The following is a 57,479-nucleotide window of genomic DNA, read 5'->3' on the forward strand; positions in this document are numbered from 1 at the left end:
GGAATCTCGTCACCGCGAACAAGGACAAGTGGGCGTCCTACCGGGAGGGCGGCTTCCCGGACAACATCGCCGAGTTCAAGGTGAAGGACGACAAGACCTTCTCCCTGACGACCACGAAGACGTACAACACCGGGTGGTTCGTCGGCAACCAGCTCAACCGCATCGTGCCGCTGCCCCAGCACGTCTGGGACAAGGACTCGGCCACCGGCAAGGTGAGCGACCTCGACACCACCCCCGAGGGCGCCAAGAAGGTCTTCGACTTCCTCACCGCCGCGTCGAAGGACCCCAAGACGTACGCGACCAACGAGCTGTGGCAGGTCAACAGCGGCCCGTGGAAGCTGGAGAAGTACGTGCCGAACGGCGAGGTCGTCCTCACCGCCCGCGCGAACTACTCCGGCAGCGACAAGCCGAAGCTCAAGTCGGTCACGCTGCGCCCCTTCACCAGCGACGACGCCGAGTTCAACGTGCTGCGCGCCGGCCAGATCGACTACGGCTACGTGCCGCCGGCCAACCTGTCGCAGCAGAAGTACCTGGAGTCGAAGGGCTACCAGATCGCCCCCTGGTACGGCTGGTCCATCACCTACCTCCAGCTCAACTTCAACAACCCCGACTCGGGCCCCCTGTTCAAGCAGCTCTACCTGCGCCAGGCCCTGCAGTCGCTCATCGACCAGCCGACCATCAGCAAGGCCATCTGGTCCGGCATGGCGGCCCCGACCTGTGGGCCCGTCCCGGCCAAGCCCGGCACGAACGGCTCCAGTGAAGGCTGCGCCTACCCCTTCGACCCGGCCAAGGCCAAGCAGCTCCTGGAGAGCCACGGCTGGCAGGTGACCCCCGACGGCCAGACGACCTGCCAGAAGCCAGGCTCCGGCGCGGACCAGTGCGGCGAGGGCGTCAAGTCCGGCGCGAAGCTGGCCTTCACCGTCACCAGCCAGACCGGCTTCGCCGCGACGACCAAGATGTTCGCCGAGATCAAGTCGCAGATGTCCAAGCTGGGCATCCAGCTCACCATCAAGGAAGTGCCGGACTCGGTCGCGGTCACCCCGGCGTGCAAGTCCTCGGACTCCAACTGCTCGTGGGACATGTCGTTCTTCGGCTCGCAGGGCAGCTGGTACTACCCGGCCTTCCCCAGCGGCGAGCGGCTGTTCGCCACCGACGCCCCGGTCAACCTGGGCAGCTACAGCGACCCCGAGGCCGACAAGCTCATCGAGGCCACCCAGTTCGCCGACGACGAGGCGACGCTGAAGGCGTACAACGACCGGCTGGCCCAGGACCTGCCGGTGTTGTGGATGCCGAACCCCGTCTACCAGATCTCGGCGTACCGCGCCGGGCTCCAGGGCGTCACGCAGGACCCGATGAACAACATGTTCTTCCAGGACTGGTCCTGGAAGAGCTGAGACCGTCCCCGACTCCGGCGGCCCGTGCGGGGGTCGCCGGGGTCCCTGGAACAAGGAGGGGCCCCGCGTGGCCCGGTATCTGATCACCCGCTTGGGCCAGGCCCTGATCATCGTCGTGCTGGTCACGATGATCACGTTCGTCATCCTGCATCTCCTGCCGGGCGGCGCGGCGCGGGCCACCCTGGGCAAGGACGCGACGCTGGCCCAGCTGGCGGCGTTCGACCACGAAATGGGCTACGACCGGCCCTGGATCCAGCAGTACGTCATGTTCATCGGCCGCCTCCTGCGCGGCGACCTCGGCTACTCCTTCCAGCTCAACCAGTCGGTGGCCGAGGCCATCGGCCAGCGGCTGCCCAAGACCATGGTGTTGTCGTTGTTCTCGACGATGCTGGCCGTCGTCGTCGCCATCCCGCTCGGCGTCGTCCAGGCGATGCGGCGCAACCGGTGGCCCGACTACACGATCACCACCCTGTCGCTGCTGGCCTACGCCACGCCGATCTTCTTCATGGGTCTCATGATGATCATTCTCTTCTCGCAGGTCTGGCCGATCCTGCCGCCGGAGGCCTCGCAGGGGTTCACCCTCGGTGAGGTGCTGGCCGACCCGGCCGGGCTCGTCCTGCCCACCGTCACGCTCGCCATCGTGACCGTCGCCGTCTACTCGCGGTACGTGCGCTCCTCGATGGTCGACAACCTCAACGAGAACTACGTGCGCACCGCCCGCAGCAAGGGCCTGTCGGAGGCGCGCGTCGTCGCCCGGCACACGCTGCGCAACGGCCTGTTCCCGGTCATCACCCTGCTCGGGATGTACCTGCCCGCGCTGTTCAGCGGCGCCCTGGTCGTCGAGGCCCTGTTCAACTACCCCGGCATGGGCCAGCTGTTCTGGCAGGCGGCGCTGAAGCGGGACTTCCCGATCCTGTTCGGCGTCACGCTGATCATCGCGATCGCGACCGTGCTCGGCGCCCTGCTCGCCGACCTGCTGTACGCCGCCGTCGATCCGCGCGTCCGGCTCAGGACGGCGGCCCGCTCATGACCGCGCCCGCCGAGGCGACCGGCACGCCGGTCCCCGCCGAAGAGGCGCCCGTACGCGGCCAGTGGCGTCAGGCGCTGACCGTCTTCGCCGAGAACCGCCTCGCCCTGCTGGGCCTGATCATCTTCATCGTGCTGGCCGGCCTGTGCTTCCTCGGCCCGCTGTTCTACCGGACCGACCAGGTGCACACCGACCTCGCCTCGGTCTACCTGGCCCCCGGCACCCCGGGCCACCCGCTGGGCACCGACGGCGTCGGCTACGACCAGCTCGGCCGCCTGCTGCTCGGCGGGCAGACGTCCATCGTCGTCGGGCTGGCCGCCGGCGTGCTGGCCACGGTCGTGGGCACGATCTGGGGCGCCATCGCCGGCTTCACCAGCGGCTGGGTGGACGCGGCCATGATGCGGGTGGTCGACGCGATGATGTCGATCCCCTCGCTGTTCCTGTTCATGCTGATGGCGACCATCGTCACGCCGACCGTGCCGATGCTCATCCTCATCATCGGCGCCTTCGCCTGGCTGGGCCCGGCCCGGCTGGTCCGCGGCGAGGCGCTGACCCTGCGCTCGCGCGAGTACGTCCAGGCCATGCGGTCGATGGGCGGCACCGGCGGCCGGGCCGTACGGCGGCACATCATCCCCAACGCCATCGGCACCGTGATCGTCAACGCCACCTTCCAGGTCGCCGACGCCATCCTGTACGTCGCCTACCTGTCCTTCCTCGGCCTCGGCGTGCCGCCACCCGCGGCGAACTGGGGCGGGATGCTCTCCGACGGCCTCGCCAACACCTACAGCGGCTACTGGTGGCTGCTGTACCCGCCCGGGATCGCCATCATCCTCATCGTCCTCGCCTTCAACTTCATCGGCGACGGGCTGAGGGACGTCTTCGAGGTCCGCCTCCGGCGGCGCTAGGAGGAACGGAACATGAGCCCTTTGCTGCGCCTGCGCGACGTCAGCACCGACATCCCGCTGCGTCAGGGCGTCGTGCACGCCCTCGACCACGTCAACCTGGAGGTGCGGCAGGGCGAGACGCTCGGCATCGTCGGCGAGTCGGGCAGCGGCAAGACCATGACCGCCCTGTCGATCATGGGCCTGCTGCCGTCCGGCGGCCGCGTCGTCGGCGGCGAGATCCTGTTCGAGGGCCGCGACCTGCTGTCCCTGCCGCCCGCCGAGATGCGCAGGATCCGCGGCGTCGAGATGGGCATGGTGTTCCAGGACCCGCTCACCTCGCTCAACCCCACCATGCGCATCGGCGCCCAGGTCGCCGAGCCGCTCCGGGTCCACCAGGGCGTCGGCAAGGCCGAGGCGCGCGAGCGGGCCGTGGAGATCCTGCGCCGGGTCGGCATGCCGCGTCCCGACAAGATCGCCGACGCCTACCCCCACCAGCTCTCCGGCGGCATGCGCCAGCGCGTGGTCATCGCCATGGCCCTGGTCTGCTCGCCCCGGCTGCTCATCGCCGACGAGCCGACCACCGCCCTCGACGTCACCACCCAGCGCCAGATCCTGGAACTCATCGACGACCTGCGCGAGGAGTTCCAGATGGCGGTCATCCTGGTCACCCACGACCTGGGCGTGATCGCCAGCCGCGCCGACCGGGTCGCCGTCATGTACGCCGGCCGCGTGGTGGAGGCCGCGACCACCGCCGAGCTGTTCCGGCAGCCGCGCCACCGCTACACCGAGGCCCTCATGGAGTCGCTGCCCGGCGCGGCCGAGCACGACGACGGCGCGCTCTACAGCATCCCCGGCCTGCCGCCGGACCTGTCCCGGCCGATGACCGGCTGCCGGTTCGCCCCCCGCTGCCGCTTCGTGACCGAGGAGTGCCGCACCACCGACGTGACCCTGTCCGGCGGCGAGCACCAGCACGCCTGCCTGCACCCGGTGCTCCAGCCGCGGGCGCGCGCCGAGGCCGCCGGGCCGCGGCCCGACCGGGCCGGGCCGCAGGCCGGGACCGCGCCGATCCTGTCCGTCCGCGACCTGGTCAAGAACTACGACGGCACGGGGTCCCTGGGCCGCAAGGCGCCGCAGGTCAGCGCCGTCGCGGGGGTCGGCTTCGACGTGCGCCCCGGCGAGACGTTCGGGCTCGTGGGCGAGTCGGGCTGCGGCAAGTCGACCGTGGGCCGGCTGATCGTCGGCCTGGAGGAGCCCACCTCCGGCCAGATCGTGGTGGACGGCGCCGACATCGCCACGCTCGACCGGCGCGCCCGCCGCGCCATGCACCGGCGGGTCCAGCTCATGTTCCAGGACAGCTACGCGGCGATGAACCCGCGCATGCGCATCGACTCCATCCTGGCCGAGCCCCTGGAGATCCAGCAGGCCGGCGACCGGGCCGGCCGCCGCTCCCGCATCGGCACCCTGCTGGACCAGGTGGGCCTGCCGCGACGGGTGCTCGACCGCTACCCGCACGAGTTCTCCGGCGGTCAGCTCCAGCGCATCGGGCTGGCCAGGTCGCTGGCCCTGGAGCCGCGGCTGATCGTGTGCGACGAGCCGGTGAGCGCGCTCGACGTCTCCATCCAGGCCCAGGTGCTCAACCTCATGCGCGACCTGCAGCGCGAGCTGGGCCTGTCGTACGTGTTCATCAGCCACGACCTGTCCGTCGTGGACTACATGTCGGACCGGATCGGCGTCATGTACCTGGGCAAGCTCGTCGAGGTCGGGCCGGCCCGCGACGTCGTCAGGAAGGCCCGGCACCCGTACACGCAGGCGCTGATCGAGGCCGTGCCCTCGGCCGAGCCGGGCGTGGCGCCGCGCACCAGCGTCGCCATCAAGGGCGAGCTGCCCAGCGCGCAGAACCCGCCCTCGGGCTGCCGGTTCAGGACGCGCTGCCCGCTCGCCCAGGAGATCTGCGAGACCGAGCCGCCGCTGGCGGGTGGCGAGCACCAGGTGGCCTGCCACTTCCCGCTGCGCACGGCGGAGTGAGGCCCACGCGCGCCGGTCGCGGCCGTCAGCGGAGGGGATGGGCGCCCGGGTGCTCGTCCCACCACCGGCGGAAGAGGGGGTTGTCGTCGATGTGGTCCTCGAAGGCGGCGGCGAGCCCGCGGTAGATGGCCGCCGCCGCGTCCGCGCCGATCAGGTCCCTGCGCCAGGCCATGACCAGGTGCCCGACCTGCGGCTCGCCTGCCAGCGGCCGTACGGCGGTGCCCTCCGGCACCGGCCAGGTCGGGTCCACCAGGCGCACGCCCAGCCCGGCGGCGACCAGCGGGCGGCCGGCGCCGCTGGGGGCGTCGTAGCGCACGTCCGGCTCGAAGCCGGCGGCCCGGCAGGAGGCGCGCAGGGCGGCGAGCGAGCCGTCGTCGGCGCCGGGCGGGCTGATCCAGCGCTCGTTCCTGAGGTCGGACAGGCGCACCTCGGGCTGCTCGGCCAGCGGGTGCCCGGCGGCCATGGCCACGAAGATGGGATACCTGGGCACCAGCGTGCGGGTGACGACCGGCGGCGTGAGGGGCACGTCGAACCCCTCGATCATGCCCATGAGCGCGGCGTCGAGCTGGCCGTGGGTGAGCGCGTCGGCGAGCTGCACGCTGGACGGCTCGATGCGCAGGGAGATCGACCGGCCGGGTAACGCCTCGCCGACCCGGTCCACCACGCTGGCCACGCACGCCAGGTGGCTGCACCCGAGCCGCAGCCCGGTGACGGCCGGGTTCGCGTCGTGCAGGTCGCCGAAGAGCGAGTCGATCTCCGACAGGACGATCCGGGCGCGGGCGATGACCTGACGTCCGAGCTGGGTGGGTTCGACGCCGTTCCGGCTGCGGGTGAACAGCTCACCGCCCACCATCTCCTCGATCCTGCGGAGCTGGGTGGTGATCGCCGGTTGGGACAGCCCGAGGCGTGCGGCCGCCTTGGTCACGCTGCCGGCCTCGGCGATCGTACAGACCATTCGGAGATGCCGGAGATCCAGGTCCATAGCTCAGGATTATGTGACATGTGATGGCTCTTGGCGACGTATTGAGAACGCCCATAGGCAACACTTATGCGGCGTCGTATGACCACGCCCTCCGGACGGACCGCACACTCGTACCCGACCTCGCATCCATGCGGATACCCCCCGGAGGTTCTTGTGCGCAAGGTCCTGCACGGCTGGCGGATGATCGTCCCCCTGGCCGCATTAGCCCTACTCCCACCGTTCGCCGCGACACCGGCGAGCGCGGCGGCCGAACCGCCCCCGGCCGCCCGCCTCGCGGTCCCGGCCGACGACGCCCCGCACGTCGCCAAGTCCCGGCTCGACACCCGTGACCGGGCGCCCCAGCCCGCGGCCAAGGACGCCCTCCGCCGCGACTACGACGAACCCGCCACCCGGCCGGAGCACGCCAGACCGTCGGCGCGCAAGAGCGTCGCCGCGGCCGCCGCCTGCAACGTCTCCGACTTCACCAGCCGCACCGGCAGCGCCCTGGTCCAGCAGATCAAGGCCAGCGCCACCGACTGCGTCAACACCCTGTTCAACCTGACCGGCACGGACGCCTACAACGCCTTCCGCGAGGCGCAGATGACGACCGTCGCCTACGCCCTGCGCGACAACTCGGCGAACTACCCGGGCGACAACACCACCGGCACCGCCCAGCTCGTCCTCTACCTGCGGGCCGGCTACTACGTCCACTGGTACAACTCCGGCGACGTCGGCTCGTACGGCCAGGCACTCACCACCGCGATCCGGTCCGGGCTGGACGCCTTCTTCGGCAGCTCCCGGTCCTCGACCGTCAGCGACGCCAACGGCGAGGTGCTGGCCGAGGCCGTCACCCTCATCGACAGCGCCGAGCAGAACGACCGCTACCTGTACGTGGTCAAGCGCCTGCTCGACGGCTACAACAGCTCCTACGACGCGTCGTGGTGGATGCTCAACGCGGTCAACAACGTCTACACCGTGCTGTTCCGCGGCCACCAGGTGCCCGCGTTCGTCACCGCCGTGCAGGCCGACCGCAGCGTCCTGGACTCGCTGAACTCCTTCGCCACCAACCACCTGAACCTGCTCGGCACCGACCGCGCCTACCTCGCCTCCAACGCCGGGCGCGAGCTGGGCCGCTTCCTGCAGCACACGACGCTGCAGGCCGTCGTCCGGCCGCTGGCCAAGAACCTGCTCGGCCGCAGCGCCATGACCGGCGCCACCGCGCCGCTGTGGGTGGGCGTGGCCGAGATGACCGACTCCTACGACAAGGCCAACTGCTCCTACTACGGCACCTGCGACCTGGCGAACCGCCTGACGGCCGCCGTGCTGCCGATCACCCACACCTGCAGCGCCAGCATCAGGATCCGGGCCCAGGAGGTCACCTCCAGCCAGCTCGCCGCCACCTGCGCCAGCCTGGCCAACCAGGACGCCTTCTTCCACAACCTGGTCAAGGACAACGGCCCGGTCGCCAGCGACAACAACACCACGCTGGAAGTGGTGGTCTTCGACTCCAGCACCGACTACCAGACCTACGCCGGCGCGATGTTCGGCATCGACACCAACAACGGCGGCATGTACCTGGAGGGCGACCCGGCCGCCGCGGGCAACCAGCCCAGGTTCATCGCCTACGAGGCCGAGTGGCTGCGCCCCGACTTCCAGATCTGGAACCTCAACCACGAGTACACCCACTACCTCGACGGCCGGTTCGACATGTACGGCGACTTCAATGCCGGGGTGAGCACGCCGACCATCTGGTGGATCGAGGGCTTCGCCGAGTACGTCTCCTACTCCTACCGCAAGGTCGTCTACGACGCGGCGATCACCGAGGCGGGCAAGCGCACGTACGCGCTGAGCACGCTGTGGAACACCACCTACGACCATGACACCACCCGCATCTACCGGTGGGGCTACCTGGCCGTCCGCTACATGTTCGACAAGCACCCGGCCGACATCGCGACGCTGCTCGGCTCGTACCGGACCGGCGCGTGGAGCACCGCCAGATCGTTCCTCACCAGCACGATCGGCAGCCGCTACGACTCCGACTGGAACACCTGGCTCGCCGCCTGCGCGGCCGGGGCGTGCTCCGGGGGCGGCACCGGCAACCAGGCGCCCACCGCGAACTTCACCTCCACGGCCAGCGGGCTGACGGCCGCCTTCACCGACACCTCCACCGACTCCGACGGCACCATCGCCGCCCGCCGCTGGGACTTCGGCGACGGCGCCACCTCCACCGCGGCCAACCCGTCGCACGCCTACGCGGCGCAGGGCACGTACACCGTCACGCTGACCGTCACCGACAACGGCGGCGCCGCCGCGACGACGTCGAAGCAGGTCACGGTGTCGACCGGCGGCGGCTCGACGCCGGAGTGCACCGCCTCCGACACCCGCACGCTCGACAGGAACTGCAAGCGCAGCAACCTGTCGGCCACCCAGGGCAACTACGCCTACCTCTACATCTACCTGCCCGCGGGCACGGCCAGGCTGACCATCACCGCCTCCGGCGGCACCGGGAACGCCGACCTCTACTACAACGCCGCCACCTGGGCCACCACCTCGGCCTACACCCAGCGCTCCACCGCGTCGGGCAACGCCGAGACCCTGGTGATCAACAACCCGCCCGCCGGTTACAACTACATCAGCCTCCACGCCGCGCAGACCTTCTCGGGCGCGAGCGTCAAGACCGAGTACTAGACCGCCCGGGCGCCGGGGCCGGCGAACCCTCTCCCGCCGGTCCCGGCCCGGGCCCTCTCACCTCACTGGAGTGATCCGTGACTCTCCGTAACGTGCTGACCGCGGGGCTCCTGCTCGGCGTGGCGGCCTGCGGCGGCGGCGGCAAGGCCGTCACCCCGGCGACGACGGCCGGGGGCGGGACCCTGACGATCCTGTCCAACCAGGACTTCTCCCACCTGGACCCGGCCCGCAACTGGACGATGCCCCAGATGGACTTCGGCATCCGGCTGCTCTACCGCACCCTCACCACCTTCAAGGCGGGCAGCCACGAGATCGTCCCGGATCTGGCCACCGACCTGGGCACCGCCTCCGAGGGCGGCAAGGTGTGGACCTTCACCCTCAAGGACGGCGTCAAGTACGAGGACGGCACCCCCGTCACCGCGAAGGACATCAAGTACAACGTGGAGCGTTCCTTCGCCCCCGAGCTGCCCGGCGGCCCCAACTACGCCCAGCTCTACCTGGCCGGCGCCGACGGCTACAAGGGCCCGCTGAAGGGCAAGCACCTGGACTCGATCGAGACCCCGGACGACCGGACCATCGTCTTCCGCCTCAAGCGGCCGGTGGCCGAGTTCTCCTCCACGGTGACGCTGCCGACGTTCGCGCCGGTGCCGGCCGCGAAGGAGACCGGCGCGCAGTACGACAACCGGCCCTTCTCCTCCGGGCCGTACAAGATCGAGCGCTACGACCGGGGCAAGGAGATGGTCCTGGTGCGCAACCCGCACTGGTCGGCGGCCACCGACCCGGTGCGCAAGGCCGCGCCCGACCGCATCGTGGTCAAGCAAGGACTGCGGCAGGGCGTGATCGACGACCGGCTCATCGAGAGCAGGGGCGAGGACGCCACCTCGATCGCCTACACCGACGTCAGCGCCGCCAGCCTGGCCAAGATCCTGCCCCGGCCGGACGTGAAGTCCCGGCTGGTCAACGCCATGTCGGGATGCACCGACATGATCGGCTTCAACACCTCCAAGCCGCCCTTCGACGACGTGAAGGCCCGGCAGGCGGTGCACTTCGCCCTGGACAAGCAGGCGCTCCAGACCGCCGCCGGCGGCCCGGCCATGACCTCGATCGCCACCTCCTACCTGCCGCCGGCCCTGTCGGGCGGCACGCCGCAGGACGTGTTCCACCTCCCGCCGACGGGGGACGTCGAGAAGGCCAAGGCCCTGCTGGGCGGCAAGGCGCTGAACGTGCGGATGACGATCTCGACCGGTGACAAGGCGCTCGGCGAGGCCGTGCAGGCGTCGCTGAAGCGGGTGGGCGTCGAGGTCGTGCTCACGCCCGTCGATCCCTCGGTCTACTACGACACCGTCGGCGACACCGCCAAGACGCCCGACCTGTTCACCTACGGCTGGTGCCCCGACTACCCGTCCGGGGCGACGTTCCTGCCGCTGCTGTTCGACGGGCGCACGATCGTCGAGAAGGGCAACTCCGGCAACGTCTGGCAGTTCCGCGACGAGGCGGTCCAGAAGCGCATCGACGAGATCCAGGCCATGAGCGATCCGAAGGCCGCCGAAGCCGCCTGGGTCGACCTCGACCGGCAGGTCATGCAGTCCTCGCCGGCGGTGCCGTACGCGTGGGACCGCAAGCCGATCCTGGTCGGCAAGGACGTCTCCGGCGCGGTGGGCCATCCCGTCTGGTCCGGGCAGCTGGACTTCGCCGTCCTGGGGGTGAGGCAGAAGTGAGGAACGGCTACCCCGGATACCGGCGGAGCCGGACATGACGGCGACGGTCGTCACGGCGAGCCCGCCCGCCCGGCTGGTCAGGAAGCGCCTGCTGGGCGGCGCCGCCGCCCGGTTCGCGCTGGTCGTGGTGACGGTCCTGGTGCTGGTCGCGCTCGCCGCGCCGCTGCTCACCAGGCTGAACGGCTGGCCGCCGGACGCCTTCGACCCCTCCGCGATCGACCAGGAGCTGGCGGGCGTGCCCAAGGGGGCGCTGGGCGGCGTCAGCGGCGAGCACTGGCTCGGCGTCGAGCCCGTCAACGGCCGCGACGTGTTCAGCCGCGTCGTCCACGGCGCCCGCGTCTCGCTGATGGTCTCCACCCTGGCCACGCTGGTGTCGGTGCTGCTCGGCACCGTGCTCGGGCTGCTGGCCGGCTACCTCGGCGGCTGGGCGGACGCGGTGATCAGCCGGACCATGGACCTGCTCATGTCATTCCCGAGCCTGATCTTCATGATCGCCCTCATCTCGGTCATGCCGGACGGCGACCGGATGGTCCTGCTGGTGTGTGTGATGGGCGGGTTCGGCTGGCCGTACATCGGGCGGATCGTCCGGGGGCAGGCGATCTCCGTCAAGCACCGCGAGTACGTGGACGCCGCCCGGGTCGGCGGCGCGCTGAACGGCGTCATCGTCTTCCGCGAGATCATGCCCAACATCACCGCGCCGATCCTCGTGTACGCGACGCTCGCGGTGCCCGCCAACATCGGCACCGAGGCGGCGCTGTCGTTCCTCGGCGTCGGGGTGCGCCCGCCGACCGCGTCGTGGGGGCAGATGATCCAGGAGGCGATGCTCTGGTACGAGGTCGACCCGATGTACCTGCTCGTCCCCGGCACCTGCCTGTTCCTGACCGTGCTCGCCTTCACCCTCCTCGGTGACGCCCTGCGCGACGCCATCGACCCCAAGGGGGCGGCTCAATGACGTCGTACCTGGCCAGACGCGCCCTCGCGGTCGCCGGCGTGCTGCTGGTGATCTGCGCGGTGACCTTCGTGATCTTCTACGTGCTGCCGTCCGACCCGGCGGTCCAGGCGTGCGGCAAGACCTGCACGCCCGAGCGGGTCGCCGAGGTGCGCGCGCAGATGGGGCTGGACCGGCCGCTGTGGGAGCAGTTCGGCGGCTACGTCGCGGGCATCGTCGCCGGGCGCCCCGGCTGCCACGTGCCCTGCCTCGGCTTCTCCTACCAGAACGCGCTGCCGGTCTGGGACCTGCTGATCGACCGGCTCGGCGCCAGCGCGTCCCTGGCGGTCGGCGCGGCCCTGCTGTGGCTGGCCGTGGGCGTCACGGTCGGGGTGGTGTCGGCGCTGCGCCGGGGGAGCGCCCTGGACCGGACGCTGATGATCGCCACGCTGACCAGCGCGTCCCTGCCGGTCTACTTCGTGGCGATGGTGCTGCTCCTGCTGGTGGTCCGGGTGACCGGGCTGCTGCCGTACCCCGCGTACGTGCCGCTCACCGACGACCCCGCCGCCTGGGCCGGCAACCTGATCCTGCCCTGGGTCACGCTGGCCGCGCTCTACGCCGCCATGTACGCCCGGCTCACCCGGGCGCAGATGATCGAGACGATGGCCGAGCCATACATCAGGACGGCCCGCGCCAAGGGCCTGCACGAGCGGACGGTCGTCGCCAAGCACGGCATGCGCGCGGCCATGACCCCGGTCGTCACCGTCTTCGGCATGGACCTGGGCGGCCTGCTGGCCGGCGCGATGATCACCGAGACCGTGTACGGCCTGCCCGGCGTCGGCCGGCTCGCCTACGACGGCATCGTCAAGTCCGACCAGCCCGTGATCCTCGGCACGACGCTGCTCGCGGCCTTCTTCATCGTGCTGGCCAACCTGCTGGTGGACCTGGTCTACGCGGTCATCGACCCCAGGGTGAGGTACTCGTGATCCTTTCCGTGCGCGACCTGTCGGTGAGCTTCGGCGACGTCCGGATCGTGGACGGCGTGTCGTTCGGCGTCGAGCGGGGGCGGACCCTGGGCGTCGTCGGCGAGTCCGGGTCCGGCAAGTCCGTGACCGCGCTGTCGCTGCTGGGGCTGCACCGCCGGGCGACCGTGGCCGGGTCGATCGAGCTCGACGGGGAGGAGCTCGTCGGGGCCCCGGCCGAACGGCTGCGCCGGCTGCGCGGCAGCGCGGTGTCGATGATCTTCCAGGATCCGCTGTCGTCGCTGCATCCCTTCTTCACCGTGGGGGAGCAGATCGCCGAGGCGTACCGGCTGCACCGCCGGGCCGGCCGGCGGGCGGCCCGCGAGCGGGCGGTCGAGATGCTGGCCGAGGTGGGCATCCCGGAGCCGCGGCGGCGCGCCGGGGAGCATCCGCACCGCTTCTCGGGCGGCATGCGGCAGCGGGCGATGATCGCGATGGCGCTGGCCTGCGAGCCGGGCGTGCTGATCGCCGACGAGCCGACGACGGCGCTCGACGTGACCGTCCAGGCGCAGATCCTCGACCTGATCGCGCGCATCCAGCGGGAGCGGGGGCTCGCGGTCGTCCTGATCACCCACGACCTGGGCGTGGTGGCGCGCATGGCCGACGACGTCCTGGTCATGTACGGCGGCCGGACCGTGGAGCACGCCCCCGCCAGGGAGATCTTCAAACGGCCGCTGCACCCGTACACGCGGGCCCTGCTGGACTCGGTGCCGGGCGCGCCGCCGCCGGACGCGCTGACCGGCGCGGCGGCGGCCCCCGGCCGGGCGCGGCTACGGGCGATCGCGGGGGCGCCGCCCTCACTGCTCGCGCCGCCGCCGGGCTGCCGGTTCCACCCGCGCTGCCCGGCCGCCCTGGACGTCTGCGCGACCACGCGCCCGCCGCTCACCGGCGACCCCCACCGGGTCGCGTGCCACCTGGAAGGAGCCGACCACTGATGCTCTCCGTGCGCGACCTGCGGATGACCTTCTCCGGACGCCGCGGGCAACGGGTCCGGGCGGTGGACGGCGTGAGCTTCGACGTGCCGGAAGGCCAGGCGCTCGGCCTGGTCGGGGAGTCGGGCTGCGGCAAGTCCACCACCGGGCGCATGATCGTGCGGCTGCTGGAGCCCACCGGCGGGACCGTCACCTTCGACGGCCACGACATCACCCATCTGGGCCCCCGGGCCCTGCTGCCGATGCGCGGCCGGCTCCAGATGATCTTCCAGGACCCGTACGCGTCGCTCAACCCGCGCCACACCGTCCGGCAGATCGTCGCCGGGCCGCGCCGGACGGTCGACCGGGACGGCGTCGTCGAGCTGCTCCGGCTCGTCGGCCTGGACGCCGAGCACGCCGACCGCTACCCCCACGAGTTCTCCGGCGGACAGGCGCAGCGGATCGGCATCGCCCGCGCGCTCGCCTCCAGGCCCCGGCTGGTGGTCTGCGACGAGCCGGTCTCGGCGCTGGACGTGTCCATCCAGGCCCAGATCGTCAACCTGCTCGCCGACCTGCGGGCCGACCTAGGGCTCGGCTACCTGTTCATCGCCCACGACCTGTCGGTGGTGCGGCACATGTGCGAGACGGTCGCCGTCATGTACCTGGGCCGGATCGTGGAGACCGGCTCGTCGGACACCGTCTACTCCGATCCGGCCCACCCCTACACGCGCACGCTCCTGTCGGCCGTGCCGGTGCCCGATCCGGAGGTGGAGGCCACGCGGGAGCGCATCGTCCTGCAGGGCGACCCGCCCAGCCCGCTCGCGCCGCCGCCCGGCTGCACCTTCCATCCCCGCTGCCCGAAGGCGCAGCCGTTGTGCCGGACCGAGCCGCCCGCGCTCACGACGGTCAGGGGACGGCAGGTGAGCTGCCACTTCCCGGAGGAGTGAGCGGGCTCGCGAAGAGATCTCGAAAGGCGGCGGCGGCCAGAGCGGTCGTCGCCGCCAGTACTTTCCTCTCATCGTGAACCGCCGGAGCGGAGGGACGCGACAGAGAGGCATGACACCGATGAACGGGCTCCCGTGAGCGAGCACGAGACGTGGCAGGACGCCCGGCTGCTGGCGGCCGTGGCCGACGGCGACCGGCGTGCGCTGGAAGTCCTCTATGCCCGGCACGCGCCCTGGCTGCTCCTCCGGCTCACCCGCCGCTGCGCCGACCCGGCCGTGGTGGACGAGGCGGTCCAGGACACCTTCGTCGCGGTCTGGCGTACCGCGCGCAAATGGAACGGGCGGGGCGAGGTCGCGGCCTGGATCTGGGGGATCGGCGTGCGCCGCCTGCTCGACCAGCTGCGCCGCCGCCCCGCGGCGGTGCTGCCCGCCCACGAGCAGGTCATGGTCTCCGCCGAGGAGCAGGTGCTGCTCGGCATCGAGTACGGCGAACTCGGCCGGGCGCTCAACCAGCTCTCCCCGGAGCTGCGCGCCGTGGTCCAGGCGACCGTGCTGGACGGCCTGACCACCCGCGAGGCCGGACGCCTGCTCGGCATCCCGGCCGGCACGGTCAAGACCCGGATGATGCGCGCCCGCGCGCTGCTGAGGGAGGAACTGGCGTGACCGCCTGGCACATGGACGACGGCATGGCCGCGGCGTACGCGGCGGGCGAGCTGGCCGCGACGCCCGCCGCCTCCGTCGAGGCCCACCTGCTGGCCTGCGAGCAGTGCCGGCTCCTGCTGGCCGCGCGGGTGCCGCGGGCCCGCCTGGACCGGGTCTGGGACGACATCGCCGACGCCGTGGACGCGCCCGCCCCCCGCCCGGTCGAACGGCTGCTGCGGGCCGCCGGGGTGCGCGAGCACACCGCCCGCCTGCTGGGCGCCACGACCTCGCTGCGGCTGCCGTGGCTGGCCGCGAGCGCCGTGGCGCTGTTCTTCGCCGCGCTGGCCTCGGGGGAGACGACCCGGTGGGGGCTGCTGACGTTCCTCACGCTGGCGCCGGTCGTGCCGGTGGCCGGGGTCGCCGTGGCCTTCGGGCGGGACGGCGATCCGGCGTACGAGATCGGGCTGGCCGCGCCGTACTCGACGTTCCGGCTCATGCTGATGCGGGCCGCCGCCGTGGTGGCGACGTCGTCGGCGCTGGCGCTGGCGGCCGGACTGACCCTGCCGGGCGGCGGCTGGGCGACGGCCGCGTGGCTGCTGCCCTCGCTCGCCCTGACCTCGCTGACCCTGGCGCTGTCCAGCCGGTACGACCCGCGCCGCTGCGCCGTCGCGGTGACCGTGCCCTGGGTGGCCGCGGTCGTCGCCACGAACGTGCGCGAGCCGGACCTGGCCATGTTCGGGGCCGCCGGGCAGGCCGGCTACCTGGCCGTCATCGTGGTGTCCGTCGTGCTGCTCGTCGTCCGGCGCAGGGAGTTCTCATGATCGAGGCAGTCGGCCTGGTGAAGACCTACGGCCGCCACCGGGCCCTGGACGGGCTCACCCTCAGCGCGGGCAAGGGCGTCACCGGCCTGCTCGGCCCGAACGGCGCGGGCAAGAGCACCCTCGTCCGGGTCCTCGCGACCGTCCTCACGCCGGACGGGGGCGAGCTGCGGCTGCTCGGCCGCGACCCGGGCGCGGGCCGGCTGGAGATCCGGCGGCGGCTCGGCTACCTGCCGCAGGAGCTGGGCTTCCAGCGCGGACTCACCGCGTTCGAGTTCATCGACTACGTGGCGGTCCTGAAGGAGATGACACACCGCCGGTCCAGGCACGACGAGGTGCGCCGGGTGATCGAGGAGGTCGGGCTCACGTCCGTGAGCGGCAGGCGCGTCCGTACGCTGTCGGGCGGCATGCGGCGGCGCCTCGGCATCGCCCAGGCCCTGCTCGGCGAGCCCGACCTGATCCTCCTGGACGAGCCCGCCGCCGGTCTCGACCCGGAGCAGCGGCTGCTGTTCGGCGAACTGGTCGCCCGGCTCGGCCAGGACCGCGCGGTCGTGCTGTCCACCCACCAGACGGACGACGTCGCCGCCCTCTGCGACCGGGTGGTCGTGCTCAAGGACGGCCGGTGCGCGTTCACCGGCACCCCCGCCGAGCTCCGGGCGCTGGCCGAGGGGCAGGTCTGGGTGTCGGCGGAGAAGGCGGCCGGCCGCTCGCGGCGGACCGGCGACGGCCTGTACCGCGGCCTCGGCCCCGCCCCCGGGGACGCCCGCCCCGCCGACCCCACCCTGGAGGACGGCTACCTGCTGCTCCTCACCGCCGCGACCACGGAGACGACGGCATGACGCGCCACGTGAGCCCCGTCGCGCCGGGCGGATCCGACGAGCTGGAGAACGGCAGGGGCCCCGCCCACCTGCTGCCCGCGCACCTGCTGCCCTCGCTCGCGCTGGCCGAGACCCGGCGGCTGATGCTGCACCCGCTCGCGATCACCGGCCTGATCCTGCACCTGATCGGCGTGGCCGCCACGGAATGGGCGCCCCGGCCCGCCTACAGCGCGCTCACCAGCGGCCTCGTCCTCCCGCTGGGCGTGCCGGTGTTCTTCGCCGCGGTGCTCACGGCCTCGGCGACCAGACGCGCGGGCACCGACGAGCTGCTGGCCGCGACCCCCGCCGGGCGCGACCTGCGCACCGCGGCCTCCTGCCTGGCCGCGCTGGGGCCGTTCCTGCTGGCCTGCGCGATGCAGGCCGTCATGGCGACGGTCTACGCGGTCGCCGGCGTCGAGCTGGAGCGCTTTCCGAGCCTGTCCGAGATCGGGGCCGGGCCGTTGTGCGTGCTCGGGGCCGGCACGCTGGGGGTCGCGGTGGCCCGGTGGCTGCCGTGGCCGGGGGCGTCCGTCCTGGTGATGCTGGCGCTGATCGCCGTCAACGGGGTCGTGGAGCCGCTGCACTCGACGCTGACCATGTTGGGTTTCTACGTCGAGTTCGCGCGGTGGGGGCCGCCGCCGTACCTGGAGGCCGTGGGGTTCGTGGCCGGCTCGCCCGACTGGCACGCCCTCTACCTGCTGGCGCTGAGCCTGGGGGCCGGGGCGCTGGCGATGATCCGTGACTCCGCCCGGCGCGGCCTCTGGCTCGGCGTCGGCGCCGTCCTGCTCGCGATCGCGGCCGTGGCCGCCACCCGGCAACTCCCGTGATCCTCGGGTGTGCGCCCGGTGTGGGGGGCCGGGCGCGTGCGCTGCTCTTGCGGGCGCCCGGTGTGCGTGGCCGGGTGCGTGCGTTGCTGGTCCGGGTGCCTGGTGTGCGTGGGTGGGCCGGGGCGTTGCTGGTCCGGCGGCTGCGGCGGGCCGTCGCCTCCACCGGGCCGCAGGCCGCGCTGGCCGCCGTGGTCGAGCTGGTACGGGACGGGCTGCCGGCCGCCGGGGTCGCCGTGGAGCTGGCCGGCGTCCGGATCGCGGCGGGCGAGCCCGGGCCGGTGGCCTCCGACGTGCCGCTGGTGTGGCACGGACGGGCGGTCGGCCGCCTGCTGATCACCCCGTCCGCCGACCCGCGGACGGTCGCCGCGATCACCCCGTACGTCGCCGACGCCGCCCACAGCATGGCCGTCACCGCGGATCTGCGCCGGGCCCGGGACCGCGTGCTCGCCATCCGCGAGGAGGAACGCCGCCGCCTCCACCACGACCTGCGCGAAGGGCTCGGCCGGGCCCTGCGCGACCTGGCCGGGACGGTCGACGCCGCCGCCACCGGCCACCGCACCGACCCGGCCGCGGCCGACCGGCTCCTGCACGACCTGAGCGCCGCCATGAACACGATCAGCCAGGAGATCAGAACTCTCCTCCAGGACCCGCGCCCCCACCCTGCCCGGCCACCGCTCCAGGACGGCCCGCGCCCGCAACCGGTCCCGTCACCACTCCCGGGCCCGCGTCCTCGTGTGCCGTCGCCGCGGCTCGATCGGGTGCGGGCTCATTCGGGGGCGACCGGCGTGACGTAGACCTCGCGGATCTCCGGACGCCGCCGCAGCCGTTCCTCGACCGCGGCCATGGCCCGCTCGGCCCGGGGAAGGTCGGTGGCCGAGGCGAGGGTCACCCGGGCGGCCACCATGACCTGGTGGGGCCCGACGATCACCGCGATCACCCCGCGCACCCCGGTGACGTCCGGCACCTCGACGATCGCGCGGCGGATGCGGGCCAGGTCGGCGGCGTCCACGCTGGGCGCGGCGATGAGGTTCTGGTTGAGCCGCAGCAGCAGGCCCGAGACCGCGACCAGCAGGACCCCGATCAGCACGCTGCCCAGCGAGTCGAAGACCTCGTTCCCGGTCGCCTGGTGCAGCGCGAGGCCGGCCACCGCGATCGGGCCGCTGACCACGGCCGCAGCGTTGGCCAGGGTCACGGTCTTGGCCGCCGGGTCGCTGCCGGCCAGCAGCTCCGCCCACAACGACCGGCCGGTCACCGTGGCCCGCGCGCCGAGCGCCCGTACCGAGACGACCAGGGCCCACCCGTCGCTGACCGTGATCAGCACGATCACCAGGTAGCCCAGCGCGTACGAACCGCCCGAGGCCGACGGCTCGCCCAGACCCTCCACGATCGAGGCGACGCCCCCGCCCACGAACAGCCCCACGGCGGCGAACAGCGACCAGAAGAAGATCTCCTGCCCGTAGCCGAGCGGGTGCCGCTCGTCGGCCGGACGCGCCACCCGCGCCAGCCCGATGAGCAGGAACACCTCCACCCCGAAGTCGGCCACGCTGAACATGGCCTCGGCGTACAGGATGGCCGAGCCGGTGACCGCCGCCAGGACCCCGAGGACGACGGCCTGCGCCCCCACGACCACCATCGTGACGATCACGCTGGTCCGGCTGCTGGGCCGCGCGCTCATGCCGGCACGACCTCCCGGCCGGCGGTCATCGCTTCGGTGTCACCCGTACGACGGCGCGGCCGCGGTCGAAGGACAGGAAGCGCAGGACGACGTCGTTCAGGGTGAGCGTGGTGACGCCCCGGATGTAGCCCGAGCAGCCCCCGCCCTCGTCGAACTTGCAGGTGGACGCGCCGCCCTGCTCGCCCTGGGAGCTCATGTCCCCGCCCCCGGTGAAGTCCGCCTCCCACGTGACCTTGTCGCCCTGGACGCTCGCGACGGCGAACCGGGAGACCCCGTGACGCTGCCCGAACTTCAGGACGTCGCCGGCCCGGAGGGTGACCTCGCACCGGGCGTCCGCGCACCCGCCGACCTCCCGCCCGCCCTCGCCCGCGGCGGCACCGGGAGACGACCCGTCCGGCGCGGACCCGTCCGGCGCGGATTCGGACGCGGCGGATTCGGGCGGCGCGGGCGCGGACGGCGACGTGCGCCCGGCCGTCCCGACGGGACCGGCGCATCCGGTCAGCGAGCAAGCCAGCAGGAGTACAAGCCACTTGACCATGGCAAACACCCTAGGCGCCGGGACCGACCCGGCCCCGGAGCCTCGCCCGGCGCGCCGCCGCACGTGCTCAACGAGTGACGCGCAGGGCCCACTCGACCGAGTCCGGAGCCTGGACCCGTACCGTCAGGGTCTTCCTGCGGCCCAGGTCGAGGCGGTTCATGACGGGGCTGATCAGGTCGTCGAGGCAGGTGAAGGCCATGTTGACGCCCGGCTCCAGGATGATCTCCGCCTTGCCGTCGCCCCGGCACCGGAACAGCACCCACAGCTCGTCCTTGCCGGGCGGCACGTCGCCCACGACCATGCTGCCCTTCCGCGGCCCCGCCTTGAGCACGGTGGCGGTCCCGGCTTCCATGCCAGGCAGGCGCAGGGCCTCATGACCGGGAGAGGGCGTGCTGGACGGGGTGGCCTCCCGCCGTACAGCCGCCGGACCGGCCGGTGGCGCGGCCGTGCAGGCCGTCGCCGGCCACAACAGGCAGCAGGAGCCGACGAGAGACGCCGTCTTCCGGATCGTCATGCCGAGATCCCCTTTGTCTGGCGGGCCGGCCGACGCACGCGCGGGCCGGTCGCGAATGGAACGGGTCCGGAACGGGATGGAACGCCCTGTATTACGTGAGTCATTCGTCGGAGTCCTTGATACCTGCCGGCCGCACCGGCCACGTCAGCGGGCGGCGCCCTTCTCGGGTGTCGTCGTTGGCGTTGCTCATCGCCGGTCAGGGGTTCTCCGGGTTCGGCGACCAGTTCTTCGTCGTCGCCCTTCCGGGGATCGTGCTGCTGCGGCACGGCACCGCGACCCTCGGCACGGTGCTGACCGTCTACGGCGTCTTCCGGTTGATCGGGCTCGTGCTCGGCGGCCCGCTCGCGGACCGCTGGGCGCCCAGGCCGGTCATGCTGGCGGCCGACGTCGTGCGGGCCCCGGCCGCCGGGCTGCTGTGCGCCCTGGCCTGGGACGGCGCGGACCGGCTCTGGGCGCTGGCGGCGGGCACGGCGGTGCTCGGCCTGGCCGGGGGCGCCTTCCTGCCGGCGAACTTCTCCGTCATCCCCGACATCGTCGAGGAGCCGCGGGTCCAGAGCGCCAACAGCCGCAACTACGCGACCGCGCAGGCCGTCGCGCTGACCGGGCCGGTGGTCGCGGGCGTGTTCGTCGCCCGTCTGGGCCCGGGGCCGGCGCTCGCCGTGGACGCGGCCTCGTTCGCGGTGTCGGTGGCGACCCTGTGGTTCGTCCGGCCGCGCCCCGGCCGGGTGCGTCCGGAGCGGGGGCGCGGCGGGCCCGGCATGTGGGCCGTCGTGCGCGGGTTCCCGCTGTTCAGGGTCATCCTGACGCTGGCCGCCGTCGGCAATCTCGGGTTCGCCGGGATCCTGGAGGTCGGGTTGCCGGCGCTGCTGCACGAGAGCGCGCCGGCCACGTTCTCCACCGCGTACGGGATCGTGCTGGGGGCCTTCGGGCTCGGCGCGCTGGCGGGCAGCGTCGCGGCGGGCCTGCTGCCCGCCCCGCGCAACCCGGTACGGGCGGCGGTGCTCCTGATGCTCCCGCAGGCCGCGCTGCTCGGCGCGGTCGGCCTGGCCGAGGGCCGGGTCTGGCCCGCGGCGCTCTTCCTGGGCGCGGGCGCGGCGAACGCGGCGGGCAACGTGCTGCTGATCACCGTCGTGCACACCACGCTCCCCGCGGCGGTGCGCGGGCGCGTGTCCGGGGCGCTGCTGGTGGCCTCGTTCGGGCTCTTCCCCGTGGGCGCGCTGCTCGCGGGACTCCTGGCTTCCGCGGCAGGACCGAGGACGGTGTTCCTCTTCGGCGCCGCCCTCGTGGCCGCGGCAGGCGTGGCCGGTCTCGTCTCCGGGCCGGTCCGGACATTCGCGAGAGGGGGTGAATCGCATGACGTACGAGATGAACGACCTGGGCACTGAGGCGCCGGTCGAGGTGAGCTGGGTCATTTTCTGATCCCGGCGACAGGCCGCGGACAGCGGCAGACAGCAAGAGGGCATCCGGGGGGTACGGCCGCCCCCCGGATGCCCGTCCGGCCATTTCCGACCCGACGGCAAGGACGAAGGAAGATGCCCGTTTCGCTCGACAGACTCATCCGCGTCAAACCCATCTACCCGGTGTACCGGCTGGACGGCACCCGGTTCCGGATCGGCGCCCAGGCAGGCGTCACCGTCGACTTCACCGACCCGTACGGACAACTCTGGACCCTCGTCGAGGCGCTCGACGGCACCCGGACGCTCGGCGAGGTCGCCGCGGCCGTGGGCCGGGCGCACCCGGGAATCGGCGTCGAGGACGTGCTCGGCGCCGTACGCGACCTGGACGGCCGCGGCTTCCTGGAGGACGCCCGCCCCAGCCCGTACGACGGCGGCGACGCGCGCCGCTACCAGGGCAACGTCAACTACTTCAGCCACTACGCCGGCCTGTCCGCCGCCCGCGAGCAGCCGCAGGACCGGCTGCGCGGCGCCCACTGCGTGCTGCTCGGCCTGGGCGGCGGCGGCTCGTACATCCTGCCCATGCTGCTGGCGGCCGGGTTCGGCCGGATCACCGCCGTCGACTACGACCGGGTCGAGCTGAGCAACCTGAACCGGCAGTTCCTCTACCGGGAGAGCGACCTCGGCGCGTACAAGACCGCGGTGGCCGCGCGGACGGCCAGGGAGGTGAACCCCGGCGTCGAGTTCGCCGCCGTGCAGCGCAGGATCGAGTCGGCCGCCGACGTCGCGATCTGCGCGATCGACGAGCCGCCGTTCGTCGCCCAGCGCCGGGTGAACGCGGGCTGCGTGCAGGAGGGGGTGCCGTACGTGTGCGGCGGCTCGTTCGTCACCCGGGGCCGGCTGTTCTCGGTGCGTCCGCACGAGACGGGCTGCATGGACTGCCTGCACCTGTACTACTCGCGCGCCGACCCCAGCTACCTCGCCCAGCTCGCCGGGGCGCTGCGGGCCGAGCACGGCCGGGTCACCCTCGCCTTCGCCCCGCACATCGCACTGATCGCCTCGCTGATCACCGGCGAGGCGATCCGGCTGGTCACCGGCCACGCCGAGCCGATCGCCCTGGGCCGCCAGCTCGACGTGCACTTCGAGACCGGCGAGCTGGAGGTCATGTCCCAGTGGCCGCGCGACCCGGACGGCTGCCCGGTCTGCGGCGACGGCGCCGACGCGGCCTCGTTCGCCGTGTGGGCGGAGGCGGAGAGCGGCTCGCCTATGCTTCGCTAGATGGACGTCATCCATCCCCCCAAACTCAAAGCGGGCGACGTCGTCCGCGTCGTCGCGCCGGCCTGCTCGCGCGCGATGGTCATGGAGCACGACCACACCGCGCACATCGACGCCCGCTTCGCCGAGCTGGGCCTGACGCTCACCTACGGCCGTCACGTCGACGAGCGGGACGCCTTCCACTCCAGCAGCGTCGCCTCCCGCGTCGCCGACCTGCACGACGCCTTCGCCGACCCGTCGGTGGCGGCGATCCTGACGGTCATCGGCGGCTACAACTGCAACGAGCTCCTGCCGCACCTCGACTGGGAGCTGATCCGGGCCAACCCCAAGATCCTTTGCGGCTACTCCGACATCACCGCCCTGCAGAACGCCGTCCTCGCCCGCGCCGGGCTGGTCACGTACTCGGGGCCCCACTGGTCGACGTTCGGGATGCGCGACCACTTCGAGCAGACCCTGGAGTGGTTCACCGCCGTCCTGTTCGGCGACGCGCCGGTCGAGCTGGGGGCGTCGAAGTACTGGACCGACGACCTGTGGTTCCTCGACCAGGACGGGCGCGAGCCGATGCCCAACGAGGGCTGGTGGCCGCTGCGGCCCGGCGCCGCCGAGGGGCGCGTGATCGGCGGCAACCTCTGCACCCTGAACCTGCTGCAGGGCACGCCGTACATGCCGCCACTCGACGACGCGCTGCTGATCGTGGAGGACGACCTGGAGTCCCACCCGGCGATCTTCGCCCGCAACCTCACCTCGCTGCTCCAGCTCCCGGGCGCCGAGACCGTCCGCGGCCTGGTGATCGGGCGGTTCCAGCAGGCCAGCCGGATGACCCGGGACCTGCTTGAGCAGATCGTCGAGACGCAGCCGGGGTTGCGGGACGTCCCCGTCCTGGCCAACGTCGACGTCGGCCACACCAACCCGCTGGCCACCTTCCCGGTCGGCGGCCGGGCCCGCCTGACGGTCGGCCCCGAACCGTCGCTGACCCTCGTCCGCCACTGACTCCTGATCGGCCGGTGACCCGCCGCCGCTAGGACGCGGCGGCGGGCTCGCGGCGCGGGGCCGTGGCCTCGGCCAGCGCCTTGCGCTCGGCCTCGACCAGGGTGCGGCAGCGCGCCGCCTCGGCCTCCACCCGGGCCTCGTCCCAGCCCAGCAGCCCCGCCATCAGCCGCGCCACCACCGGGGCCGCGTCGAGCGCGGCGGGGATCGCCTCGATGAGCATCCGGGTCCGGCGCGACAGGACGTCCTCGGCGTGCAGCGCGCCCTCGTGCGTGACGGCGTACACGACCTCGGCCCTGATCCACGGGCACCCCTCCACCAGCGGCTCGCCGAGCGAGCGGTCGTCGTCGACCAGGGCGAGCACCTCCATCGCGAGCGTGCCGTAGCGCTGGACGAGGTGCTCCACGACGTCGGCGTCCACGTCGTGGTCCTCGGCCAGCCGCCGTACGGACGCGCGCACCGCCGGCAGCCCGTCCGCGCCGATCAGCGGCAGCCGGTCGGTCACCGACTCCGGCACGTCGAAGCCCTCCAGCGCCGCGTCGACCACGTCCTTGGCCATGACCCGGTACGTGGTGAACTTGCCCCCGGCGATCGTGGCCAGGCCCGGCGCCGGCACGTCCACGACGTGCTCGCGGGACAGCTTCGTGGTCGCCGAGCTCTCGTCGGCCGCCACCAGCGGGCGCAGGCCGACGTAGACGCCCACCACGTCCTCGCGGGTCAGCGGCCGGGCCAGCACGGCGTTGGCGCGGTCGAGGATGTAGTCGATGTCCTCGCCGGTGGCGGCCGGCTCCTCGCGGTCGCCGTCGTACTCGGTGTCGGTGGTGCCGACGATCCACCGCCGCCGCGTCCACGGGATGATGAACAGCACGCTCTTCTCGGTCGGGATGATCATGCCGGTGGCCGAGTCGATGGCCTCGCCCGGCACCATGACGTGCACGCCCTTCGACATCCTGACCTTGAAACCGGCCGGCGCCGAGCCGGGCAGCCCGTTGATCGGGTCGGTCCACACGCCCGCGCACACCACCACGGCGTCGGCCCTGACGTCGAGGTCGCGGCCGGTCTCCTCGTCGTGCACGCGGGCGCCGACGATGCGCTCGCCGCCCTGGTCGCGCAGCATCTCGACGACCCTCGTCCGGGTGGCGACCACGGCGCCGTGCGCGGCGGCCGTCCTGGCCAGGGTGAGGGTGAAGCGCGCGTCGTCCACCTGGGCGTCGAAGTAGATCATGCTGCCCGACACCGCGTCCGCGCGGAGGCCGGGCGCCATCCGGCGCGACTCCTTGACCGACAGGTACCGGTGCCGGGGCATCGGCCGGCGCATGCCCTCCAGCGTGTCGTACAGGGTCAGCCCGGCCCCCACGTACGGCCGCTCGATGAACCCGTGCTGCAGCGGATACAGGAACGTGACCGGCTTGACCAGGTGCGGGGCCAGCCGCGAGACCAGCAGGTCGCGCTCCTTCAGCGCCTCGCGGACCAGCTTGAAGTCGAACTGCTCCAGGTAGCGCAGCCCGCCGTGGATGAGCTTGCTGGACCTGCTCGACGTGCCGGCGGCCAGGTCGCGGCTCTCCACCAGCGCGACCCGCAGCCCGCGGGAGGCGGCGTCCAGCGCGGCGCCCGCGCCGGTCACGCCGCCGCCGATCACCAGCACGTCGAAGGACTGCTCCGCCAGCCGGTCGATGGCTGCCTGACGGTTCCTGGCGTCCATCGCCCCGGTCATGTTCATGGATCCCCCGAACAACACTTTGTGCTCAAACGCTCACGATCCGTATACGTTTCCCCGATCAGGGAATGGCACACAACGCCGACACCACGAAAGCGGGGACAGCGGTGGTCGAACGTGTCAAACGCCTGGAACTGGCCGGTGAGCTCATCGCCGAGTTCGCCGGCACGATGGTGCTCATCCTGTTCGGGGTGGGCGTCGTCGCCCAGGTGGTCGCGGCCGGCATCGGCGATCACGACAGCATCGCCTGGGCGTGGGGGATCGGCGTCGCGCTCGGCGTCTACGTCGCGGGCCGTATCACCGGCGCCCATCTCAACCCGGCCGTCACGCTCGCGTTCGCGGCCTTCCGCGGGTTCCCGTGGGCCAAGGTGCTGCCGTACTCGCTGGCGCAGACCGTGGGGGCGTTCGTCGGGGCGCTGCTGGTGCGCTGGAACTACACCGAGGTGCTGAACAAGGTGGACCCCGGGCACACGCTGAAGACCCAGACCGTCTTCTCCACCCTGCCCGGCAACGGCTCGCTCCCGGTCAGCGCCTGGGGCGGGTTCCGCGACCAGATCATCGGCACCGCCATCCTGATGTTCGTCCTGTACGCCCTGTCCGACTCGCACAACCTCGCGCCCGGCGCCAACCTCAGCCCGGTGGTCATCGGCCTGCTCATCGTCGGCATCGGCATGGCGTGGGGTGCCGACGCCGGCTACGCGATCAACCCGGCGCGCGACTTCGGGCCACGACTGGCCAGCTACCTCACCGGCTACTCCGGCGCCTGGCGCGACCAGTACGGCGACCTGTACTTCTGGGTGCCCATCGTCGGCCCCCTGCTCGGCGGCCTGGCCGGCGCCGGGCTCTACCAGCTCATGATCGCCCGGTTCCTCCCCGAGCCCGAGCCCGACATCGAGGACGCGGGCCGCGTCTGACCCGAACGGAGGAGAACGACCATGCCCGATTTCGTGGGGGCCGTCGACCAGGGCACCACCAGCACCAGGTTCATGATCTTCAATCACAGCGGCCTGGAGGTGTGCAAGTTCCAGCTCGAACACGAGCAGATCCTCCCCAGGGCGGGCTGGGTGGAGCACAACCCGATCGAGATCTCGACCAGGACCTCCGCGGTGATCGAGACCGCGCTCCAGCGCACCGGGCTGCACGACACCGACCTGGCCGCCGTGGGCATCACCAACCAGCGCGAGACCACGGTCGTGTGGAACCCGCGGACCGGCCGTCCGTACTGCAACGCCATCGTGTGGCAGGACACCCGCAGCGCCAGGATCGCCGCGCAGCTCGAACGGGACGGCCGCGGCGAGGTCATCCGCAGGAAGACGGGCCTGCGGCCGGACGCCTACTTCTCCGGCGGCAAGATCCAGTGGATCCTGGAGAACGTCGAGGGCGTGCGCCAGGCGGCCGAGCGCGGCGAGGCGGTCTTCGGCAACACCGACACCTGGACCCTGTGGAACCTCACCGGCGGCGCCCGCGGCGGCGTGCACGTCACCGACGTGACCAACGCCAGCCGCACCATGCTGATGGACCTGGAGACGCTGGAGTGGGACGACGAGCTGCTGTCCTTCTTCGACATCCCGCGCGAGATGCTGCCGGAGATCCGCCCGTCCTCCGAGCCCGCCTCCTACGGCACGACCAGCAGGTACGGCGCGTTCGGCGGCGAGGTGCCGATCACCGGCATCCTCGGCGACCAGCAGGCGGCCACCGTCGGCCAGGTGTGCTTCTCGCCCGGCGAGGCCAAGAACACCTACGGCACCGGCAACTTCATGCTCCTCAACACCGGCACCGACCTCGTACGCTCCGAGCGCGGCCTGCTCACCACCGTCGCCTACAAGTTCGCCGGCCAGCCGGCCGTGTTCGCGCTGGAGGGCTCGATCGCCGTGACCGGGTCGGCCGTGCAGTGGCTGCGCGACCAGTTGCACATCATCCGGTCCTCCGCGCAGAGCGAGGACCTGGCCCGGCAGGTGAACGACAATGGCGGGATCTACTTCGTCCCGGCGTTCTCGGGGCTGTTCGCGCCGTACTGGCGGCCGGACGCGCGCGGCGCGATCGTCGGCCTGTCCCGCTACAACAGGGACGCCCATCTGGCGCGGGCCACGCTGGAGGCCATCTGCTACCAGAGCCGGGACGTCGTGGAGGCCATGCAGCAGGACTCCGGCGTGGTGCTGGACGTGCTCAAGGTCGACGGCGGCGTCACCGCGAACAACCTGTGCATGCAACTCCAGTCCGACATTTTGGGCGTGCCGGTCAGCCGTCCCGTGGTGGCCGAGACGACCGCGCTGGGCGCCGCGTACGCCGCCGGGCTGGCCGTCGGCTACTGGAAGGACACCGACGAGCTGCGCGCCAACTGGGCCGAGGACCGGCGCTGGAACCCGGAGTGGACCGACGAGCAGCGCGAGAAGGGGTACGAGGGCTGGAAACGCGCGGTGAGCCGCACCCTCGACTGGGAGACCTGACCGCCGCCGAAGGCGCGCGACGCCCTTACCGTGCGCTTACCGGGGCGGCGCCCAGAATGAGGTCTCCAGCGGAAGGAGACAGCGTGCGATTACCGTCCCATGCCGGCCGGACCCCTGGTGGCCACGCTCCGCCCGGCAGGGCCGCGGCGCTGTTCGGAAGGCTGGGCATCCGCGCCCGGCTGACGCTCACGTACGGATCCATGCTGTTCGTCGGCGGCACACTCCTGCTCACCGTCGCCTACCTGTTGCTGCGCGCGGTGCTCGACGGCGTGGAGTTCTCACTGGACGTGCCGCCGGGCACCCCCGACGAGCTGGTGACGGTCTGGCGGCACCAGATCGAGATCCAGGCCGTCAAGCTGGACGAGCAGATCCTGAGCCGCATGGTCCAGCAGTCCGTGCTGATCCTGCTGGGCGTCGGCCTGTTCGCGCTCGTCTTCGGCTACCTGGTCGCCGACCGGGCGTTGCGGCCCGTCGCCAAGATGACCGCGACGGCCCGCAAACTGTCCGAGAGCACGCTGGCCCACCAGCGCATCGACCTCCAGGGCCCGGACGACGAGCTGAAGGAGCTGGCCGACACCTTCGACTCGATGCTGACCCGGCTCAACAGCGCCTTCAACTCCCAGCGCCGCTTCGTCGCCAACGCCTCCCACCAGCTCCGCACGCCCCTGACCATCAACCGCACGGTCCTGGAGATCGCGCTCTCCGACCCGGCGGCCTCACCCGACCTCAAGGCCCTCGCCCGCACCCTGCTGGAGGTCAACGCGCGCAACGAGAAGCTCATCGAAGGGCTGCTGCTCCTGGCCAGGAGCGAACGGGAACTCGCGCGCCGCAAGCCGGTGGACATCGACGACGTGGCGCTGACGGCGGTGGAACAGCTGACGCCCGTCGCCGACCAACGCGGCGTGACCGTCATCTCCCGCCTCGGCGGCACCACGATGGCGGGCGACCCCGTCCTCCTGGAACACGCCGTGGGGAACCTGGTGGACAACGCCATCAAGTACAACCTCCCGCAGGACGGGCAGGTCTGGATCAGCACGGAGGAGACGCTGAGGGGCGAGGTCGTCGTCAGGGTGGCCAACACCGGGCAACCCGTGCCGGCGTACGAGGTGGGGAGCCTGTTCGAGCCGTTCCGTCGGCTCAACGCCGACCGGGTGGACTCGGCGAACGGCTCGGGGCTCGGGCTGTCGATCGTCCGCGCGGTCGTCCAGGCCCACGGCGGCGAGGTGACCGCGACCCCGCGCGAGGGCGGCGGCCTGTCCGTGACGATCAGCCTTCCCGGCCGCTGAGGCGGCCCGGCCCGGCCCCCGATCCGGGCGCGGGCCGCCTGCGGGGCGGGTCGCTCACATGCCGGGCGGCGGGTACGCCTCCGGGTGCTCCTTCGGGTCGGGCATCTGGTCCCAGGACGGGTCGTCGATCACCTTGCAGGGCTTGGCCGGCCCGTCGACCAGGAAGCCGCTGAACTGCCACAACGCCCTGGGCTTCTCGGGGCCGGAGGTCTGGTCGCCGTTCTCGGTGAACTCCAGGACGGCGGTCTGCCCCGTCTTGATGCGCTTGGGGTCGATCCGTACCTGGCCGCCGCCCATCCGGAACGTCTTCGCGTTGGGGGTGTTCTCGATCGCCTCCTTGATCCTCTTCCGGACCGCGGGGTCCTTGCTCTGGAGCTCTTCCTTGGTGAAGGAGGGGCCGGCGTCGGCCGGGGCGCGGTCGGGGGCGCAGCGGGTGCCGGGCTTGAGGTAGGAGACGTCGGAGGGCACGCCGAGCGCCTCCAGGTCCTTCTCCACCTGGGCGGGGTCGCGGAACTCGTTGATCTGCAGCGTGATCGTGCCGTCGGTGTTCTTGGTGAGCGCGTAGGCGGGGGCGTCCGAACCGTTGAGGAACGGCGTCACGACCGCCGCGGCTGCCGCCACGGCGGCCACCGCCGCGCCGGTGAGCAGGCGCCGTCTGGTGCGCCGGCGCCGGGCCCCGTTGCGGGCCTCGATCTCGGCCTTCATTTCCATCAGTACGTGCTCCTTGAAGTTCATCGGATTCCTTCCATGACGAAGGGAGCCATCTCCGGCACGTCCATGAGCGCGTGGCGGGCGCGGTGCAACCTGGCCCGGGCGGCTCCCTGCCGGATGCCCAGGGCGGTGGCGGCCTCGCTGATCGTGAGCTGGTCGATGACGACCAGTTCGAGCATCGCGCGGTCACCGTCGGGCAGTCCGGCCATGGCCTGGAAGGCCCGCCTGGCCAGGTTCTCGGCGTCGATCCGCGCCACGAGCTCGGCCACGTCGTCGGAGTCGAGATGCCGTCGCCCGCCGACCCGATCGGCCAGCCTCAACTCCTTGTACGCCCGCCGCCGCTCGGCGGAGAGCGTGTTGCGTGCGACGCCGTACAGCCAGGCGATCTCACTGCCGCGTCCGGGCCGGTAGGTGTGGGCGGAGTCGAGCACCGCCATGAACACCTCCGCCACCAGGTCGGCGGCCGTGTGGGGATCATCGACCCGGCGGGCGAGGAATGAGGTGACCGCATCGACGTGGCGCCGGTAGAAGGCTTCGAAAGCGTCCGGATCTGTGGCGATATCCGGCTGTTTGCGACGCACCGGCCGTGCTCCCTTCGTCGATTACACCCCTTCTTGGTCAGTAGCCGAGAAAACGTTATGAGAGCCGACAGAACAGACGCCCCGCGCCGTCTCTGACGACGCGGGGCGCGGTCTTGCTACGTTGCCCGGCATGGGCCACGGAAACAGATCACTGAGCCGGGCGGACGTCACCACGGCGCTGGCCATGACCCTCGACGCCGCGGGCGCCGCCGTCCGCTACCGCCTGTGCGGCACGGGCGCGGCGCTTCTCCAAGGCGTCCAGCTGCCTGCCGGGGACATCGACCTCCTGATGCCCGGCCGGCCGGAACTGCACGCGTTCGCCGCGGCCCTGGCGCCGTTCCGCTGCCTCCACGCCCCCGCCTGGCTCCCGGAAAGCGACCAGTACTTCGCCAGATTCGCGGTGAACGGGGTGGAGGTCGAGCTCAGCACCGTCGAGCGGCAGGCCGGTTCGGACGCCCTGGAATGCGTCGGCGAAGGGCCGTGGCGGCATCACGTCCTGGTCGCGTGCGGTCCGCACCAGGTGCCGGCGGTCCGGCTGGAGATCCGGCTGGCCACCGAGCTCCTGCGCGACCGCGCCGACCGGTACGGCCCGCTCGTCGGCCACCTGCGCGCCCACGGCTTCGACCCCGGCCTGCTGCGCCGCGCGATGGACGCCGCCGGCGTCCCCTCCGCTCGGCGGCGTCCGATCCTGGAGGAGCTCAGGTGATGATCGCCGGGCTCAGGACCGCGAGAACTTCTTGAACAGGAAGAAGTAGAGCTTGATGTACTGCCCGACGAGGATGCCGTTGATGATGGTCCCCTCGCGGATGAACTGCGGGCCGCCCAGGAAGATCAGCCCGATCGCCGCGGAGACCACCAGCAATGTGCAGTCGAAGCCGGTCTTGAGGTTGCCCCATTTGAAGCCGGTCCGCTTGAAGAGCGTGTTGACGAACATGTCGACCGGCATGAGCACCAGGTTGGCCCGGATCATCAGGAACAGGCCGAACGCCAGCGTCGCGTCCGCGACCACCAGGAGGACGAACTTGGCGGCGTAGGCGTCCAGCGCGATCCAGCTCGTCAGCATCAGGTTCAGATCGAGGAACGTGGCCAGCACCAGGGCCGGGATCAACGCCAGGAAGTTCCTGAGCTTGAAGTCCTTCGGCAGGACGAGATAGGTCAGCAGCAACATCAGCAGCTCAAGGGCGAAGTTGAACGTCCCCTGGCTGATCGAGGGGAAGACCAGGGTCATCGTCCGGGTGAGGCTGCTCTGCGGCGAGATGCCGATCCCCGCCCTGATGGCCAGGCTGACCCCCAGGGTCAGCAGGTAGATGCCGGCGCCGTAGGTGATCCAACGCCGCACCAGACTTCCGGTGTCGACGACTCCGGCCTCTTGTTCATGCTGTAGCACAGTTGCCTCCTTGGCTGTTAGCTGTTCCGGCCGGAGCCTGCCGGACGACGCGGTGTCCGCTTCTCAGAGCACGGTTCAGACCATGAACCCGAAGCGGTCGAGTGAGATGAACAGGGTCAGGAGCTTGTTGACGACCGGCTCGCCCTCGTTGTGGTTGCCCAGCTTCTCCAGGGCGGCGTCGATCGACCGGGTCGCGTCCACCAGCTCGGCCAGGCTCATGTCCGCCATCACGCCGTAGATGTCGAGCGGCAGCGCGGCCTGCACCTGCCCGCCCTCGGTCACGAGGCAGCCGCCGACGAAGGCGTCGAGCTGCCTGAGGTTGTCGCACATCTCGGCGCTGTCGCTGCCGACCACCACGAAGTAGGCGAAGGGCGCGGGCCAGAACGTCGACACGGCGCCCCGGTCGATCGAGACCCCCTTGAACAGCCCGTTGACGACGTGCCGGGTGCCGTCCGCGTACCGCTGGACGACGGAGATGCGGTTCAGCGTGACACCGTCCACCTCGGGCACGACGGCGCCGTCCGCGAACGGCACCCAGACCTCCTGGGAGAACTTCAGGTGGCCGCGTCCGTAGACGTCGAAGAGCAGGACCTTCGCCCGGCTTCCGTCCTCGGAGATCTCGATGGGCGTGAGGTCGAGCTGTTCTGGAGCCAGGTCGGTGAGGCCGGGCCGGGGCTCCTGCACCATGACCGAATAGTCCAGATCGACCGGCTTGAGGAGCTTGCGGTCCTTGGCGACCAGCTCGCCGCCCTTGAACACGTACAACGGGTTGATCTTCGACAGGCTGTCGGTCAGCACGATGTCGGCGAAGCGGCCCGGGGCGAGGGAGCCGAAGTCGTGGTCCATGCCGAAGGAGCGCGCGGAGTACAGCGTGCCCATCTTGATCGCCTGGATCGGGTTGAGGCCCATCTCGACGGCCAGGGAGATCACCCAGTCGATGTGCCCCTTGGTCAGCACCCGGTCGACCGAGATGTTGTCGGCGCACATCTGGAAGTTCTCGGCCGGCCAGCGGCGCTTGACGATGGCGCGCAGCATGGTTTTGATCACCTCGGGGCTGCCGACGCCGAACTTGATCTGGGTCTGGAAGCCGTACCGGATGCTCTTCTCGATGTCGTCCTCGTTCCAGACATCGTGGTTGTTGTGCGCGCCGATCGCGGGCATGTAGTTCAGCAGCATGTCGGGCAGCGCCGTCACGCCCCAGTGGCTGTTCACGAAGCCGCCGTTGGCGCGGCCCAGGGCGGACTTGCGGAAGTCGTCCTCGTTGCCCGTCATGTAGGACAGGTGGGCGAGCTCGCCCAGCCCGATCACCGGGTCCATCTTCAGCATGGCGTCGGTGACCTCGACCGACGTCTTCTTGCCCGGCGCGAAGGCGTAGATCCGGTAGGGCAGCTTCTGGTAGTCCTTGAACAGCGCCGCGGCGGCCTCGACGGCCTCGTCACCGGCCGCGCTGGCGAAGTCCAGGGTCTCGGCGAAGATGGTGGTCGTGCCGCTCGGGACGATCGCCTCCCCGAACGCCGCCGGGTGGGCCAGCTGGGCGTCGAAGTGCAGGTGCGCGTCGATCAGCCCCGGGATCGCGTAAAGGCCCTGGCCGTCGAACACCTCGCGGACCCGCACGATCGACTCGTCCGGGTTCAACGCGATGATCCGCTCGTTGTAGACGAGGATCGAACCCTGGAAGACGCTCTCGCTGTGCACGTCCAGCACACTGAGGTTGCGCAGCAGCAGATCTGCCTCCCTCTCCCCGCTCAGGATGTCGAAGACCGCCCGCACGTGGTCGTAGTGGACCGAGACCCGGTCCGTCCCACCGGCCTGGCTCGTCTTCTCCTGCTGGAGCATGATTTCCTCGCTTCATTGCTGGGCTGTTGGATTCCGCTCGCGGAACGAGACCCGAGGACGCGGCTCCGGGATGCCGGCAGCCGGTCGCGGAGTTTCAGCACAGGGCCGCCGTGGCCGTGTCGCTCGTACGCGCTGTGGCTATGAAATGGCACGGCACCGTTGCTGGCAAGCAGCCGTTTTCGCACGGACTGTACTCTTTTTGCGCACGGTCCAGCCCAGGGAGGCCCCATGCTCCACTCACGCGTGCTGCACTACATCGACGAGGTGGCGCGGTACGGCTCCATCCGGGCCGCCGGCGCGAGGCTCCACGTCGCCCCGTCGGCCATCAACCGGCAGATCCTGCTCCTGGAGGAAGAACTCGGCGAGCCCCTGTTCGAACGCCTGCCGCGCGGCATGCGGCCCACCCCGGCAGGCGAGGTCCTCCTCGCCCACGTGCGCAGGACGCTCCAGGAGTACCGCGAGGCCGTGACGGAGATCCGCGACCTGCAGTCACTGCCGAGCGGCGAGGTGGTGATCGCCACGATGACCGGCCTGGCCAGCAGCATCGTCTCCACCGCCACCGTGAACTTCCACGCCCGCCACCCCGAGGTGCGCATCTCCATCCGCGCCCTGTCCACCCACGAGATCCTCCGCGCGGTGGCCGACAGCGAGGCCGACCTGGGCCTCGGATTCAACGTCCCGTCTTCGCCGCAGCTCGAACTGTGCTGGCAGATGGACACCCGGCTCGGCGCGGTGATCGCCCCCGCCCACCCGCTGGCCCGCCTGGAATCCATCCCCCTGGCCCAGTGCGCGGCCTACCCGCTCATCTTCGCCGACCGCTCGATGGTGATCCACGGCATCATCGCCGACACCTTCGCCGAGGCCGGCCTGAAGGTCGAGCCCGCCTTCCACACCAATTCGATCGAGACGATGAAACGCCTGGCCGCCGCGGGGGAGGCCATCGCCTTTCTCAGCAGGTTCGACATGGCCGAGGACCACCACAACGGAACCCTCGCCTTCCGCCCGGTGCGCGACCGCGCCTTCAGCAACAACATCCTCTCGCTCGTCCGCCGCGAGAAACACGGCCCAGGCCCGGCCGCTCTGCTGTTCGCCGAAGAAATCATCCAAACCCTGGAATCCGTGGCCCACCCACCCCTTTGACGAACTCGTCAAGGACATTCGGCGCGCATGATCTCGTCCATGAAGCGGCCGAATTCGAGGTCGTCATACATCCGCGCGATGGGCCAGACCTCCTGGAACTCCTTCATCTTCACGTCCGCCGGGGTCCTGGCGGAGGTGCGCGGTCCTGAATTCGTTCAATTGGCCCACGAGACTGCGGTAGTCGCCGGCTGTCAGCCGGTCAATTCGACGAATTGCATTCTCCGGCGGTTCCGTGTCTGTCGCCACATGGAAAAGGGGGTCAGCGTACGATCACGCCGGGGTGCGCGGCCTCGAAGGCGGCGAGTCCGTCGGCGGTGAGCCGGAGATGAAGGCCGCCGGCGACGTCCACCGTCAGGGGCTTGTCCTTGCCGTAGAACACCAGGGAGACATCCAGCTCAAGGTAGGTGTTGTCGTGCGTCTCCTCCAGGAAGTTGCGTTCGACGATGTTGGCGTTCCGCGACGCGGCCTCGTCCGCCGTCTTCACGCTGCCGCCGACGCCGCCGAAGCCGAGGCCCCCGTCCTGCGCCCCGGCGGACCCGCCCGCTCGGGCCGCCACGCCCCGGCCCTGCTCCTGGCCGTGCCCCACCGTGCTCATGGTCTGGGCGTAGACACGCTGCTTGACCAGCGCGGTGGTGATCTCGCGGGCCCCGGTGACGTCGATGCCCACCCTGCCGATCCCGGGGATCTCGTACTCGTGCGCGAGCAACTGATCCAGGTTGGCGCGCATGGTCCGTTCCTTGGTGGCCTCGGCGAGTGACATCCCGGCCGGGCGGGAGAGCTCGAACCCGTCGGGCCGGTCGGCCAGGGACGGGACCTCGCCCCGCAGCCTCGGCGGCACCGCGCTCAGCGGCGCCCATTCCTCGACCAGCGAGGCGGCCGGGAACGCGACCTGGCTGACGTCCCCCCTGGGCACGCCGTCGCCCAGGGTGGCGGACATGCGGTTCGGCCCCGTCGCCTCCGCCCAGCGCGGATCAGCGGCGGCGACCGGTGTACGCCCCGCGACCGGGGTGCCATGCGGCACCTCCGTGGTGAGATGGCCCGGCACCAGGACGCCGACCTCGCCGTCCACGACCGCCCGGGACGTCTCGGTGACCCCGGCGTGCCGGTCGAGCAGCCTTCCGGCGCCGTCGTGCCCGGTCATCTCGCCCACCTTGAGCAGCACGTTGCGGGCCACGTTCTGCACGGGCTCCAGGAGCGGGCGGACCGGGACGTGTTCGAGCGTGACCTCGTACCGGACCGGATGCCGGAACTCCTGCGGGGCCTCGCGCGTCTGGTAGCGGTTGATCGCCTTCGCGATCGTCCCCTCCCCGTCCACGGTGTGGGAGTCGCGGGAGTTCGCGAACCCCGCCTCGCCTCCTCTGAGCTCGCCGCCCGAGGACTCCATGTAACGCGCGATCGCCTCCGCGCCATGGTCCGTCCCCGCCTCGCGCACGCTCAGGTCGCCGCTCAGGCGCTCGTTGCGCAGCATGAGGCCGGTGTCAGGACGCTCACCGACGTGTACGCCGTCGCCCACCTCGGCCGTGACCCGGATGCCCACGCGTTCGGTGACCCGGCCGTTCTCGTCCGTGACGAACAACCAGGAGGACACGCCGTTCCCGCGCAGCTCGCCCAGTTTGGTGCCGAGCGCGTCCTGGCCGTAGTTGCCGCGCAGGTGCTCGGCCACCGGGTGGTTCGTGAGCTCCTGGCCGGGGAGGAGGAGGCCGTCGCGGCGCAGCAGCTCCACGATCTGCGGCAACACGCCCTCCGCGTCGAGGTGCTGGACGTAGGCGGTGTTCAGCGCCGCCTCGGGCGCCACGTAGGCCCGCGTCGTGTCCCCGGCCGGCCTGACGGGCTCCACGGCCTGCGGGCCGTCGAGCCCGTGCCGGCGGGCCACCTCGTCGGGCAGCACGAGGTCCACGATGTCCTCCACCCGGACGTACGTGGTCGGGCCCTGCTCGACCGTTCCTCCGCTGGTCCTGCTGGGGGTGACCTCCAGGACCAGGTCCGCGCGGTACCAGTGGGAGGTGCTGCCGTCGGAGTAGGTGACCCGCGAGACGTCGCTGCTGCCCAGGTAGGAGCTCTCCACGGCACTGCGCTTGGCGGCGCCGTGCACCCCCGCTCGCGCCACGACCTTGCGCTCGGTCCCGCCGGCTTCCCCGGCGCCGGGCGCGGCCCCCGCGGCCTCGCCGTCGCTCAGGGTGACGCGCAGGCCGGTCCTGGCGTGGCCGCCGACCGCACGCCTGCCGCGTTCGCCGTCCAGCGCCCTGGAGTTGCTGCTGGAGTAGCTCTCGTGCTCCACCCCGCTCTCCGACTTGACGTGCCGCACGTCGGCCACATGGGCCTTGACGTGCAGGTCGTGCCGCGTTCCCGCCCGGTCCGACACGGTGTAGTGCAGGCCGTCGGGATGAGACGTGATCATGGTCTCCAGGTTGATCACGTCGGTGGCGGTCTCGAACACCGGCGGCACGTCCAGCCGCTCCGCGGCCGCCGGCAGTCCCGCCCACCGGTTGTAGGCCCCGGCCAGCGTCGAGGGCAGGTCGGGCATGGCCCCCATCCGGACGATGGCCGACAACTCGTCGGCGCCGGGCCGCCACAGGTCGGCGGGCCGCTCGGTGGACGACTCGACCCGTCCCAGATGCGCGACGTCCTGCGCGAGCACCGGCCGCTGCGGCAGGTGGACGTCCGGCACCAGGATCTCCGCCCTGCTGCCGTGCACCTCCCACGAGGTGTTCAGCGTCTCCGTGCCGTCCCGCGAGATCCTCATCCTGACGTCGAAGGACAGATCCCGCGTGATCGTGAAGCCGCCGCTGGTCTCCGTGCGGTCGTACCTCGTGTGACCCGAGGAGAAGCCGGTGCTCTCCGACTTCGTGCCGCTCCCGGTGAGCGACAGGTTGACCGGGTCGATCTTGAGCCGTTCCGTCACGTCGAGACGCGCGACCCCACGCACCTCCGCACGGCCCGTGCGGGAGCTCTCCCGCTGGCTGGTGTCGGTGCGCGAGGTGATCCGGCGCTCGTTGACCGTCAGGTCGGACGCGCCGACCTCGTGCCGCCGGCCCAGCGTGCCCTCGGCCAGGATCTCGATGGTGTAGCCGCCGATCGTCCTGTCGTACCTGATGCCGTGGAGGGCGTGCGTCAGGTCGGCTTCCAGCGCCACGGCGCCGAAGCGGCTCTCCAGGTCCCGCACGACCTGCCGTCTGATCTCCGGCGGGAGGTCGGGCAGCGCCTGGTCGACGGCCTGGCGGAGCTCCGCGCTGAGCAGCGTCTCGCCATGCACCCGGACGCCGCTGCCGAGCCCCGTGCCGCGACCGGCCGCGAGCGTCTCCGGCTCCAGGACGTGCGGGTCGTAGCCGCGGTTGGGGTGCTCGCCCCTGGCCGGGTACTCGCCGACCGGTTCGTTCAGCGTGAACTCCGTCCCCACGTCGTCGATCTCCCGGTGGAGGTCGGCGAGCTTGCGCTGGATGTCATTGAACTCGCCCAGCGGGCGCAGATCGTGCCCGAAGACGTCCTGCTCCATCCGGGACGCGTCGCGCGTCGGGACGATCAGCTCGGCGTTCACCTCCACCTCGAAGGCGCCGAGCCTTTCGGTCTCGACCTGCAGCCGCATCCGGGCGTCGTACATGGTGACGTCGCCGAGCCTGGTCAGGACGGTGTGGTTGCCGTGCGCCCGGTTGGTGGAGGTGACGTGGTCCGTCCCGTAACCGACCCCGCCGACGGCCCGCGCGACGACCTCCGCGTGCTCGCCCAGCGGCAACCCGATCTTGCCGCCCGCGTGGACGCCGACGCTCGCGCCCTGCCGGTGCGAGGTGCCCTCGCTCTCGCGCCGCCCCAGGTCGTCCCGGAACATCGTCTCGACCGGCGCGCGCCCGCCTCCGTCGATCGGCTCGACCCGCGTGATCTCGCTGGTGATCCGGACGGAGTCCTCCTCCGACCGCAGCAGCGAGGTCTTGTACCGGATCGCCTCGGAGGAGACCCCGCTCGACAACATCGACTGGCTGCGGTTCTTCATCCCCTGCTCGCTGAGCAGCGTGGAGGTGAGATGGTCAGTGATCTTGACCACCTCGCCCGCGGGCAGCCCCGCCGCCAGCCCCCGGCGCTGCACCTCCAGTACCAGAGGCGTGACGTCCAGCCCGGTGATCGCGATCCCGTGGTCACGGAACTTGTGCCCCGCTCCCTCCGGCACCTCGTGGCGGGGGAGCGGCGACGGGTGGTCGGTGCTCAGCAGCGGCCCTTCCCGGGTGAACTGCTTGGGGAAGGGGATGGTCAGCGAGAGGTCCGGCACCGCCGCGGTCTGCGTGACCCGCTCGCCGTTGCGGTAGACGTCGAGGACGATGTCCGCGGCGAAGTAGTCATGGGCGGGGGAAATGGCCTTGTGCCCGCTGATGACCTCCACGCCGTTCGTGTTGGTGGTCCGGGCCGTGCTGGTGACGCCCGAACGGGGCAGGGCGTTCGCCTCGGCCTCGTCCGGCGAGTGGTAGAGCCCCTTCATCAGCCCCGCGGTCCGATCCAGCGAGGAGCCCCGCGAGGACTTGCCCTCCACGCCGTCCCCGCCGAAGGCGACCGGCTTCTCCGGGGGCAGACTCGGCTGCTCCACGTGCGTGAACTCGTTCGGCCGGAGCTTGAGGTAGATCACCTTGTCGCCGACGCCGAGCGCCACGCCCCTTTGGAGGTGGTTGGTCCAGACCTCGCGGTCGCTGCTGGCGAGCGCCTCCGCCAGCCAGAGGCGGATCACGGCTCGTTCCCGCGGGACGATCCCCGTGATCCCGGCGGTCATGGCGTGCGCCGCCGCCCTCGGGTCCGCCGGCACCCTGACGTCGTGCACGGCCGTCTCGCCCAGGGCTCCCATCTCGACGACGCGAGGCGGATGGATCTCCGGCTTCGGCAGCCCCGGGTCGGCGGAGGCCAGCTGGGACGTCAGGCCCTGGAGCACCTCCGACGGCAGGTCGGGGCTGTGCCAGGCGGGCGACTCGATGGTCCGCTGGTTGTGGTTCACCGCCGCCAGGAGCGTGTCGGCGCCGGTCTTGGGCCCGTGCCCGTTCCCGCCGTCCGGGCCGGACAGCGGATGTCCGGACGAAGAGGACGAGTGGGGCGCGGACGGGCCGTCGGCGCCGTGCGGCAGCGGCGAGGCCAGGTGCTGGCCGTCCGCGCCGAGCGCGCTGGACGTGATGCCCTTGGCCAGCAGGTCCCAGCTGAAGTTGCCCTGGACCAGCATGGAGCCGGCCGTCGTGATGCCACCGGTCACGGCGAACTGCGCGGCCTGGCCGTACAACGACGAGTGCGCCGCCGCCAGCAGCTTCTCGGCCGTGGACATCTCGGCCCTGGTCAGCCCGGCCCGCAGCGTGGGCGTGGCCAGACGGCTCAGCCCGCCCGAGACCACCCCCATGAGCCCGCCCATGGCGCCGCCGCTCACCGCCGAGATCACGAGCTGCTGGACATCGATGTCGTCCCTGCGGCCCTGCAACATCTGGGTGCCCTGGATGCCCAGGTCCATGCCGGCCACGATCCCGGCGAACAGCAGGATGTTGCGCCGGCACTGCCGGGCGATCTGCGCGACCGTCAGCCGGGCGAGCTGCAGCCGCGGTGGAACGAGCGCCAGACTCGCCCCGCCGGTGGCCAGGGCCGCGGCCAGCAGATACCCCAGCTGCATGATCAACAGCCAGACGGTGACCTCGATCATGTACTTGGCGTACTGGATCTGCACGCCCACGCCGTTGAGCGCCACCGCGGCGTCCACGAGCCGCTTGACCGCGAGGGCGACCTGACCGCCCGCCACCTTGTCGACGTGGGCGGCGAAGGCGAGATGGGCCTCCCCGTCCCAGTCCTTGCCGATCCTGCGCGCGCTGCCCGGCAGGTCGGCGCGGGTGCCCTCGACGATCCGGTGCGCGGCGATCACGCACGCGTCGGCCAGCCGGAAGCAGCCGGTCTCGTCCCCTTCCGGCCAGTCCATGCCGACCACCCAGCCGACGTACGGCTTGGCGAAGTCGGGCACCAGGAACCCGTCGAACCCCATGGACGATCAGTTCCGCGTGACGGCGGGAGGAGGCTCCGCCGTCTTGTAGTTACGGGCGCTCGCGTTGAGCCCCAAGGCGACGTTCTCAAGTTCGTCGATGTACGCCGTCAGGGCGTCGAAGATGCCGCGTTCCATCTCGGGCAGCTTCTTGGCCAGCTCCGCGCCGTACTCGTCGTCGCCGAGCGTGTTCCGGTCCCGGTTGAAGGCCGCGCGGAGGTCGGCGCGCACCTGCTCGACGTTCCCCGCGAACAGCTCGTACGTCCTGGCCTCCCGGTACAGCGCCTCCCGCTGCACGTAGTAGCCGCTCACGGGGCCGGCTCCACGGGGCCGGGGAAGAACGCGTCGAGCGTGGCCCGCTCGCCGAAGACGTCCTCGTAGGGCAGGCCGTCCGGCATGAGGGGGTTCAGCAGCTCCCTGCTCTGCTCGGAGACCGCGGCGGTGGCCTCGTTGGCCTGCTGCATGATGGCGTCGGCCAGCTGGGTGGGGGACAGGTTGCGAAAGGCCCGGGGGTTCAGCTCGATGCCGCGCAGCTGGCCGTGGCGGCCGACGGTCACGGTCACCATCCCGTCCGCCGACCGTGCCGTGTGCTCCAGGGCGGAGAGCTCGCCGAACGCTTCGCGTACGCGGGCCACCTGCTGGTTGATCTCGCCCGCGAGCGCACTGACCTCCGCCTCGAACGCGTCCGCCACAGAAGCACCTTTCGCCCGCCTAATACCGCGATGCATCATACGACACCCTTTTTTACAGTATTAGGGGTGTCCGTATCGTTTACCTTCTGTTAACAAAAGTGTCACGAGGTGTCTGAGTAACGTCCGCCGTGTCGCACAAAGCCGGGCATTCCCCCTGGAGCCCGCCTCCTTTGCCGGGCGTCCGGACAATGGCCTGACGCCCGGACATTGGCCCGGCATCGGGCCTGGGCCTGCGGTGCGGCGGCCGCCCTCCTCCTTCCGGCCGCAGACGGGTCCTCCCGGTGGCCGCGGAAGATCACTCTCCGGGAGGAGTGCGGATCGCTCGCCCCGTCCCACAATCGGCAGTACGGCACCGGAGATCATCGGGGCATCCGGTGGCCGCCGCAGATGCAGGACCCGCACCTCGCGTACGCCGCGACCGCACCGCAGGAGCCCATGTGACCCGTCTTCGTCCCGCACTCACCGCCGCGCTGCTGGCCGCGGCCTTCATGGGGGCAACGTCCCTGCCGGCCCAGGCCACCGAAGGCCAGTCATGCAACACCGGCCCGAACGGCCCGGCGTGCCACTCGCCCGGCTGGGGCACCAAGTGACAGGAAGCCCGACTACCAGCGTCTGATCAAGAAGGGCCGCCGCCTCAAAGCCCTCCCCACCACCGACCACCCCGCGCTGCTTCTACGGACGCCCCAATGCCCGCAGAAGCAGCCCGTCGGTAGAGGTTCAAATCACAATGGCTCGCCATTTCGCGATAGCGACATATCCCGCCTCTGCCATAAATGAGAAATGCGGGCATCGGCCGCACACCGTCGCGCCGTGGCGTGCGACATCTGCCGGCGGTGCTGCGCCGGCAGGTGGTCGGACCGCGCCCCTTCAGCGCACCATCGCGGCTGAATGCCTCCACCGGAGCGTCTGCGGTTGGTCGTGACGCCGAGCACCGTGTGGCGCTTGCACGCTGATCTGGTGCGACGGCTATGGACCGTCAAGCACCGCAGTCAGGGCCGGTCTTCCTGCTTCTTCGCCTGGCGAGAGAGAATCCGCTGTGGGGCCATCGGCCGATCGCCGGAGAATTCGCAAGTCTGAGCCATCGAGTGGGAGCTTCTACGGTGTGGCTCATCTTTGGGGAGCCGGCATAGACCCCGCGCAGGACTGGATGCGCGGCCTGGCCGAGCGGACCCTGTCCTTGCGCGGCTCGACGAACGCCTGATCGTGGCATTCACCCGGTTTCGGGCCAGGTCACAGGCCTATGTTGGCCTTGGCGCCCATGTAGGAGCCTGCCCCCGGCCATCCGGCCTGAGCGAGCTCGACAAACCGCTGGGGGAAGCCGAGCGCGGGCAAATCGGTCAGGGCCACGAACTTCACGCCGCGGATCGGCGTGCTGTCTGCGCCCGCCACGACGTCCCCCACGGTGCCTCCGGTGCGGGCGGCCTCGAACGTCATGTGCACGACGTGAGTGTCGCAGCCGGGCAGATGGTCGCACACGTACAGCAGCCGGCCTACGCTGACCTCGACGCCGGTCTCCTCGCGCATCTCCCGCACCAGCGCCTCTCCGATGGGCTCGCCCGGCTCGACCTTCCCACCGGGCAGCGACCACGAGCGGCCGGTGTCGGTGTCCTGGTCCAGGAGCAGAATCCGGTCGTCCTCGATGAGCACGCCGGTGACTCGTACCTTCATCACCTGCGCAAGGTATCCCGGCACCCGATGCCGGGCGCGGAGACTGAGCAGGCGAAGGTGATGATCACCGAGGCCGGGCCGGGCGCCCGGGTCCGCCAGCGGACGCGCTACCTGCCTCAAGGAGGACCGTCCTGGGCAGCGCCTACGACAGCGCGCTGGTTCAGTAGCGCGGTGTCGTCGCGACCCTGTCCTGGCCCGGAGGGAGTTCGCCGCGTCGTCGAGCTGGCGGAGAAGTTCAGCCCGCAGGGGGGCGCGCGAGCTGGAATCCCGGTACGGGGCTGAAATCTGCGGCTTGAACCCCCAGCCTTTGGCGGGGATCGATCTGGATTCCACCACGGGCCTCATCACAACCTTGACCAAGGCGTTTCCTCTCATGGCTGTCTACATCGAGAAGATCGACCCACATCTCTGCCACATCGGTCGTGCTCGCGGGATCACCCGGAAGAAGCGATTGCGTCTCCAGGAGATTGGCCCGGCGGCGGACTGGGCACTCCTGTGTTCCGCGAACAGGACGAAGGACATCACCCGGTTCGACGTCGGTGGCGGGCATATCGATGCGCTCCACGCAGTCGGCGGAGATCCACCAGAGGGTTGATCCACGACGGTGCAGTGTTGTTTAGCCGGAACGCACCTTGGTGTAGCTCAACGGAGCAGTCATCCTGTTCGCGCTTCCCTTCGTTGACCGCCCTGACGGGCACGCCAGCGAGGCGCCGACGGTTTTACAGCGGGTCGACGTTCCCGGCTCCATCGGGCCCCTGACCTCCGGGCACGGCTCTTGCCTTTCCTCTACCTGGGGGATCATCCCGCGCATATCCCGCGAGCCTGAGTCAGTCAGGATCGCTCTGTGTCGTTCGTCGTTGAACCCCAACGTCGCCGTACCGCCCTGTAGGCAAGGAGAGCGACACCCGTCAGAGTCAGCAGGGCGCCGGCCGTCATCGCACGGAAGTTCATCAAGTCCGCCCGGGCGATGGTCTCGGCCTGCTCCTTCAGCATCTCCGGCGTCGGGTCCTGATAGGGCAGATAGGTGCCCGCGGTCGCCATGCAACTGGCAACCGGTAGCAGGAGTCCGACGCAGATGGCTAAGACCCCGATCGTCCTTCCACTGATCGTCACGGGGCCAGGCTACCGAGTAGCCACTGTCAGCTTGAAACTCTTTCAAGATCAGGTCCTCTGGCCGGGGAAACGCTGACCTGGGCATACGCCCTCTGGTGGCGGTGACTCCCAGCTGATCGCTTCAGAAACGGGCACGCTCCTTCTGATCCGCAGGCCCCAACGATCTTCAGGATCGTTCTGACTCGTTCACCACGCAGGTCGTCAGTCTCCAGCCGTTCGGACCCGTCCGGCTCAGTTCGTGGTCGTCCATCCGGTTGGCTCCCAAATGCGGGCTTGCCGGTGCCCGCGTGAGCTGCCAAGTTTCCGGCAGTGTCTGACCCACGCCCGCAGCTGCAGATATTCGATTGGCAGCGCCTGAAGGTGTCGTGATACTGCGGTGATGTTCACAGATGCCGACGCTGCCGCCTTGTACGACCAGCTCAATCCGTGGGACGCGACGCGCCATCCCAGCGACGCGTTCTTCAACGGCCTGGTGATGGATGCAGATGCCGTGCTGGACGTGGGTTGTGGCACGGGCAGCATGCTGCACCAGGCCCTTGACCCCGGTCATCGTGGACGGCTCGTCGGACTCGACCCCGATCTGGTCGCACTTGATCGGGCCGGGCGACGCACGGACATCGAGTGGGTTGCCGGCGTGGCGGCGGACGCATCCTGGGATCGCCAGTTCGACCTGGCGACCATGGCCGGCAATGCCTTCCAGTGCCTTGTGAGCGACGTGGAACTGTCCACGTCACTGGTCGCGATCAGGAGAGCGCTACGTGACGGCGGCCGGTTCGCGTTCGACACGCGTAACCCCCAGGTGCGCGAGTGGGAGGAGTGGAAGCCGTCGAACGCCGGCGAGGTCGGGCGGGCTTCGAGATGGAGGCGCAGTACGGCGGCTGGGAGCATGAGGCCGTCTCCGATGCCAGCCGTTCGATCGTCACGATCGCGCGGCGCGCCGCCGCTTGACGCCGACGAGGCCCGTGACGTCCTGACGTGGCCAGCAGCCAGAGGAACGGCCCCCGTCGGTCCGTGGCGCTCGCTCCCGGTCTTCGGCAATGTGAAGCCCTGGGCCTGCGCTGGAAGCACGTGGACCTCAAACCAGGCGTCATCCGCGCCTCCTGACAGATCAAGCACGAGCGCTCCAGATCCCTCTCCACAAGCTCCGGGGGAGCGGTGGCAGGACTATGACCTCGTCTGGTGCCATCCGGACGGACGCCCCATCGACGCCGGCCAGAACCAGGACGAATGGAAAGAGCAAGGCGTCGACATCAGCGTCGTTCAGGAAATTCTCGGCCACTCACAACTGACCACGCCCAAGCGCTACACCCACATCACGGCGACGCTCTCGACCGAAGCCGCAGCCCGCACGCATGGGCCGCGCACTTCGGGGATAACTGCAACCAGAAATGCAACCGGGCGGGCTTCCAGATCATGAAGATCGGGGAGTCCGCCCAGGTCTTCGAGGTAGGGCGCCCGGGGCTCGAACCCGGAACCTACGGATTAAAAGTCCGCAGCTCTGCCAATTGAGCTAACGCCCCTCGCACGAGCAAGGGTACAGAGATTACCGCCCCGCCCGCGACGCCTCCATCACCGGTAAGCGGGCAGCCCCGTCAGAGCCTCCCCAAGCACCAGTGTGTGAATCTCCTGGGTCCCCTCGTACGTCAGCACAGACTCCAGATTGTTCATGTGCCTGATCACAGGGTACTCCAGGGTGATCCCGTTTCCCCCCAGGACGGAACGGGCCTGCCGGGCGATGTCCAGGGCGGCCCGTACGTTGGCCAGCTTGCCGAAGCTGATCTGCCGGGGCTCCAGGCGTCCCTCGTCCTTCAGGGCGCCCAGGTGCAGGGCCGTGAGCTGGGCCTGGGCGGCGCCGACGTACATCCAGGCCAGTTTCTCCTGGGTGAGCTGGAACGCGCCGATCGGCTTGTCGAACTGGACGCGGGTCTTCGCGTAGTCGACCGCCGACTCCAGGCAGGCGCGGGCGGCCCCGACGACCCCCCAAAGGATGCCGAAACGAGCCTCGGACAGGCACGACAGCGGCCCCTTGAGGCCGGTGACGCCGGGCAGCACGGCGGAGGCGGGCAGGCGGACGTCGTCGAAGTACAGGGACGAGGTGACCGAGGCCCTCAGGGACAGCTTCTTGTGGATCTCAGGGGCGGAGAAGCCCGGCGTGGAGGTGGGGACGACGAAGCCGCGGACGCCCTCGTCCGTCTGCGCCCACACGACGGCGACGTCGGCGATCGAGCCGTTGGTGATCCACATCTTGGAGCCGTTGAGCACCCAGTCGGAGCCGTCCCGCTTGGCGTACGTGCGCATGTTGGCGGGGTCGGACCCGTGGTCCGGCTCGGTCAGGCCGAAGCAGCCGATCGCCGTGCCGGCCGCCATGCGCGGGAGCCATTCCTCCTTCTGCTCGTCGGACCCGTACCGCCAGATGGGGAACATCGCCAGCGAGCCCTGCACCGACACGAACGAGCGCAGGCCCGAGTCGCCCGCCTCCAGCTCGCGGCAGGCCACGCCGTAGGAGGTCGCGTCGGTGCCGGCGCACCCGTACCCCTCCAGGTGCATGCCCAGCAGGCCGAGCGAGCCGAGCTCCGGCGCGAGCTCGCGCGCGGGGAAGACGGCCTCCTCGAACCAGTCGCCCACGTGCGGAAGGACGTGGTCGGAGACGAAGGACCTGACCGTGTCGCGGATCAGCCGCTGGTCGCCGTTGAGGCGGTCGTCGAGGCGCAGCAGATCGTCCATGGCGGGTCCTCTCCTCGCGTAAGGGGTTACCAGGGTTCTACCAGGGACAATCCTGATGTGCTAACACCGGCCCCAGGGGCAGTCTTGAGACATGAACGAATACAGCGAGCACAACGTCAAGAAGCTCCGTCGCACCAACAAGGGCCGGATGATCGCGGGCGTCTGCTCGGGCATCGGTGAGTACGTCGGCATCGACGCGAACCTGATCAGGGTCGGTCTCGCCATCGCCACCCTGTTCGGCGGGGTCGGCGTCGGCCTGTACGCGATCGGCTGGCTCCTGCTGCCGGACGAGGAGCGGGACACCTCGATCGTCCAGGACCTGATCAGCAAGCAGCAGCAGCAGCGGAACGCCACCGACTGGACCGGCGAGCACAAGCCGCAGCAGTGATCAGGCCGGCGCCTGGGCGGGCAGCTCCTGGGCATCACGGTCGTCCCGGGACTCGGTCCACATCAGGGCGAGCACGGCCGCCGCGATCACTCCGGTGATGCCGGAGAGCGCGACCACCAGCTCAGGACCGAGTCTCTCCGCCGCGAACCCGCCGACCAGGATCCCGATCCCCTGCACGGCCATCAACCCCGACTGCACCAGCCCGAACGCCTGGCCGCGCCGCTCCGGCGGCACGTTCTGGACGAAGGCCGCGTTCGCCGCGAGCTGGTACGCCCCACCGATCCCCGACAGAACCCACGCCGCCAGCACCACCGCGAGCGGCGGCCGGAGCGCCGTCACGGCCAGGGGCGCGCAGCTCAGCATGGCCATCCACCCCATCAGCCGCAGCCGCCGCGCCGGGGTCACGAACCTGCTGAACAGGAACGCGCCCACCACCGTGCCCGTCGGCATCGCGGCCATCAGCAGACCGGTGATCACGGGCACCGGCAACGACCCCGTGGCGAGTTCGGCGGCATAGGGCACGGCGATGCCCTCAGGAAGGATGTAGAAGCCGCACAACCACGCGAACAGGACAAGCGTTCGCAGCCTGCGCGAGCCGAAGACGAGCTGGGCTCCCGCCCTGGTCATCGCCCACATGGAGGGCTTCGCGCCGTCCTGGCGGGCGGCCGGCCGCGGGCGTACCCCGGAGACCAGGATCAGGGCCGAGGCAAGGAACGTGGCCGCGTCGAGCGCGAGCGCCCGGTAGGGGCCCAGGGTGGCGATCATCGCTCCGCCCGCAGCGAAACCCAGCATCTGTACGGCCTGGTTCGTCATGTTCTGCAACGCCGAGCCGACGACGTACCGGTCGCCTTCGAGCACCTCGGGCAGCAGCGCCGCGCGCGCCGCCGAGAACGGGGCGCTGAGCAGCACCACGAAGAACACCAGCACGCACAACGCCCAGAACGGCATCACCGGCAGCGCCATCACGCCGACCAGCACCGCCCGGACGACGTCGCAGGTCATCATGACGCCCCGGCGCGCGAACCGGTCGGCCAGCCCCGCCAGCAGCGGCCCGCCGACGATCGACGGAAGGTACGTCAGCGCGTAGACGGCCGCGGTGGCCAGGGGGGACCCGGTGCGGGAGTAGACGAGGACGGCGAGCGCCACCTGGGCGAGCTGGTCACCGAGGAGGGAGAGGCCCTGGCCGTACCAGAGTGCCCGGAACTCCCGGATGGCGATGACCTCGCCGTAGGTGGCCTGGTCTGTCTCGGCACGGCGATGCCGTCCCGGCGGCCTACCTGCCTGCATGGCCTCCATTGGACTCCGCTGCGCCTGACTCACCGTGTTCGCTATGTGACCTAAGGTGCCCGATCATGAGGCAAGGCGCAACCCAAAGAAGTCAACGAGCTGCAAAGGGTCACCAGCCCAGTTCGTGAAGTCTGTCATCACTGATCCCGAAATGGTGTCCCACCTCATGGACAACGGTGATGCGCACCTCGTTAACGACTTCCTCTTCTGTCTTGCATATCTGACATATGGGATTGCGGTAGATCTCGATCCGGTCGGGCAGGACACCTGAGTACCAGTCGCCGCGCTCCGTGAGGGGGACACCGGTGTACAGGCCGAGCAGGTGGGGCTCTGGCGGATCATCGACGACCGTGACGACGACGTTGCTCATGACGCGGGTGAGCTCGGCGGGGATCGTGTCCAAAGCCTCGGCCACGAGTTCCTCGAACTTCTCCCGCGAAACCTCGATCACGCATGCCATTCTGCCCTGTCAGTCAGGTATGCAAGAAACTGTATGAAGTTCGTTGACAGGTCGAAAGCAGTCATTCGGTCACGCGCAACGAGGGCCGTGGCGGTGCTCATGGTGGCCGCCGCCGGCGCCTGGCTGGGCATCTTCCTGAGCGGCACCGTGCATGCCCAGGTCGGCCCCGTCGAGACGGGCATGTCGCTCAGACCCGCCTGGAACGGCGAGACGGTCGTCGACGCCAGCCCCCTCGGCACGCTGACCTTCCGAACCCACGACGCCCCGCTCAGGCTCCGCATCACCCTGGAGAACATCGACCAGGAGCGCGCCAAGGCGCTCATCGAGGACCCCAAACTGGCCGACCGCCTGCCGGGCCTCATCGAGAGCGACCTCCTGGACGGTGTGCGCGCCCTGGCGATCCGCAGCATGCTCTGTGCCGGGGCGGGGGCCCTGATCGCCGTCCTGATGGTCTACAGGCGCCCCAGGACGGCTCTGGTGGGGCTTCTGGCGGCCTCTGTGGGCCTGGCGGCCACCGGAGCGCTGGCCGCCCTCACGTTCCGCCCCAACTCCCTTGTGGAGCCGCGGTACTCGGGTCTGGTCGCCGCGGCGCCGTCGCTGGTGGGCAGCGCGGAGTCGATCGTGACGAAGTTCGAGTCGTACCGGTCGCAGCTCACCAAGCTCGTCACGAACGTCTCGAAGCTGTACGACACCGTCTCGACCCTGCCGCTCTACGACGCCGACCCCAATTCCATCCGCGTTCTGCACGTCTCGGACATCCACATCAACCCCATCGCCTGGAACGTCATCCGCTCGCTCAAGGACCAGTTCGCCGTCGACATGATCATCGACACCGGCGACATCTCCGACCACGGGACCAAACCGGAGAACAAGTTCGTCGACGAGATCAGCCGCCTCGGGGTGCCGTACGTGTACGTACGGGGCAACCACGACTCGATGATCACGCAGCGGGCGGTCGAGAGGCAGAAGAACGCCGTGGTCCTGGACGACAGGGTGGAGAAGGTCGCCGGCCTGCGCATCTACGGCCTGGGCGACCCCCGGTTCACCCCCGACAAGTCGGTGGCCGTCGACTCCGACCCGGACGCGCTCAAACAATTCGCCCGCTCGCACCTGCCCAAGGTGGACAAGGCGGACCTGGTGGCCGTCCACGACCCCGTCGTCGGCCGCGGCTTCAGCGGGGCCGCGCCCATGATCCTGGCCGGTCACACGCATGACCGGTCGACGTCCATGCTGCCGTCCGGCTCCCGCATGCTCGTCCAGGGCTCGACCGGCGGCGCCGGCCTGCGGGCGCTCGAACACGCCCAGCCCACGCCCGTACAGGCCTCGGTCCTGTACTTCGACCGGGAGACACGCCGCCTGCGTGCCTGGGACGACATCACGCTGGGCGGCCTGGGGGAGCAGTCGGTGTACATCCAGCGTCACGTGGAGGCCGACCCACAACGTATGATTTCTCCGGAGCCGACGAACGCCCCGTCTCCAACGGGAACGATCACTGGCACCGCGTCACCGACCGCCGGTCAGCCACTTTGGCATCAAGGGCAATCGTCCCCTATGCTTCAGAGGTCTCCGACGGAAGGCGACAGGGAATCCTGAGCCCCCATCGTCTAGCGGCCTAGGACACCGCCCTTTCAAGGCGGCGGCACGGGTTCGAATCCCGTTGGGGGCACTTGCGAGCGCCTGGCGCACCGCGAACCGGCTGGTCGAAAGGCCACCGGAAAGCTGGTAAGCTAAGCGAGCGCAAACAGAAAGAAACGCAACAAAAGCAAGGTCCTGTAGAGCAGTTTGGAGTGCTCGCCACCCTGTCAAGGTGGAGGTCGCGGGTTCAAGTCCCGTCAGGACCGCTCTGGGTCAGGTAGCTCAGTTGGTACGAGCGTCCGCCTGAAAAGCGGAAGGTCGGCAGTTCGACCCTGCCCCTGACCACCAGCTTTGAACATCAAGAAAGCCCCGAGCGGATCATCGTTCGGGGCTTTTGGTATTCCCTGACAGCAAGTCTCGGATCCATGCGTGAGGATCGGGCCTGTGGATATCAGTCAGCCGAAGTTCCTTCTCATCGACGGAGATGGGCACGTACTCGGAACATGTCTGGATGCCGAGGGTGTCTTCGTCGAGCCGGCCGAGGGCGATGGGCCGGTGACGGTCGAGATTCTGGAATGCCTTCCTTCTCAGCGGTTACGTGACTACCTGGGTGGGTCCGAGCGGTACCGCCTGAGAAATCCTCTTCGGCTGGAAGGGCTTCGGATGCTCGACGCGGCAGGGCAGCCTCTTGCGGACTTCTGGGTGAGCGAGATCATCGAGTGGCGGCCCTCACGGCTCGGCCCGGAACGGGCGGACATCATCGCCAAGTGGGGCTACGACAGCCCGCAGGCCAGCACGCGGCATGTCTGGGAGCGCTGGCGGACGGCCCGCCCTGACCAGATCAACCAGTGGGCGGTGTACGGCCCGGAGGGCAGGCGGGAATGGCTGACGATTGTCGGCCGCAGCAGGTTCCGGCAGACGGGTCCAGTGGATCGTCCGGCAGGACGCGTCTATTACCTCGATGGAGTTCACGTCACTGATGTGACCTCCTTCTATCTCGCAGTCGGAGAAGCCATCAATGGGCCCGGGGGCTATTTCGGTTGGAATCTCGATGCGCTGAATGACTGCCTGTGCGGGGGGTTCGGGGCAACGACACCGTTCACCTTGGTCTGGAGCGACTCCCAGGTTGCGCGACGGGCTCTGTCGACGCTCATGGAGCAGGTGGACCGCGCTCCAACCTCTTTCGATGCCATTCAGACGATCTTCGCGGAGCGCGATGTGCGTGTCGTATTGGGGTGAGCGCGCGTTCACGACCCTCCCAAGCACCTCGGCGCGCTGGTGTGATCTCCTGTCAGCGCTGGGGCTCACGACTCCGCGCGTACGGTCACTTTCGCTCGTGGTGCGTGGAAGGCCAGGTACAGCGTGAAGGTGTGCAGGGTGAACAGGTCGGCGCCGTCCCAGTCGAAGAGTTCGACCTGCCCGGGTGGAGAATCGGGGTGGGCGGTCACGCAGTCATGCCCCTCTTGGTCCTCTTGCCGTTCGACGAGGCGGACGTCCTCGAACCGGAAAACCACGACGGGCGTCTTCGACAGTTCGGGTGGAGTCCACCGCGCAGCGTAGACAAACTCCAGTTCCAGCACTGGTGGCCTGCCGGGCTGGTAGGTCAGGCGTCTGAATTGCGTGTCGTGCAGGTAGACGTGGGCGGAGTCCTCGGTCCAGAACTCGTACAGTCCTCCGTTGGGGGTGACGCCACGATTCTTGTCCTCGGTCACGCCGACGAACTCAGTCACTGACATGAGGACATGGTCTCGCCCCACTGCACGATCCTGGGAATCCTGATCGGCTTGTGACAGAACGTCCCCGCACGCGAAGGCCGGCAGTTCGAGCCTGCCCCTGACCACCGGCTTCGAACACACATAGATCAGGGATTGTAGAAGCCCGTGAGGGGCCGTTCTGCGGAGGTCTTCAGATCTCATGAGGGAATCCTGCGAACTTCCTGTGAGTCTCGCCGATCGTGCTGCGCCGACCTTGACGCGGGACGTGAAGACATGTCTTGATCTTGTGTTTCTAGAACTGGTGATCGCAAAGGAGTGGATCGTTGTCATCACGAAGACCTGGTCGCGACGCATCAATGACGGACAAGCCGGCCTCTCGATTAGCTCGTCGGTTGCTGACGCTCGGAACCGTCCTGGTCACAGCGGCCGGGCTGCTCGTCGCCCATGCAACCGCCGCCACGGCCGCCGACTCCACGACCGACCTCGGGGTATCCGCCGACAGGAGCGACATAGCCGCGACTGCCGACCGGCTCTTCATCTCGGCCAAGGACCGTGTCATCGTCGCCGACCACGAGGCCCGGCTCACCGGCGCCGTCACGGACCTGCCGAGCGTGGGCGACCTCGCCCTGACAGCTGACGGCACCCGTCTCTACGCGACACTGCGGGGTTCGAACCAGATCGCCGAGATCGACACCGGGTCTCTCGCCGTCATCCGCAGGATCCCCCTGAACGCGTATCCCTGTCCGTCGCACCTCGCCCTGCTGGGCACGCGGCTCTACGTCGGCTACGGCTGCGGCGGCGACTGGAAGGCCGGCGTGGTCGGCTTCGACGTGTCGGCGGCGGAGCCGGAGTTCGCCACCCTGTCGCTGCAACTGGACGCGGCGCCGCTGGTGGCCGCCGCAGGGCAGAAGCTCGTGGTGGGCGAGACCGTGATCAGTCCCAGCGACATCTTCGTCTACGACTTGACCGACACCGGCCCGACCATGCGCGGCATCATCAACGGCAACACGCACCGCCTGTCCAATCTCCAGGACATCTCCATCACCGCGGACGGTTCCACGGTGTTCTCGGCCTTCGGCGCGCCGTACCGGTTCGACGCCTGGGACACCACCGGCCTGACCCTCGTCCGCAGCTACGGGGAGGGCTCCTTCACCGGGTATCCGACGGCGGTCACGGCCAGCGCGGACGGACGTCACGTGATCGGCGGACGCACGTCTGGAACACCCGTCGTGATGTACGACAGGGCCGGTGGTGAGCAGACCTTCGCGTACGAGAACCTCGGCTCCGACCTGGTCGCCGGCAGCCTGGTCTACTCCGGTGGAACCGCCTTCGGCGTGCTGCGCGACCTGTCCGGCCGGCTTCACCTCGTACGTCTGCCCGACGTCACCCTTCCCGCGTCGACCATCACGTTGACGGCGCCCGCCACGGGAACCGCCCTCAAGCCGCTCACCCTGTCCGGCAAGCTCACTCTGTCGGACGGATCGGCGCCCGGTGAGCAGCCGCTGACGCTGATCCGCTGGACGTCGGACGGCGCCCGGACCCCCGTCGAGGGTGTGAAGACCGCCGCGGACGGGACGTACTCGGTGGACGACATCCCGCCGATCGGCGGCCAGATCAGGTACGACGTGCTCTGGAACGGCACCGCGGACCACCGGTGGAGCAGGGCGTGGCGAAACGTCAGGGTGTCCAAGGTCTCGAGCCTGATCGACCTGACTCCTTCGGCCGCGGCGACCGCTCTCGAACCGCTCACCTTGTCAGGCAAGCTCGCCCTGGCCGACGGGGCCGACCCGGGCGAGCAGCCGCTGGTGGCGATCCGGCTCATGTCGAACGGCACGTCCGAGCACCTTCCCGCGGTGACGACCGCCGCGGACGGCACCTTCACGATCACCGACACCCCGCCGATCGGCGGGAACACCCAGTACGACGTGCGCTGGAGCGGCAACCTGACCTACGAGGCGGCGACGGGGCTGAAGACCATCGCGGTGGCCAAGCGCCAGACCACGTTCACCCTGTCCGGGCCCGGGACGGGCAACGCCGGCAAGCAGCTCGAGCTCAGCGGTGCGCTGGACGGCGGCGGCCGGCTGCCCGCGGCCGGTACCGCGATCACGGTGACCCGTACGGTCTCCAACCGCAACGGCACCTCCACGACCACGCTGCCATCGTTGACCCTGTCGGCCGACGGGACGTTCGGCTTCGCCGACACGCCCCCCACGGGCGGTGACTACACCTACACCGTCAAATATGCCGGTGACAGCGTGTTCCTGGCCGCGCAGGGCACCCATGGGGTCACGGTGCGAGGCCAGACCGGTTGATCACCGCCATTGGGCGACCCGGGGCGGGCAGGCCATCGACTCCGCCCGGGTCGCCTTCTGGTTGCCGCATCTGTGGGGAGATCGAGGACTGATCCGGCTGTCCCGCCGGCAGGGCCGTGGTGCTGTGGGGCTGGGGGGTCAGGTCAGTTCGTAGATGAGGAGGGTGCCGTCCACGCGCCGGGCGAGAGTCCATAGCCGGGTGCTGTTCGGTTCCGGGACGATGTCCACTATTCCCGCCCATCCCCCTCCCACGGGCAGTGTCGATTTGGTCATGCGGCCGCCGCGGAAGTTGAGCACGTACGACTGCGCGTGGGCGGGGTTGGCGGCGACCCACACGCCGCCGACCGGGTCGGCGCGGACGGTGGGCAGCCAGGTATTGGCCAACGGCAGGTTCAGCCACCTCCACGCGGTGCCGTCCCAGCGCACGATCAGGCCGCGGTCGGGCGCCTCGCAGGACCCGGACCGCTCGAAGGCGCCCTGCGTCACCAGCCACACGTCGTCGTGGGCGCGGGCCGCCATGCCGTAGAAGCCGCCTGCGGCGGAAGGGGGGCAGCCAGGCGCGGGAGGCAGGGGAGCGGTGACCCATCCGGCGCCGTTCCGCCGGATCGCCGTCGTCGCTCCCGGGGGATGGATCAGGGCCCATGTCTCGCCCCCGTCGGGGGCGGCGACGAGCGAGATCTGGTCAAGGTCGCCGTACGGGCTCGGCTTGGGGACCGGTTTCCACGAGTGGCCGTCCCAATGGCTGAGTCCGGATCCGGAGTAGTCGTCAGGGCCGCCGTGTTCGGAGATCCAGACGTCGTCCTTGGCTCCGACGGCGACGGATCCACGCTCGTACTTGCTGGTCCACGGGCGGGGCACCCACCGGCCGCCGGTCAGCTGGAACGGGCGGTCCCCCGAGAACAACCACAGGTCGTCCCCTGAGGGGGAGGCGGCGAACCGCGCGTTGTAGGCGCTGACGCCCTTCGGCAGTGCGGTGGTCCGCCAGGAGGCGCCGTCCCAGCGGAGCATCGTCGAGCTGATCTGCTGCCGGCCGTGCTGGAGGAGGGCCCAGGCCTGTCCCTGTCCTGTGGCGCCTATCGTGCCGGTCCATCCCCGCACCGCGTACGTGAGCCGCCACGTGGCGGCCCGCGTCGCCTGGACGTCCGCGCCGCAGATCGCGAGCAGGAGGACGAGGACCGTCGCGAATCTCACGAACGATCAGGCTATATCGCACGATGGGCACCACGGATGGCCGGCCGACTTCGGGTAGCGGCTGGGGACTACACCGGTAAAGCGGACAGGTCGGCAAGGCGCCCAGGGAGGCCCCCATGTCCACCTGCGCGGAGGCCGCCGCCGTGGCGGCGCCGGGGCTCAGGGCACTCCACGGGCCATGGCCCGCGCCCGCGGTCAACACGACTGTTCCGAGCGCCGACGCCAATGTGGCAACCGTCGGACGACGGTGTGATGGACGGCTGACGGCACCGCTTTCATCAGAAGACGACGATCAAGGCGTGCGCGAGCATGGTGCCGTCCGACATTTGCCGATCGCGCCGTCGCGATGATCAGCAGGCGCTTGTCCGGCTCCCTGGCGTGCTGCGGCGAGGTGGCTTCGGCGACCGTCTGGCAGATGTGTAGTGGTGGGTGTTCGTGGAGGGTCTTCGCCGCGGGATCAGGGCTGGAAGAGGGTGTTGAGTTCGGTGAAGTCCAGGGAGTCGGTCAAGGTGTCGAAGGTGCCGGTGGTGAGGAGTTCGGCGGCGGCCTTGCGGGCGGCGGTGTAGGCGGTCTGGGCGAGGGCGGTGCCCAGGCTGATCCGGCGTACGCCTGCCTGGCTGAGTTCGGCGATCGTGGGGCCGCCGGCGACGGCCATCGCGTTGACCGGGAGCGGGGACTCGGCGCAGAGGGTGGCCAGCGCGTCGAGGTCGAGGAGGCCGGGGACGAAGATGCCGTCGGCGCCGGCCTCGGCGTACGCCGCCGTGCGCTTGAGCACTTCGTCCAGGCGGCCGGCGGAGGGGCCGATGGCGAAGAGGAAGACGTCGGTGCGGGCGTTGACGAAGAGGTCGGGGAGACCCGCTGCGGCCGCCGCCTCCCGGGCGGCGTGCAGCCTGGAGGTCTGGTCGGCGAGGTCGAACAGCGGGCCGCCGACGGCCTGGGAGTCCTCCAGGTTGACGCCCACCGCGCCCGCTCCGGCCACGGCTCGGACGGTGTGCGCGACGTCCTCGGGGGCGGGGCCGTAGCCGCCCTCGATGTCGACCGTCACGGGGAGGTCCACGGTGCTCACGATGCGCCGGGCGGCGTGCAGCGTCTCGTCGCGGGTGAGGTGCTGGCCGTCGCCGCGGCCGAGGGACCAGGAGACGCCGCCGCTGGTCGTGGCGATGGCGGTGGCGCCGGCTGCGGCGATCACGGCGGCGCTGGCGGCGTCCCAGGCGTTGGGGAGGATCAGTACGGAGTC

General features: G+C 70.5%; 50 protein-coding genes and 4 tRNA genes (2 of these 54 cut by a window edge). 33 read left to right on the forward strand and 21 right to left on the reverse strand.

Annotation, left to right across the window (positions count from 1 at the left end; all coding sequences use genetic code 11):
- The 4 genes from AB0J46_RS44855 to AB0J46_RS44870 all read left to right on the forward strand — a co-directional run.
- Positions 1–1,394: the 3' portion of a peptide ABC transporter substrate-binding protein gene (locus tag AB0J46_RS44855; RefSeq protein WP_364341525.1), read on the forward strand. 418 nt of this gene lie to the left of the window's left edge; 1,394 of the gene's 1,812 nt are visible here — the last part of the coding sequence; its start codon lies beyond the left edge, outside the window; its stop codon occupies positions 1,392–1,394.
- A gap of 67 nt (positions 1,395–1,461) precedes the next feature.
- Positions 1,462–2,424 carry an ABC transporter permease gene (locus AB0J46_RS44860; protein WP_357983673.1) on the forward strand — a complete coding sequence of 321 codons (963 nt, stop codon included), beginning with the start codon at positions 1,462–1,464 and terminating at the stop codon, positions 2,422–2,424.
- Complete coding sequence (locus AB0J46_RS44865; RefSeq protein WP_364341527.1) at positions 2,421–3,326, forward strand: ABC transporter permease; 906 nt, start codon at positions 2,421–2,423, stop codon at positions 3,324–3,326. The genes AB0J46_RS44860 and AB0J46_RS44865 overlap by 4 nt, the downstream gene beginning before the upstream one ends.
- 12 nt (positions 3,327–3,338) lie before the next feature.
- Entirely contained in the window at positions 3,339–5,330 is a 1,992-nt protein-coding gene (locus AB0J46_RS44870; protein ID WP_364341529.1) for an ABC transporter ATP-binding protein, read from the forward strand.
- A gap of 25 nt (positions 5,331–5,355) precedes the next feature.
- Here the strand turns inward: AB0J46_RS44870 and AB0J46_RS44875 are convergent, their stop codons facing one another.
- Positions 5,356–6,312: a LysR family transcriptional regulator gene (locus AB0J46_RS44875; protein ID WP_364341531.1), complete on the reverse strand. Its 957-nt coding sequence runs from the start codon at positions 6,310–6,312 to the stop codon at positions 5,356–5,358.
- Between the two features lie 153 nt (positions 6,313–6,465).
- Between AB0J46_RS44875 and AB0J46_RS44880 the strand changes: the two genes are divergently transcribed.
- The 11 genes from AB0J46_RS44880 (at position 6,466) to AB0J46_RS44930 (ending at position 18,440) form a co-directional block, all read left to right on the forward strand.
- Positions 6,466–8,979: a collagenase gene (locus AB0J46_RS44880; protein ID WP_364341533.1), complete on the forward strand. Its 2,514-nt coding sequence runs from the start codon at positions 6,466–6,468 to the stop codon at positions 8,977–8,979.
- A gap of 77 nt (positions 8,980–9,056) precedes the next feature.
- Positions 9,057–10,697, forward strand: coding sequence for an ABC transporter substrate-binding protein (locus AB0J46_RS44885; RefSeq protein ID WP_364341535.1), 1,641 nt, complete (start codon positions 9,057–9,059; stop codon positions 10,695–10,697).
- A 34-nt stretch (positions 10,698–10,731) separates the two neighbouring features.
- Entirely contained in the window at positions 10,732–11,649 is a 918-nt protein-coding gene (locus AB0J46_RS44890; protein ID WP_364341537.1) for an ABC transporter permease, read from the forward strand.
- Complete coding sequence (locus tag AB0J46_RS44895; protein WP_358005210.1) at positions 11,646–12,611, forward strand: ABC transporter permease; 966 nt, start codon at positions 11,646–11,648, stop codon at positions 12,609–12,611. The genes AB0J46_RS44890 and AB0J46_RS44895 overlap by 4 nt, the downstream gene beginning before the upstream one ends.
- Positions 12,608–13,582, forward strand: coding sequence for an ABC transporter ATP-binding protein (locus AB0J46_RS44900; RefSeq protein ID WP_364341539.1), 975 nt, complete (start codon positions 12,608–12,610; stop codon positions 13,580–13,582). The genes AB0J46_RS44895 and AB0J46_RS44900 overlap by 4 nt, the downstream gene beginning before the upstream one ends.
- On the forward strand, positions 13,582–14,505 hold the full coding sequence (locus AB0J46_RS44905; protein WP_364341541.1) for an ABC transporter ATP-binding protein: 924 nt from the start codon (positions 13,582–13,584) through the stop codon (positions 14,503–14,505). Before AB0J46_RS44900 ends, AB0J46_RS44905 begins: the two co-directional genes overlap by 1 nt.
- Positions 14,506–14,637: 132 nt before the next feature.
- Positions 14,638–15,165, forward strand: a complete 528-nt coding sequence (locus AB0J46_RS44910; protein WP_364341543.1) for an RNA polymerase sigma factor — start codon at positions 14,638–14,640, stop codon at positions 15,163–15,165.
- Complete coding sequence (locus tag AB0J46_RS44915) at positions 15,162–15,965, forward strand: zf-HC2 domain-containing protein (RefSeq protein WP_364341545.1); 804 nt, start codon at positions 15,162–15,164, stop codon at positions 15,963–15,965. The genes AB0J46_RS44910 and AB0J46_RS44915 overlap by 4 nt, the downstream gene beginning before the upstream one ends.
- Complete coding sequence (locus AB0J46_RS44920; protein ID WP_364341547.1) at positions 15,962–16,801, forward strand: ATP-binding cassette domain-containing protein; 840 nt, start codon at positions 15,962–15,964, stop codon at positions 16,799–16,801. Before AB0J46_RS44915 ends, AB0J46_RS44920 begins: the two co-directional genes overlap by 4 nt.
- On the forward strand, positions 16,798–17,646 hold the full coding sequence (locus tag AB0J46_RS44925; RefSeq protein WP_364341549.1) for a hypothetical protein: 849 nt from the start codon (positions 16,798–16,800) through the stop codon (positions 17,644–17,646). The genes AB0J46_RS44920 and AB0J46_RS44925 overlap by 4 nt, the downstream gene beginning before the upstream one ends.
- A 104-nt stretch (positions 17,647–17,750) precedes the next feature.
- On the forward strand, positions 17,751–18,440 hold the full coding sequence (locus AB0J46_RS44930) for a hypothetical protein (protein WP_364341551.1): 690 nt from the start codon (positions 17,751–17,753) through the stop codon (positions 18,438–18,440).
- Here AB0J46_RS44930 and AB0J46_RS44935 read toward each other — a convergent pair.
- The 3 genes from AB0J46_RS44935 to AB0J46_RS44945 form a co-directional block, all read right to left on the reverse strand.
- The gene (locus AB0J46_RS44935; protein ID WP_364341553.1) at positions 18,413–19,321 is read right to left on the reverse strand and encodes a cation transporter; all 909 of its coding nucleotides are present in this window, start codon (positions 19,319–19,321) and stop codon (positions 18,413–18,415) included. The genes AB0J46_RS44930 and AB0J46_RS44935 overlap by 28 nt on opposite strands.
- Positions 19,322–19,346: 25 nt before the next feature.
- The gene (locus AB0J46_RS44940; RefSeq protein WP_364341555.1) at positions 19,347–19,859 is read right to left on the reverse strand and encodes a hypothetical protein; all 513 of its coding nucleotides are present in this window, start codon (positions 19,857–19,859) and stop codon (positions 19,347–19,349) included.
- Between the two features lie 67 nt (positions 19,860–19,926).
- A complete protein-coding gene (locus AB0J46_RS44945) occupies positions 19,927–20,373 on the reverse strand; it encodes a hypothetical protein (protein WP_364341557.1) in 447 nt (148 codons plus the stop codon).
- A gap of 176 nt (positions 20,374–20,549) precedes the next feature.
- On the opposite strand from AB0J46_RS44945, the gene AB0J46_RS44950 reads away from it, so the two are divergent.
- The 3 genes from AB0J46_RS44950 to AB0J46_RS44960 all read left to right on the forward strand — a co-directional run bounded on the left by AB0J46_RS44950 (position 20,550) and on the right by AB0J46_RS44960 (position 24,032).
- Positions 20,550–21,758 (forward strand): MFS transporter, encoded by a 1,209-nt coding sequence (locus AB0J46_RS44950; RefSeq protein WP_364341559.1) that lies wholly within the window; start codon positions 20,550–20,552, stop codon positions 21,756–21,758.
- Between the two features lie 147 nt (positions 21,759–21,905).
- Entirely contained in the window at positions 21,906–23,045 is a 1,140-nt protein-coding gene (locus tag AB0J46_RS44955) for a ThiF family adenylyltransferase (RefSeq protein ID WP_364341561.1), read from the forward strand.
- A complete protein-coding gene (locus AB0J46_RS44960) occupies positions 23,046–24,032 on the forward strand; it encodes a S66 peptidase family protein (protein WP_364341563.1) in 987 nt (328 codons plus the stop codon). It abuts the gene before it with no gap.
- Positions 24,033–24,060: 28 nt separating this feature from the next.
- Here the strand turns inward: AB0J46_RS44960 and glpD are convergent, their stop codons facing one another.
- Positions 24,061–25,743 (reverse strand): glycerol-3-phosphate dehydrogenase, encoded by a 1,683-nt coding sequence (gene glpD / locus AB0J46_RS44965; RefSeq protein WP_364341565.1) that lies wholly within the window; start codon positions 25,741–25,743, stop codon positions 24,061–24,063.
- 110 nt (positions 25,744–25,853) lie between these two features.
- Between glpD and AB0J46_RS44970 the strand changes: the two genes are divergently transcribed.
- The 3 genes from AB0J46_RS44970 (at position 25,854) to AB0J46_RS44980 (ending at position 29,479) form a co-directional block, all read left to right on the forward strand.
- Positions 25,854–26,660 carry an MIP/aquaporin family protein gene (locus tag AB0J46_RS44970; RefSeq protein ID WP_364341567.1) on the forward strand — a complete coding sequence of 269 codons (807 nt, stop codon included), beginning with the start codon at positions 25,854–25,856 and terminating at the stop codon, positions 26,658–26,660.
- 21 nt (positions 26,661–26,681) lie between these two features.
- Entirely contained in the window at positions 26,682–28,193 is a 1,512-nt protein-coding gene (gene glpK / locus AB0J46_RS44975; protein ID WP_364341569.1) for a glycerol kinase GlpK, read from the forward strand.
- An 83-nt stretch (positions 28,194–28,276) separates the two neighbouring features.
- Positions 28,277–29,479 (forward strand): ATP-binding protein, encoded by a 1,203-nt coding sequence (locus AB0J46_RS44980; protein WP_364341571.1) that lies wholly within the window; start codon positions 28,277–28,279, stop codon positions 29,477–29,479.
- A 54-nt stretch (positions 29,480–29,533) separates the two neighbouring features.
- Here AB0J46_RS44980 and AB0J46_RS44985 read toward each other — a convergent pair whose 3' ends face one another.
- A complete protein-coding gene (locus tag AB0J46_RS44985; RefSeq protein ID WP_364341573.1) occupies positions 29,534–30,214 on the reverse strand; it encodes a hypothetical protein in 681 nt (226 codons plus the stop codon).
- Positions 30,211–30,771, reverse strand: a complete 561-nt coding sequence (locus AB0J46_RS44990; protein WP_364341575.1) for an RNA polymerase sigma factor — start codon at positions 30,769–30,771, stop codon at positions 30,211–30,213. Before AB0J46_RS44990 ends, AB0J46_RS44985 begins: the two co-directional genes overlap by 4 nt.
- Positions 30,772–30,901: 130 nt before the next feature.
- Between AB0J46_RS44990 and AB0J46_RS44995 the strand changes: the two genes are divergently transcribed.
- Positions 30,902–31,477, forward strand: a complete 576-nt coding sequence (locus AB0J46_RS44995) for a hypothetical protein (RefSeq protein WP_364341577.1) — start codon at positions 30,902–30,904, stop codon at positions 31,475–31,477.
- Positions 31,478–31,489: 12 nt separating this feature from the next.
- Here the strand turns inward: AB0J46_RS44995 and AB0J46_RS45000 are convergent, their stop codons facing one another.
- On the reverse strand, positions 31,490–32,110 hold the full coding sequence (locus tag AB0J46_RS45000) for a DUF6198 family protein (RefSeq protein WP_364341579.1): 621 nt from the start codon (positions 32,108–32,110) through the stop codon (positions 31,490–31,492).
- A gap of 123 nt (positions 32,111–32,233) precedes the next feature.
- The gene (locus AB0J46_RS45005; RefSeq protein WP_364341581.1) at positions 32,234–33,994 is read right to left on the reverse strand and encodes an adenine deaminase C-terminal domain-containing protein; all 1,761 of its coding nucleotides are present in this window, start codon (positions 33,992–33,994) and stop codon (positions 32,234–32,236) included.
- 228 nt (positions 33,995–34,222) lie between these two features.
- Here AB0J46_RS45005 and AB0J46_RS45010 point away from each other — a divergent pair, with 228 nt between their 5' ends.
- Positions 34,223–35,134 (forward strand): LysR substrate-binding domain-containing protein, encoded by a 912-nt coding sequence (locus AB0J46_RS45010; RefSeq protein WP_364341583.1) that lies wholly within the window; start codon positions 34,223–34,225, stop codon positions 35,132–35,134.
- 259 nt (positions 35,135–35,393) lie between these two features.
- On the opposite strand, the gene AB0J46_RS45015 is transcribed toward AB0J46_RS45010, so the two are convergent.
- From AB0J46_RS45015 to AB0J46_RS45025, 3 genes are read right to left on the reverse strand one after another with little or no spacing between them, the layout of a single operon-like run.
- Positions 35,394–41,120, reverse strand: coding sequence for a hypothetical protein (locus tag AB0J46_RS45015; RefSeq protein ID WP_364341585.1), 5,727 nt, complete (start codon positions 41,118–41,120; stop codon positions 35,394–35,396).
- A 6-nt stretch (positions 41,121–41,126) separates the two neighbouring features.
- Positions 41,127–41,429 (reverse strand): hypothetical protein, encoded by a 303-nt coding sequence (locus AB0J46_RS45020; protein ID WP_364341587.1) that lies wholly within the window; start codon positions 41,427–41,429, stop codon positions 41,127–41,129.
- The gene (locus AB0J46_RS45025) at positions 41,426–41,809 is read right to left on the reverse strand and encodes a YbaB/EbfC family nucleoid-associated protein (RefSeq protein ID WP_364341589.1); all 384 of its coding nucleotides are present in this window, start codon (positions 41,807–41,809) and stop codon (positions 41,426–41,428) included. The genes AB0J46_RS45020 and AB0J46_RS45025 overlap by 4 nt, the downstream gene beginning before the upstream one ends.
- 437 nt (positions 41,810–42,246) lie before the next feature.
- Between AB0J46_RS45025 and AB0J46_RS45030 the strand changes: the two genes are divergently transcribed.
- Positions 42,247–42,399 carry a hypothetical protein gene (locus AB0J46_RS45030; protein WP_364341591.1) on the forward strand — a complete coding sequence of 51 codons (153 nt, stop codon included), beginning with the start codon at positions 42,247–42,249 and terminating at the stop codon, positions 42,397–42,399.
- Between the two features lie 640 nt (positions 42,400–43,039).
- Here AB0J46_RS45030 and AB0J46_RS45035 read toward each other — a convergent pair.
- Positions 43,040–43,477, reverse strand: a complete 438-nt coding sequence (locus AB0J46_RS45035; RefSeq protein WP_364341627.1) for an NUDIX hydrolase — start codon at positions 43,475–43,477, stop codon at positions 43,040–43,042.
- A gap of 292 nt (positions 43,478–43,769) precedes the next feature.
- Between AB0J46_RS45035 and AB0J46_RS45040 the strand changes: the two genes are divergently transcribed.
- On the forward strand, positions 43,770–44,072 hold the full coding sequence (locus AB0J46_RS45040; protein ID WP_364341593.1) for a hypothetical protein: 303 nt from the start codon (positions 43,770–43,772) through the stop codon (positions 44,070–44,072).
- 236 nt (positions 44,073–44,308) lie between these two features.
- On the opposite strand, the gene AB0J46_RS45045 is transcribed toward AB0J46_RS45040, so the two are convergent.
- Positions 44,309–44,590, reverse strand: a complete 282-nt coding sequence (locus tag AB0J46_RS45045) for a hypothetical protein (protein WP_364341595.1) — start codon at positions 44,588–44,590, stop codon at positions 44,309–44,311.
- A 379-nt stretch (positions 44,591–44,969) separates the two neighbouring features.
- Between AB0J46_RS45045 and AB0J46_RS45050 the strand changes: the two genes are divergently transcribed.
- Positions 44,970–46,007 (forward strand): methyltransferase domain-containing protein, encoded by a 1,038-nt coding sequence (locus AB0J46_RS45050; RefSeq protein WP_364341597.1) that lies wholly within the window; start codon positions 44,970–44,972, stop codon positions 46,005–46,007.
- A gap of 30 nt (positions 46,008–46,037) precedes the next feature.
- Here the strand turns inward: AB0J46_RS45050 and AB0J46_RS45055 are convergent.
- Positions 46,038–46,110 (reverse strand) — tRNA-Lys (locus tag AB0J46_RS45055).
- Positions 46,111–46,159: 49 nt separating this feature from the next.
- The gene (locus AB0J46_RS45060; RefSeq protein ID WP_364341599.1) at positions 46,160–47,314 is read right to left on the reverse strand and encodes an acyl-CoA dehydrogenase family protein; all 1,155 of its coding nucleotides are present in this window, start codon (positions 47,312–47,314) and stop codon (positions 46,160–46,162) included.
- A gap of 91 nt (positions 47,315–47,405) precedes the next feature.
- Here AB0J46_RS45060 and AB0J46_RS45065 point away from each other — a divergent pair, with 91 nt between their 5' ends.
- Positions 47,406–47,702 (forward strand): PspC domain-containing protein, encoded by a 297-nt coding sequence (locus tag AB0J46_RS45065; RefSeq protein WP_358296772.1) that lies wholly within the window; start codon positions 47,406–47,408, stop codon positions 47,700–47,702.
- On the opposite strand, the gene AB0J46_RS45070 is transcribed toward AB0J46_RS45065, so the two are convergent.
- Together AB0J46_RS45070 and AB0J46_RS45075 are read right to left on the reverse strand one after the other, a co-directional pair.
- Positions 47,703–48,989: an MFS transporter gene (locus AB0J46_RS45070; RefSeq protein WP_358296775.1), complete on the reverse strand. Its 1,287-nt coding sequence runs from the start codon at positions 48,987–48,989 to the stop codon at positions 47,703–47,705.
- Between the two features lie 109 nt (positions 48,990–49,098).
- Positions 49,099–49,440, reverse strand: coding sequence for a metallopeptidase family protein (locus AB0J46_RS45075; protein ID WP_352360967.1), 342 nt, complete (start codon positions 49,438–49,440; stop codon positions 49,099–49,101).
- Between the two features lie 96 nt (positions 49,441–49,536).
- Here AB0J46_RS45075 and AB0J46_RS45080 point away from each other — a divergent pair, with 96 nt between their 5' ends.
- From AB0J46_RS45080 to AB0J46_RS45100, 5 genes are all read left to right on the forward strand, one after another.
- On the forward strand, positions 49,537–51,042 hold the full coding sequence (locus AB0J46_RS45080) for a metallophosphoesterase (protein WP_364341601.1): 1,506 nt from the start codon (positions 49,537–49,539) through the stop codon (positions 51,040–51,042).
- Positions 51,043–51,115 (forward strand) — tRNA-Glu (locus AB0J46_RS45085). It abuts the gene before it with no gap.
- A gap of 100 nt (positions 51,116–51,215) precedes the next feature.
- Positions 51,216–51,290: transfer RNA gene (locus tag AB0J46_RS45090), tRNA-Asp, on the forward strand.
- A gap of 5 nt (positions 51,291–51,295) precedes the next feature.
- Positions 51,296–51,372: transfer RNA gene (locus tag AB0J46_RS45095), tRNA-Phe, on the forward strand.
- A gap of 96 nt (positions 51,373–51,468) precedes the next feature.
- Positions 51,469–52,263: a barstar family protein gene (locus tag AB0J46_RS45100; protein ID WP_364341603.1), complete on the forward strand. Its 795-nt coding sequence runs from the start codon at positions 51,469–51,471 to the stop codon at positions 52,261–52,263.
- A 65-nt stretch (positions 52,264–52,328) separates the two neighbouring features.
- Here the strand turns inward: AB0J46_RS45100 and AB0J46_RS45105 are convergent, their stop codons facing one another.
- Complete coding sequence (locus AB0J46_RS45105) at positions 52,329–52,760, reverse strand: hypothetical protein (RefSeq protein ID WP_364341605.1); 432 nt, start codon at positions 52,758–52,760, stop codon at positions 52,329–52,331.
- A 371-nt stretch (positions 52,761–53,131) separates the two neighbouring features.
- On the opposite strand from AB0J46_RS45105, the gene AB0J46_RS45110 reads away from it, so the two are divergent.
- Entirely contained in the window at positions 53,132–55,051 is a 1,920-nt protein-coding gene (locus AB0J46_RS45110; protein WP_364341607.1) for a hypothetical protein, read from the forward strand.
- A gap of 138 nt (positions 55,052–55,189) precedes the next feature.
- Here the strand turns inward: AB0J46_RS45110 and AB0J46_RS45115 are convergent, their stop codons facing one another.
- Positions 55,190–56,242 carry a hypothetical protein gene (locus AB0J46_RS45115; RefSeq protein ID WP_364341609.1) on the reverse strand — a complete coding sequence of 351 codons (1,053 nt, stop codon included), beginning with the start codon at positions 56,240–56,242 and terminating at the stop codon, positions 55,190–55,192.
- Between the two features lie 457 nt (positions 56,243–56,699).
- Positions 56,700–57,479 carry the 3' portion of an isocitrate lyase/phosphoenolpyruvate mutase family protein gene (locus AB0J46_RS45120; protein WP_364341611.1) on the reverse strand. 75 nt of this gene lie beyond the right edge of the window, so only the last 780 of its 855 coding nucleotides appear in the window; the start codon falls outside the window, past its right edge; it ends in the stop codon at positions 56,700–56,702.

Source organism: Nonomuraea sp. NPDC049758, from assembly GCF_040674635.1.
Lineage (GTDB): Bacteria > Actinomycetota > Actinomycetes > Streptosporangiales > Streptosporangiaceae > Nonomuraea.

What these genes read in the sequence shown, in the direction of transcription:
- AB0J46_RS44895 (WP_358005210.1), top strand. Translation starts at nt 11,646, where the DNA reads ATGACGTCGTACCTGGCCAGACGCGCCCTCGCGGTCGCCGGCGTGCTG.
- AB0J46_RS45050 (WP_364341597.1), top strand. Translation starts at nt 44,970, where the DNA reads ATGTTCACAGATGCCGACGCTGCCGCCTTGTACGACCAGCTCAATCCG.
- AB0J46_RS44995 (WP_364341577.1), top strand. Translation starts at nt 30,902, where the DNA reads ATGGGCCACGGAAACAGATCACTGAGCCGGGCGGACGTCACCACGGCG.
- AB0J46_RS44875 (WP_364341531.1), bottom strand. Translation starts at nt 6,312, where the DNA reads ATGGACCTGGATCTCCGGCATCTCCGAATGGTCTGTACGATCGCCGAG.
- AB0J46_RS45105 (WP_364341605.1), bottom strand. Translation starts at nt 52,760, where the DNA reads ATGTCAGTGACTGAGTTCGTCGGCGTGACCGAGGACAAGAATCGTGGC.
- AB0J46_RS44870 (WP_364341529.1), top strand. Translation starts at nt 3,339, where the DNA reads ATGAGCCCTTTGCTGCGCCTGCGCGACGTCAGCACCGACATCCCGCTG.
- AB0J46_RS45070 (WP_358296775.1), bottom strand. Translation starts at nt 48,989, where the DNA reads ATGCAGGCAGGTAGGCCGCCGGGACGGCATCGCCGTGCCGAGACAGAC.
- AB0J46_RS45035 (WP_364341627.1), bottom strand. Translation starts at nt 43,477, where the DNA reads ATGAAGGTACGAGTCACCGGCGTGCTCATCGAGGACGACCGGATTCTG.
- glpD (WP_364341565.1), bottom strand. Translation starts at nt 25,743, where the DNA reads ATGACCGGGGCGATGGACGCCAGGAACCGTCAGGCAGCCATCGACCGG.
- AB0J46_RS44945 (WP_364341557.1), bottom strand. Translation starts at nt 20,373, where the DNA reads ATGACGATCCGGAAGACGGCGTCTCTCGTCGGCTCCTGCTGCCTGTTG.
- AB0J46_RS44985 (WP_364341573.1), bottom strand. Translation starts at nt 30,214, where the DNA reads ATGAACTTCAAGGAGCACGTACTGATGGAAATGAAGGCCGAGATCGAG.
- AB0J46_RS44960 (WP_364341563.1), top strand. Translation starts at nt 23,046, where the DNA reads ATGGACGTCATCCATCCCCCCAAACTCAAAGCGGGCGACGTCGTCCGC.
- AB0J46_RS44940 (WP_364341555.1), bottom strand. Translation starts at nt 19,859, where the DNA reads ATGGTCAAGTGGCTTGTACTCCTGCTGGCTTGCTCGCTGACCGGATGC.
- AB0J46_RS44865 (WP_364341527.1), top strand. Translation starts at nt 2,421, where the DNA reads ATGACCGCGCCCGCCGAGGCGACCGGCACGCCGGTCCCCGCCGAAGAG.
- AB0J46_RS44925 (WP_364341549.1), top strand. Translation starts at nt 16,798, where the DNA reads ATGACGCGCCACGTGAGCCCCGTCGCGCCGGGCGGATCCGACGAGCTG.
- AB0J46_RS44955 (WP_364341561.1), top strand. Translation starts at nt 21,906, where the DNA reads ATGCCCGTTTCGCTCGACAGACTCATCCGCGTCAAACCCATCTACCCG.
- AB0J46_RS44905 (WP_364341541.1), top strand. Translation starts at nt 13,582, where the DNA reads ATGCTCTCCGTGCGCGACCTGCGGATGACCTTCTCCGGACGCCGCGGG.
- AB0J46_RS45060 (WP_364341599.1), bottom strand. Translation starts at nt 47,314, where the DNA reads ATGGACGATCTGCTGCGCCTCGACGACCGCCTCAACGGCGACCAGCGG.
- AB0J46_RS45065 (WP_358296772.1), top strand. Translation starts at nt 47,406, where the DNA reads ATGAACGAATACAGCGAGCACAACGTCAAGAAGCTCCGTCGCACCAAC.
- glpK (WP_364341569.1), top strand. Translation starts at nt 26,682, where the DNA reads ATGCCCGATTTCGTGGGGGCCGTCGACCAGGGCACCACCAGCACCAGG.
- AB0J46_RS44890 (WP_364341537.1), top strand. Translation starts at nt 10,732, where the DNA reads ATGACGGCGACGGTCGTCACGGCGAGCCCGCCCGCCCGGCTGGTCAGG.
- AB0J46_RS44920 (WP_364341547.1), top strand. Translation starts at nt 15,962, where the DNA reads ATGATCGAGGCAGTCGGCCTGGTGAAGACCTACGGCCGCCACCGGGCC.
- AB0J46_RS44935 (WP_364341553.1), bottom strand. Translation starts at nt 19,321, where the DNA reads ATGAGCGCGCGGCCCAGCAGCCGGACCAGCGTGATCGTCACGATGGTG.
- AB0J46_RS45010 (WP_364341583.1), top strand. Translation starts at nt 34,223, where the DNA reads ATGCTCCACTCACGCGTGCTGCACTACATCGACGAGGTGGCGCGGTAC.
- AB0J46_RS45015 (WP_364341585.1), bottom strand. Translation starts at nt 41,120, where the DNA reads ATGGGGTTCGACGGGTTCCTGGTGCCCGACTTCGCCAAGCCGTACGTC.
- AB0J46_RS45005 (WP_364341581.1), bottom strand. Translation starts at nt 33,994, where the DNA reads ATGCTCCAGCAGGAGAAGACGAGCCAGGCCGGTGGGACGGACCGGGTC.